The 55,649-nt window shown below is 39.7% G+C and carries 53 protein-coding genes, 3 pseudogenes and 1 riboswitch (1 of these 57 only partly in view); of the genes and pseudogenes, 34 read left to right on the forward strand and 22 right to left on the reverse strand.

Features of this window, described 5'->3' with window-relative positions:
* On the reverse strand, positions 1 to 775 hold the start of the coding sequence (locus ACHFIZ_RS13890) for a DUF3857 domain-containing protein (protein ID WP_410886853.1). It extends 1,130 nt beyond the left edge of the window; the window shows 775 of its 1,905 coding nt (coding positions 1–775); it begins with the start codon at positions 773 to 775; its stop codon lies off the left edge, out of view.
* A gap of 1 nt (position 776) precedes the next feature.
* Positions 777 to 2,753, reverse strand: coding sequence for a DUF3857 domain-containing protein (locus tag ACHFIZ_RS13895; RefSeq protein WP_410886854.1), 1,977 nt, complete (start codon positions 2,751 to 2,753; stop codon positions 777 to 779).
* Positions 2,754 to 2,865: 112 nt separating this feature from the next.
* Here ACHFIZ_RS13895 and ACHFIZ_RS13900 point away from each other — a divergent pair, with 112 nt between their 5' ends.
* Positions 2,866 to 3,882 (forward strand): exonuclease domain-containing protein, encoded by a 1,017-nt coding sequence (locus ACHFIZ_RS13900; protein ID WP_410886856.1) that lies wholly within the window; start codon positions 2,866 to 2,868, stop codon positions 3,880 to 3,882.
* A gap of 10 nt (positions 3,883 to 3,892) precedes the next feature.
* On the opposite strand, the gene queG is transcribed toward ACHFIZ_RS13900, so the two are convergent.
* Complete coding sequence (gene queG / locus ACHFIZ_RS13905; RefSeq protein ID WP_410886858.1) at positions 3,893 to 4,834, reverse strand: tRNA epoxyqueuosine(34) reductase QueG; 942 nt, start codon at positions 4,832 to 4,834, stop codon at positions 3,893 to 3,895.
* An 89-nt stretch (positions 4,835 to 4,923) separates the two neighbouring features.
* Between queG and ACHFIZ_RS13910 the strand changes: the two genes are divergently transcribed.
* The gene (locus tag ACHFIZ_RS13910) at positions 4,924 to 5,151 is read left to right on the forward strand and encodes a hypothetical protein (protein ID WP_410886860.1); all 228 of its coding nucleotides are present in this window, start codon (positions 4,924 to 4,926) and stop codon (positions 5,149 to 5,151) included.
* 68 nt (positions 5,152 to 5,219) lie between these two features.
* Here ACHFIZ_RS13910 and ruvB read toward each other — a convergent pair whose 3' ends face one another.
* The 3 genes from ruvB to pdxH are packed head-to-tail and all read right to left on the reverse strand — an operon-like array spanning position 5,220 to position 7,815.
* Entirely contained in the window at positions 5,220 to 6,242 is a 1,023-nt protein-coding gene (ruvB, locus tag ACHFIZ_RS13915; protein WP_410886862.1) for a Holliday junction branch migration DNA helicase RuvB, read from the reverse strand.
* Positions 6,243 to 6,251: 9 nt separating this feature from the next.
* Positions 6,252 to 7,154 carry a 3-hydroxyacyl-CoA dehydrogenase family protein gene (locus tag ACHFIZ_RS13920; RefSeq protein ID WP_410886864.1) on the reverse strand — a complete coding sequence of 301 codons (903 nt, stop codon included), beginning with the start codon at positions 7,152 to 7,154 and terminating at the stop codon, positions 6,252 to 6,254.
* A 10-nt stretch (positions 7,155 to 7,164) separates the two neighbouring features.
* Positions 7,165 to 7,815 carry a pyridoxamine 5'-phosphate oxidase gene (gene pdxH, locus ACHFIZ_RS13925; RefSeq protein WP_410886866.1) on the reverse strand — a complete coding sequence of 217 codons (651 nt, stop codon included), beginning with the start codon at positions 7,813 to 7,815 and terminating at the stop codon, positions 7,165 to 7,167.
* A gap of 48 nt (positions 7,816 to 7,863) precedes the next feature.
* On the opposite strand from pdxH, the gene ACHFIZ_RS13930 reads away from it, so the two are divergent.
* Complete coding sequence (locus ACHFIZ_RS13930; RefSeq protein ID WP_410886868.1) at positions 7,864 to 8,427, forward strand: YqgE/AlgH family protein; 564 nt, start codon at positions 7,864 to 7,866, stop codon at positions 8,425 to 8,427.
* Here ACHFIZ_RS13930 and purE read toward each other — a convergent pair whose 3' ends face one another.
* Both purE and ACHFIZ_RS13940 read right to left on the reverse strand, forming a co-directional pair.
* Positions 8,428 to 8,910 carry a 5-(carboxyamino)imidazole ribonucleotide mutase gene (gene purE, locus ACHFIZ_RS13935; RefSeq protein WP_410886870.1) on the reverse strand — a complete coding sequence of 161 codons (483 nt, stop codon included), beginning with the start codon at positions 8,908 to 8,910 and terminating at the stop codon, positions 8,428 to 8,430. It abuts the gene before it with no gap.
* The gene (locus tag ACHFIZ_RS13940) at positions 8,910 to 10,049 is read right to left on the reverse strand and encodes a 5-(carboxyamino)imidazole ribonucleotide synthase (protein ID WP_410886872.1); all 1,140 of its coding nucleotides are present in this window, start codon (positions 10,047 to 10,049) and stop codon (positions 8,910 to 8,912) included. Before ACHFIZ_RS13940 ends, purE begins: the two co-directional genes overlap by 1 nt.
* 17 nt (positions 10,050 to 10,066) lie before the next feature.
* On the opposite strand from ACHFIZ_RS13940, the gene ACHFIZ_RS13945 reads away from it, so the two are divergent.
* The 5 genes from ACHFIZ_RS13945 to ACHFIZ_RS13965 all read left to right on the forward strand — a co-directional run bounded on the left by ACHFIZ_RS13945 (position 10,067) and on the right by ACHFIZ_RS13965 (position 15,728).
* A complete protein-coding gene (locus tag ACHFIZ_RS13945; protein WP_410886874.1) occupies positions 10,067 to 11,296 on the forward strand; it encodes an NAD(P)/FAD-dependent oxidoreductase in 1,230 nt (409 codons plus the stop codon).
* 349 nt (positions 11,297 to 11,645) lie between these two features.
* Entirely contained in the window at positions 11,646 to 11,900 is a 255-nt protein-coding gene (locus ACHFIZ_RS13950) for a hypothetical protein (RefSeq protein ID WP_410886875.1), read from the forward strand.
* Between the two features lie 139 nt (positions 11,901 to 12,039).
* On the forward strand, positions 12,040 to 13,650 hold the full coding sequence (locus ACHFIZ_RS13955) for a S8 family peptidase (protein WP_410886877.1): 1,611 nt from the start codon (positions 12,040 to 12,042) through the stop codon (positions 13,648 to 13,650).
* Positions 13,651 to 13,784: 134 nt separating this feature from the next.
* Positions 13,785 to 14,195, forward strand: a complete 411-nt coding sequence (locus tag ACHFIZ_RS13960) for a Crp/Fnr family transcriptional regulator (protein WP_410886879.1) — start codon at positions 13,785 to 13,787, stop codon at positions 14,193 to 14,195.
* Between the two features lie 684 nt (positions 14,196 to 14,879).
* The gene (locus ACHFIZ_RS13965) at positions 14,880 to 15,728 is read left to right on the forward strand and encodes a hypothetical protein (RefSeq protein ID WP_410886881.1); all 849 of its coding nucleotides are present in this window, start codon (positions 14,880 to 14,882) and stop codon (positions 15,726 to 15,728) included.
* Between the two features lie 30 nt (positions 15,729 to 15,758).
* Here the strand turns inward: ACHFIZ_RS13965 and ACHFIZ_RS13970 are convergent, their stop codons facing one another.
* A complete protein-coding gene (locus tag ACHFIZ_RS13970) occupies positions 15,759 to 16,271 on the reverse strand; it encodes a DUF892 family protein (RefSeq protein ID WP_410886883.1) in 513 nt (170 codons plus the stop codon).
* 98 nt (positions 16,272 to 16,369) lie between these two features.
* Between ACHFIZ_RS13970 and ACHFIZ_RS13975 the strand changes: the two genes are divergently transcribed.
* From ACHFIZ_RS13975 to ACHFIZ_RS14005, 7 genes and pseudogenes are all read left to right on the forward strand, one after another.
* On the forward strand, positions 16,370 to 16,606 hold the full coding sequence (locus tag ACHFIZ_RS13975; protein ID WP_410886885.1) for an RNA recognition motif domain-containing protein: 237 nt from the start codon (positions 16,370 to 16,372) through the stop codon (positions 16,604 to 16,606).
* Positions 16,606 to 17,382, forward strand: coding sequence for a DUF4142 domain-containing protein (locus ACHFIZ_RS13980; protein WP_410886886.1), 777 nt, complete (start codon positions 16,606 to 16,608; stop codon positions 17,380 to 17,382). Before ACHFIZ_RS13975 ends, ACHFIZ_RS13980 begins: the two co-directional genes overlap by 1 nt.
* Positions 17,383 to 17,414: 32 nt before the next feature.
* On the forward strand, positions 17,415 to 17,846 hold the full coding sequence (locus ACHFIZ_RS13985) for a DUF6526 family protein (RefSeq protein ID WP_410886888.1): 432 nt from the start codon (positions 17,415 to 17,417) through the stop codon (positions 17,844 to 17,846).
* Between the two features lie 62 nt (positions 17,847 to 17,908).
* Positions 17,909 to 18,477 (forward strand): annotated as a pseudogene (locus tag ACHFIZ_RS13990) (DUF92 domain-containing protein).
* A 104-nt stretch (positions 18,478 to 18,581) separates the two neighbouring features.
* A complete protein-coding gene (locus ACHFIZ_RS13995) occupies positions 18,582 to 18,902 on the forward strand; it encodes a carboxypeptidase-like regulatory domain-containing protein (protein WP_410886890.1) in 321 nt (106 codons plus the stop codon).
* 42 nt (positions 18,903 to 18,944) lie between these two features.
* Positions 18,945 to 19,652, forward strand: coding sequence for a hypothetical protein (locus ACHFIZ_RS14000; protein ID WP_410886892.1), 708 nt, complete (start codon positions 18,945 to 18,947; stop codon positions 19,650 to 19,652).
* Between the two features lie 139 nt (positions 19,653 to 19,791).
* On the forward strand, positions 19,792 to 20,091 hold the full coding sequence (locus tag ACHFIZ_RS14005; protein ID WP_410886894.1) for a hypothetical protein: 300 nt from the start codon (positions 19,792 to 19,794) through the stop codon (positions 20,089 to 20,091).
* A 24-nt stretch (positions 20,092 to 20,115) separates the two neighbouring features.
* Here ACHFIZ_RS14005 and ACHFIZ_RS14010 read toward each other — a convergent pair whose 3' ends face one another.
* Complete coding sequence (locus tag ACHFIZ_RS14010; RefSeq protein ID WP_410886960.1) at positions 20,116 to 20,403, reverse strand: GLPGLI family protein; 288 nt, start codon at positions 20,401 to 20,403, stop codon at positions 20,116 to 20,118.
* A gap of 83 nt (positions 20,404 to 20,486) precedes the next feature.
* Between ACHFIZ_RS14010 and ACHFIZ_RS14015 the strand changes: the two genes are divergently transcribed.
* Both ACHFIZ_RS14015 and ACHFIZ_RS14020 read left to right on the forward strand, forming a co-directional pair.
* Positions 20,487 to 21,659, forward strand: coding sequence for an IS4 family transposase (locus ACHFIZ_RS14015; protein WP_410886896.1), 1,173 nt, complete (start codon positions 20,487 to 20,489; stop codon positions 21,657 to 21,659).
* A gap of 427 nt (positions 21,660 to 22,086) precedes the next feature.
* Positions 22,087 to 22,944 carry an MBL fold metallo-hydrolase gene (locus ACHFIZ_RS14020; protein WP_410886897.1) on the forward strand — a complete coding sequence of 286 codons (858 nt, stop codon included), beginning with the start codon at positions 22,087 to 22,089 and terminating at the stop codon, positions 22,942 to 22,944.
* Here the strand turns inward: ACHFIZ_RS14020 and ACHFIZ_RS14025 are convergent.
* Positions 22,915 to 23,169, reverse strand: a complete 255-nt coding sequence (locus ACHFIZ_RS14025) for a DUF2238 domain-containing protein (protein ID WP_410886899.1) — start codon at positions 23,167 to 23,169, stop codon at positions 22,915 to 22,917. The two genes, ACHFIZ_RS14020 and ACHFIZ_RS14025, sit on opposite strands and share 30 nt — an antisense overlap.
* Before the next feature lie 404 nt (positions 23,170 to 23,573).
* Here ACHFIZ_RS14025 and ACHFIZ_RS14030 point away from each other — a divergent pair, with 404 nt between their 5' ends.
* From ACHFIZ_RS14030 to ACHFIZ_RS14040, 3 genes and pseudogenes are all read left to right on the forward strand, one after another.
* Positions 23,574 to 24,329: a GDSL-type esterase/lipase family protein gene (locus ACHFIZ_RS14030; RefSeq protein WP_410886901.1), complete on the forward strand. Its 756-nt coding sequence runs from the start codon at positions 23,574 to 23,576 to the stop codon at positions 24,327 to 24,329.
* Between the two features lie 56 nt (positions 24,330 to 24,385).
* Positions 24,386 to 24,826, forward strand: a complete 441-nt coding sequence (locus tag ACHFIZ_RS14035; protein WP_410886903.1) for a GNAT family N-acetyltransferase — start codon at positions 24,386 to 24,388, stop codon at positions 24,824 to 24,826.
* A gap of 263 nt (positions 24,827 to 25,089) precedes the next feature.
* Positions 25,090 to 25,308: pseudogene (locus ACHFIZ_RS14040) on the forward strand (thioredoxin family protein); the annotation flags it as partial.
* A 59-nt stretch (positions 25,309 to 25,367) separates the two neighbouring features.
* On the opposite strand, the gene ACHFIZ_RS14045 reads toward ACHFIZ_RS14040, so the two are convergent.
* The 3 genes from ACHFIZ_RS14045 to ACHFIZ_RS14055 all read right to left on the reverse strand — a co-directional run bounded on the left by ACHFIZ_RS14045 (position 25,368) and on the right by ACHFIZ_RS14055 (position 29,866).
* On the reverse strand, positions 25,368 to 26,063 hold the full coding sequence (locus ACHFIZ_RS14045) for a hypothetical protein (RefSeq protein WP_410886904.1): 696 nt from the start codon (positions 26,061 to 26,063) through the stop codon (positions 25,368 to 25,370).
* 44 nt (positions 26,064 to 26,107) lie between these two features.
* The gene (locus tag ACHFIZ_RS14050) at positions 26,108 to 26,293 is read right to left on the reverse strand and encodes a hypothetical protein (protein ID WP_410886906.1); all 186 of its coding nucleotides are present in this window, start codon (positions 26,291 to 26,293) and stop codon (positions 26,108 to 26,110) included.
* A 336-nt stretch (positions 26,294 to 26,629) separates the two neighbouring features.
* Positions 26,630 to 29,866, reverse strand: coding sequence for an amidohydrolase family protein (locus ACHFIZ_RS14055; protein WP_410886908.1), 3,237 nt, complete (start codon positions 29,864 to 29,866; stop codon positions 26,630 to 26,632).
* A gap of 72 nt (positions 29,867 to 29,938) precedes the next feature.
* Here ACHFIZ_RS14055 and ACHFIZ_RS14060 point away from each other — a divergent pair, with 72 nt between their 5' ends.
* The 8 genes from ACHFIZ_RS14060 to rplT all read left to right on the forward strand — a co-directional run bounded on the left by ACHFIZ_RS14060 (position 29,939) and on the right by rplT (position 37,817).
* The gene (locus tag ACHFIZ_RS14060) at positions 29,939 to 31,831 is read left to right on the forward strand and encodes an ATP-dependent DNA helicase RecQ (protein ID WP_410886910.1); all 1,893 of its coding nucleotides are present in this window, start codon (positions 29,939 to 29,941) and stop codon (positions 31,829 to 31,831) included.
* Positions 31,832 to 31,835: 4 nt separating this feature from the next.
* Entirely contained in the window at positions 31,836 to 32,546 is a 711-nt protein-coding gene (locus ACHFIZ_RS14065; protein ID WP_410886912.1) for a head GIN domain-containing protein, read from the forward strand.
* Between the two features lie 3 nt (positions 32,547 to 32,549).
* Entirely contained in the window at positions 32,550 to 33,848 is a 1,299-nt protein-coding gene (locus ACHFIZ_RS14070; RefSeq protein WP_410886914.1) for an MFS transporter, read from the forward strand.
* Positions 33,848 to 34,585, forward strand: coding sequence for a (Fe-S)-binding protein (locus ACHFIZ_RS14075; protein ID WP_410886915.1), 738 nt, complete (start codon positions 33,848 to 33,850; stop codon positions 34,583 to 34,585). Before ACHFIZ_RS14070 ends, ACHFIZ_RS14075 begins: the two co-directional genes overlap by 1 nt.
* Positions 34,586 to 34,661: 76 nt before the next feature.
* Positions 34,662 to 36,587: a threonine--tRNA ligase gene (gene thrS, locus ACHFIZ_RS14080; RefSeq protein ID WP_410886917.1), complete on the forward strand. Its 1,926-nt coding sequence runs from the start codon at positions 34,662 to 34,664 to the stop codon at positions 36,585 to 36,587.
* A gap of 12 nt (positions 36,588 to 36,599) precedes the next feature.
* Positions 36,600 to 37,169 (forward strand): translation initiation factor IF-3, encoded by a 570-nt coding sequence (gene infC, locus ACHFIZ_RS14085; protein WP_410886919.1) that lies wholly within the window; start codon positions 36,600 to 36,602, stop codon positions 37,167 to 37,169.
* Between the two features lie 28 nt (positions 37,170 to 37,197).
* Positions 37,198 to 37,398 (forward strand): 50S ribosomal protein L35, encoded by a 201-nt coding sequence (gene rpmI / locus ACHFIZ_RS14090; RefSeq protein WP_410886921.1) that lies wholly within the window; start codon positions 37,198 to 37,200, stop codon positions 37,396 to 37,398.
* Positions 37,399 to 37,472: 74 nt separating this feature from the next.
* A complete protein-coding gene (gene rplT / locus ACHFIZ_RS14095) occupies positions 37,473 to 37,817 on the forward strand; it encodes a 50S ribosomal protein L20 (protein WP_410886923.1) in 345 nt (114 codons plus the stop codon).
* Between the two features lie 54 nt (positions 37,818 to 37,871).
* Here rplT and bioD read toward each other — a convergent pair whose 3' ends face one another.
* From bioD to ACHFIZ_RS14110, 3 genes are read right to left on the reverse strand one after another with little or no spacing between them, the layout of a single operon-like run.
* Positions 37,872 to 38,483 carry a dethiobiotin synthase gene (bioD, locus tag ACHFIZ_RS14100; protein WP_410886925.1) on the reverse strand — a complete coding sequence of 204 codons (612 nt, stop codon included), beginning with the start codon at positions 38,481 to 38,483 and terminating at the stop codon, positions 37,872 to 37,874.
* Between the two features lie 12 nt (positions 38,484 to 38,495).
* Positions 38,496 to 39,626 (reverse strand): aminotransferase class I/II-fold pyridoxal phosphate-dependent enzyme, encoded by a 1,131-nt coding sequence (locus ACHFIZ_RS14105; protein ID WP_410886927.1) that lies wholly within the window; start codon positions 39,624 to 39,626, stop codon positions 38,496 to 38,498.
* 9 nt (positions 39,627 to 39,635) lie between these two features.
* Positions 39,636 to 40,412, reverse strand: a complete 777-nt coding sequence (locus ACHFIZ_RS14110) for an XRE family transcriptional regulator (RefSeq protein ID WP_410886929.1) — start codon at positions 40,410 to 40,412, stop codon at positions 39,636 to 39,638.
* Positions 40,413 to 40,547: 135 nt separating this feature from the next.
* Here ACHFIZ_RS14110 and ACHFIZ_RS14115 point away from each other — a divergent pair, with 135 nt between their 5' ends.
* The gene (locus tag ACHFIZ_RS14115; protein WP_410886931.1) at positions 40,548 to 40,898 is read left to right on the forward strand and encodes a GIY-YIG nuclease family protein; all 351 of its coding nucleotides are present in this window, start codon (positions 40,548 to 40,550) and stop codon (positions 40,896 to 40,898) included.
* Between the two features lie 51 nt (positions 40,899 to 40,949).
* Here the strand turns inward: ACHFIZ_RS14115 and ACHFIZ_RS14120 are convergent, their stop codons facing one another.
* The 3 genes from ACHFIZ_RS14120 to ACHFIZ_RS14130 form a co-directional block, all read right to left on the reverse strand.
* Positions 40,950 to 44,117 (reverse strand): tolB protein precursor, encoded by a 3,168-nt coding sequence (locus ACHFIZ_RS14120; protein ID WP_410886933.1) that lies wholly within the window; start codon positions 44,115 to 44,117, stop codon positions 40,950 to 40,952.
* A 34-nt stretch (positions 44,118 to 44,151) separates the two neighbouring features.
* Positions 44,152 to 46,608: a penicillin-binding protein 1A gene (locus ACHFIZ_RS14125; RefSeq protein WP_410886935.1), complete on the reverse strand. Its 2,457-nt coding sequence runs from the start codon at positions 46,606 to 46,608 to the stop codon at positions 44,152 to 44,154.
* A 95-nt stretch (positions 46,609 to 46,703) separates the two neighbouring features.
* Complete coding sequence (locus tag ACHFIZ_RS14130; RefSeq protein WP_410886937.1) at positions 46,704 to 47,948, reverse strand: serine hydrolase; 1,245 nt, start codon at positions 47,946 to 47,948, stop codon at positions 46,704 to 46,706.
* A 54-nt stretch (positions 47,949 to 48,002) separates the two neighbouring features.
* A riboswitch (cobalamin riboswitch) is annotated at positions 48,003 to 48,190 on the forward strand.
* A gap of 98 nt (positions 48,191 to 48,288) precedes the next feature.
* Here ACHFIZ_RS14130 and ACHFIZ_RS14135 point away from each other — a divergent pair.
* The 5 genes from ACHFIZ_RS14135 to ACHFIZ_RS14155 are packed head-to-tail and all read left to right on the forward strand — an operon-like array spanning position 48,289 to position 54,362.
* Positions 48,289 to 50,316: a TonB-dependent receptor gene (locus tag ACHFIZ_RS14135; RefSeq protein WP_410886939.1), complete on the forward strand. Its 2,028-nt coding sequence runs from the start codon at positions 48,289 to 48,291 to the stop codon at positions 50,314 to 50,316.
* On the forward strand, positions 50,313 to 51,458 hold the full coding sequence (locus ACHFIZ_RS14140; protein ID WP_410886940.1) for a YncE family protein: 1,146 nt from the start codon (positions 50,313 to 50,315) through the stop codon (positions 51,456 to 51,458). The genes ACHFIZ_RS14135 and ACHFIZ_RS14140 overlap by 4 nt, the downstream gene beginning before the upstream one ends.
* 17 nt (positions 51,459 to 51,475) lie before the next feature.
* A complete protein-coding gene (locus tag ACHFIZ_RS14145; RefSeq protein ID WP_410886942.1) occupies positions 51,476 to 52,600 on the forward strand; it encodes a YncE family protein in 1,125 nt (374 codons plus the stop codon).
* Between the two features lie 9 nt (positions 52,601 to 52,609).
* Positions 52,610 to 53,716, forward strand: a complete 1,107-nt coding sequence (locus ACHFIZ_RS14150; RefSeq protein WP_410886944.1) for a cell surface protein — start codon at positions 52,610 to 52,612, stop codon at positions 53,714 to 53,716.
* A gap of 55 nt (positions 53,717 to 53,771) precedes the next feature.
* The gene (locus ACHFIZ_RS14155; protein WP_410886946.1) at positions 53,772 to 54,362 is read left to right on the forward strand and encodes a DUF6580 family putative transport protein; all 591 of its coding nucleotides are present in this window, start codon (positions 53,772 to 53,774) and stop codon (positions 54,360 to 54,362) included.
* Between the two features lie 3 nt (positions 54,363 to 54,365).
* Here ACHFIZ_RS14155 and ACHFIZ_RS14160 read toward each other — a convergent pair whose 3' ends face one another.
* Both ACHFIZ_RS14160 and ACHFIZ_RS14165 read right to left on the reverse strand, forming a co-directional pair.
* Positions 54,366 to 54,752 carry a hypothetical protein gene (locus tag ACHFIZ_RS14160; protein WP_410886948.1) on the reverse strand — a complete coding sequence of 129 codons (387 nt, stop codon included), beginning with the start codon at positions 54,750 to 54,752 and terminating at the stop codon, positions 54,366 to 54,368.
* 177 nt (positions 54,753 to 54,929) lie between these two features.
* Positions 54,930 to 55,556: pseudogene (locus tag ACHFIZ_RS14165) on the reverse strand (MFS transporter).
* Positions 55,557 to 55,649 lie beyond the last annotated feature (93 nt).

A 55,649-nucleotide genomic window follows, 5' to 3' on the forward strand; every position in this document is an offset into this window, starting at 1 on the left:
CATAAACCCACTTCCCCAAGTCTTTCCAATCTTTATAAGTTCCCTGATGGCCATAGTAGCTGAATTTCTCTGGTGCAACCTTGACGTAGGTGAGGTAACTATCAGGATCAGGTGCATAGGGTTCCGATTTGAATGCGTTTAGCTTACTTACCTTCCAAGTGTAGCTTTCGAACTTATCATTCTTTTGTACATCTGCGGCTCCGTTAAAATTATACGCCTTGATTCGTATCTTGTCGCCAGGCTTACATATGAAGGTATAAGTGCTTTGTTCCACTGCCACATCAGGGTAGGGGTTTGCATACCAGTCAGGTATATTCAGGTTTTGTTTAAACCTCATTTCATACTCGTAAACTACGGTATACGGGTAGGTACTTACTGAAGGACTGTAATATTTTACACGGTCATCCTCAAAAAGAGAGAAGTTACTCACTGCACTTTCATCAGTAAAATTGCTTAAGTTAAATTTTTCTGTCGGAGCCCCAGATTCATTCAAAACTAACCCCTTAACCCTTTTTATACTCGTATTTTTATTGTAATATAACGCCAGCGCCGCCCGTTGACTGGCATTTTTGTTCAAAACCGTTATTATCTTTTTAACCGTAAATATTACGTTTTCAGGTGCACGCATATCTACGGAAGTTTCCATGCTCCTAATCACTGCATTAGCGCGATTTTTAAGAGTCACTGGTATGTTCTCCATCTGGTAATTGCTGTAGTCCTGAGCAAAGCATTTAAGACACAGCAACAGTGCAATTAATAAAAATCTGACCTTCATATTACTTTGCTTTTTTAAGAATAATATCAGTTTTCTGCAATTGAATCATTCTACTGTAGAATTCCTTCAAAGCAAGGTATTCTTCAGGGCTATAGATTGGCTTATTTAGTTGAAATACTTGTGTAAAGGTTAAAGTATTTCCCATTAATGTAGTGTTAGACATGAACTTTCCTCCATTCTCAGGTAGCGCCATTGAAACATTTTTAGGTTGCTCTGCCAGGTACAGGTTTTCCGGAAGCTTAATCATCATGGTCACCCTTTCCTCGCGCGCAGCACCCATATCAACTGGATAAGTCCGTTCATTTAAGTTAAATGGGTTTTTGCTGGTACGGTTGATAAAGAAAGGATTAAAGTACAGTTGTGCGAAGTTCATGTTTTCAAATACCTTCATTTCAATTTCATACTTTTCAACTAGGGCATTTTCAAGCGTATCAAGGTTCTCAATAACATGGTTTAATATTTTGATGTTAGGCATTTGCTCATCCAATTTTTCTACATATTCGTCAACAGAGCCTGCTGCACCAATTTGAGCTCTCTTATTTAAGGCGGCGTAGCCCATTGAATACGTGGTAAGCAATCCTTTCAAGTTTCCACTTAGATCGAGGGCAGCTTCCAGAATATATTTCGTTGTCTCCTTTTGTGGGGCCCTAATCTCATACCAATAAGATGCTTTTTTCTTAAATCCAATAGCCCTTCCATTGCCATTTACGCAGTTCAACGGAATAAGTCCAAAAGGAAGTTGAGGCTCTGAAGCATCAAGAAGATAGGTTTGATCTCCAAGATTTAGCTTCGCGATCACATAATTGAATTCTGAGATCACCGGATATAGACTGTTAACCAAGCCATTTTGACGAGTGGATAGAATTAAGGCTTCTGCATCCATACCTGCAGCGTTTAATGCAGTAACCAGCGCAAGATTGATATCTCCAACATTACCTGACCGGGTTTCGAGCGCTTTTTTTATTCCGTTTTCGGTACGTATTCCAATAAAGTGGTTGCTTTTGATACTCCTCCCTATGTACGTATAAATCGCCTTTGCCTTCGAAAGGTGGTCTGTAGCCTCACGGGTAATGGCTGGCAGTAGCGGAATAAATAAGTCTTTTCTCTTAAGCTGTGCCCCAAAGGATTTATCATCAAGCAACTCGTTGTCCACATCTCTCCAGGTTTTGGTGATGTTGGTCTTGCTTCCAGAGGCAGTGGTATAATCAGACAGTTCATAGTATATGGCTGACTTAAAATTATCGGGTGCCGTCATATAATCTTCCTGAATGAAGGCTGGCACATCAGTCATGATATAGGTCATTTTCGAACAATCGGCCTTCATTCCTGAAATCACCAGGCATTCTTTCTGTAGCTCCGCCTTTGTAGAGGTCAGTTTTTTTGCTCCTCTTAGAGAAACATTGTAGTTGTAAATAGCAGGAATAGTAGAAACAAATTCACTACGCAACTTAGGTATACTGGACTGAAATTCCCAACTCTTAAAGTTAAATATAGTGGGAATGCGCATTAGATAACTATACTCAATAACACTGCCCTCAACTAAATTGGGCATGGTGAACTTTTTTAAACTGACGTATTTATTTCTTTTCTCATTAAAGATCTTTTTTTGATCCAGTTCATATCGTAATAATTTTCCATCAACAAAATTAAAAGTCGTTGCTTTTAATTCGTCGATTGAGTCTTCGTTTTCGGTATACGTCCGTAGTGGAATCACCACATTCCCATTCTCAAAACCGTTCTTATTGAATATTTTAATTCTTACGTGATATACGAAGTTGATATACATATGACCATCGTTATAGTCCAACTGCATCGCTGCTGCCCCATATTCGTTGATCACCATAGCATTGGCGTTACTGTCCAATCTGGTGTTTGTCAGATTTATATCACTACCACTTACGCCTCCGTAAGTGAAATCTTGCGCCATGGTGCCCAATGATAATGTGGAAAGAAAAAAGAATAGATAAATGTGTTTCATAACTAAGAGCAGTCTAATGAGGCAATATAACCTTTGAAACATAAATAAAAAAACATATTATCGATTAAATGAATCATTTTTACGACTTTTGAAGTGCTACAAAACGCTGCACATGAAATTAAATTTAATACGTCCCCTCGCTTTTTTCGATCTTGAAACTACTGGTGTGAATGTTGGAGCAGATCGCATTGTTGAAATCTCCATTCTTAAAGCTATGCCAGACGGTTTGGAGCTTGTAAAAACATTGAGGATCAATCCAGAGATGCCAATTCCTTTGCAGTCGTCAGTAATTCACGGTATCTATGAAGAACATATATTAAGTGAACCTACGTTTAAAACGGTAGCGAAGGAGATCGCAGATTTTATTGGTGATGCAGACCTCGCCGGCTATAATTCCAATAGGTTTGACATACCTGTTCTATTAGAAGAATTTTTAAGGGCAGGGATAGATTTCGATATGAATGACAGGAAGTTTGTCGATGTTCAAAACATATTTCATCAAATGGAACAACGTACGCTACGCGCAGCCTATAAGTTTTACTGTGACAAAGATATTGTCAATGCACACTCTGCTGAAGCTGATATCATTGCTACCTACCATGTTCTGTTAGCACAGATCGAACGCTATAAGGATGCCAATTTTGAGGATAAACAAGGCAATATCTCTAAACCAGTTCAAAATGATGTTGATGCGTTACATGCTTTTAGTAACATGAATAAGCCTGTGGATTTCGCCGGCCGAATGGTCTTTAATGAAGAGGAGCAAGAGATCTTTAACTTCGGAAAACATAAAGGTAAAACTGTAGAGCAGGTATTCGACATAGAACCTAGTTACTACTCTTGGATGAAGCAGGGCGATTTTCCGTTGTACACTAAGAAAAAGTTAACAGAAATATGGGAACGTTGGAACAAAAAAAAGGAAGCCCTTAAACAGGAAAAGAAAGTGCATGAAAAAGGACTAGTAAATCTAGCGGCTAAACCTGTAAACCATCACGCCAGCCAGTCATCCACCTCATCCAAAGTAGCTCAAAATCAATCACGTCCTCAGTTTATCCCTAATAAGGAATCAAAACCAGTGGATGTTACCAACGATATGTTGGAACAACTGAAGATGAAGTTTGGAAAGTAGTACTTGATGTTCAGCGATTAACTTTCCTTAAAAAGTCAATATTTCTTTTAAGACCCTTAAACTTTGCTCGCTTAACAGCAGAATTTTTAAAGATCGTTTTAAAAACGTCTTCTGTAATATCTAGCCAATCCGTTTTCTTCATTTGAAGCAAATTGTCATTAGGCTTGAAAGCAGGCTCTAAATTAGGCACGGAGAATCTGTTCCATGGGCATACGTCCTGACAAATGTCGCAACCAAACATCCAATTGTCCATCTTATCATTAAAGTGATAAGGAATTTCGTCTTTTAACTCAATGGTCAGATAAGAAATGCATTTTTTTGCGTCTATAATGAAAGGAGACAGTATTGCTTCGGTAGGGCAGGCGTCAATACATTTCGTACAGGTGCCGCAATGATCAGTTTCAAACGAATTGTCATATTCCAGATCCAGATCTACAATTAACTCTGCAAGAAAGAAAAAAGAGCCACTTTTTTTGCTGATCAGATTACTGTTTTTACCGATCCAGCCAATCCCTGCTCGCTTTGCCCATGCACGATCTAAGACGGGAGCAGAGTCTACAAAGGCGCGACCGGCTACCTCCCCAATATTATCTGAAATAAAATTTAGTAGTTCACACAGCTTTGCCTTTATGACTTGATGGTAATCAGCGCCAAATGCGTATTTAGATATCTTGGGAGATTCGGGATCAATTTGTTGTGCTTCAGAATAGTAGTTCAAGGTAAGTGATATGACTGATTTAGCATCATCAACCAAGAGCCTGGGATCCAGTCTTTTGTCAAAATGATTTTCCATATAACCCATTTTACCATGATGATTATTATTGAGCCACTTTTCCAGTCTGGGGGCTTCGTCGTTTAGGAATTCAGCCTCCGCGATCCCACATTGCATAAAGCCAAGACGTTGGGCCTCATCCTTAATGAGCTTGCTATATCTCGCACGATTTTCAATCATCAGTCACAAAGATAAACTTTAGGATTAAAACATTTTATTTAAGCTGCTGTTGTAACCTACAATAAGGATAATGAACTAAACCCAAGATCATGGAAACTAAAGATCCCAATTATAGCGAAGAACCCAATCATATTGAAGATCCAAATAGGCCTTCTAAACCCATTGAACATGATTATGCAAAACACGAGCAAGATCCGGGGCCATCGCCACAAGCTGTTGAAGAGTATGACAGCAACGGAGCGGGGAAAGTTCTCAAGTGGATTCTTCCGGTGCTTGTCATTATTCTTTTAGTATACTGGTTTGTCATACGGAAATAAGAAATATCTCGTAATAATAAAAATAAAAGGACAGTCTTAAATGACCGTCGTTTTAACGCGATTACTTTCTAAAATAATTTCCCCACTTGACCGGGATAATTCCTTTTTAAATGCTTGTAAGCGGCTTCAGTAGCTTCCCTTCCTCTTGCAGTTCGCATAAGAAAACCTTCTTGAATTAAAAAAGGCTCATAAACCTCTTCAATTGTTCCTTCATCATCACCCACTGCAGTTGCGATTGTTTTCAAGCCAACAGGGCCACCTTTGAATTTATCAATAATAGTGATCAGAATCTTGTTGTCCATCTCATCAAGACCATGCTCATCCACATTCAAAGCATTTAATGCATAACGTGCAATTTCAGTATCAATCTCACCATTGCCCTTAATTTGCGCGAAATCCCTTGTGCGTCTCAATAACGCGTTTGCTATCCTCGGAGTTCCACGACTTCTCCTCGCAATCTCGTATGCACCCTCGTCTGTAATAGGTGTTTTCAATATTTCGGATGAGCGTAATACGATAGTTGTTAGTAATTTGGCGTCATAATAAGCAAGGCGGGAGTTAATTCCAAACCTGGCCCTAAGTGGAGCTGTTAGCAAACCCGAACGTGTAGTGGCACCGACCAACGTGAACGGATTTAAATTAATTTGTACTGATCTTGCGTTGGGGCCACTTTCAAGCATGATATCAATCTTAAAATCCTCCATTGCAGAGTACAAATATTCCTCTACTAATGGACTTAGCCTGTGAATCTCATCTATGAATAAAATATCTCCGGTATCCAGATTTGTAAGCAAGCCCGCCAGATCGCCAGGTTTATCAAGAACAGGTCCGGAAGTTACCTTAATTCCAACATTCATTTCATTGGCAATGATGTAAGATAAAGTAGTTTTGCCGAGTCCTGGAGGACCGTGCAGTAGCACATGGTCAAGCGGTTCAGATCTGAGCTTCGCAGCCTGTACAAAGATCTTTAGGTTTTCCATCACCTTTTCCTGTCCGGTGAAGTCCTCAAAAGCCTGAGGGCGCAGAACTTTTTCGACATCCCGCTCTATTGGAGATAAACTTTCAGCAGAGGGATCAAGGTTTTCATTCATATTGTAAAGTTAAGATAAAAGGTCTGCTTTGCTAAATTTTTTAGATACTTTGATCTCCTTAGTTCCGTTGGTGTACTGATAAAAACCTTCGCCAGACTTAATGCCTTTCTTTCCTGCAGCAACCATATTTACCAGCAGGGGACAGGGCGCATATTTAGGATTTCCAAAACCATCATACAGTACGCTCAGAATGGATAAGCATACATCTAAACCAATAAAATCCGCCAATTGTAAAGGACCCATTGGATGCGCCATTCCCAGCTTCATCACAGTATCTATTTCTTCAACTCCAGCAACGCCTTCATACAAGGAATAGATTGCTTCATTGATCATCGGCATTAAAATCCTATTGGCGATAAAGCCTGGATAATCATTTACTTCCGTGGGAGTTTTGTTCAATCCCCTTGACAAATTGACGACTACCGAGGAAGTTTCATCGCTTGTTCCATAACCCCTTATTACTTCTACAAGCTTCATTAATGGAACCGGGTTCATAAAATGCATTCCGATGACCTTATCTGGTCTGGAAGTTACAGAGGCTATTTTTGTAATAGATATTGAAGAAGTATTGCTTGCTAAAATAGCCTCAGCCGGCGCGAAAGTATCCAAATCTTTAAAAATTTTTAATTTAAGACCCAGATCTTCCGTAGCAGCTTCTATTACTAAGTCGACGTCAGCCAAACCTGACTTTAAATCTGTAAAGGTTACAATGTTCAGGAGCACCTCCACTTTCTTATCAGCCGTCAACGTTCCTCTCTCAACCTGTCGCTGTAAATTTTTGTCAATAGTCTTCAATGCCCTATCAAGAGCATCCTGATTAATATCGATGAGATTTACCAAGTGGCCAAATTGTGAGAATGTATGGGCAATACCGTTCCCCATTGTCCCAGATCCTACTACAGCGATTTTCATAACATTATTTTTAAGGTGCTAATCGATTAATTTTCCATGCGCTTTCAACAAAATCATAAATAATTCTATCATGCAATCTGCTCGATCTTCCTTGCCAAAACTCGATGTGTTTTGGTTCCACAAGATAGCCTCCCCAGTTGTCAGGTAAAGGTATTTCCTTGCCTTCATACTGCTCCGTAAGCGCAGATACCTTGTTCTCTAAGATGGACCGGTCAGTAATCACAGCGCTTTGGGGCGAAGCTATTGCGCCAATCTGACTTCCAATTGGCCTTGAATGAAAATATGCCTTGGAAACTTCCTTATCAACTTTACTAACTATACCCTCCACTCGTACTTGTCTTTCCAATTCTGCCCAGAAAAAGACCAGTGCAGCCTGTGGGTTTTCAATAAGGTCCTGACTTTTTTTACTTTCATAATTAGTATAAAATACAAATCCATGCTCATCAAATCCTTTCAGTAGTACAATACGTGCAGACGGCTTTCCATCACTATCGGCAGTAGCAAAAGTCATTACATTAGGTTCGTAAAGCTGTGCGCTAACCGCATCGGAAAACCACTTCTTGAATTGTAAAATTGGATCGACCTCTACATCACTTTCAGAAAGTGACGATACGCGATAATCTTGGCGTAAGTTTTGTAAGTTTTCTTTAGTAAGCTTCATAAACAAAAATAGGGTTACTTTATTTAATTTTACTTTAAATATCTCAAAATGTTGAGTCTCATTGAACCTTCTCTAGGGAAACTATTGATATCTGAGCCTTTTCTTATGGACCCTAATTTCAAACGCTCTGTCATTTTGATTAGCGACTATCGGGAAGAAGGCACTGTAGGCTTTGTCTTAAATCATCCTAGTCTACTTTTATTGAAAGATCTTATTCCTGAAATGCCTGAAGCAGAATTTCCAGTTTATATAGGAGGTCCGGTAGCCACTGATACCGTTCATTTTATCCACAGATGTTATGATATAATCAATGATGGCCATGAGATTGCAAAAGGGATTTATTGGGGAGGAAATTTCGAGATTCTAAAGGTTCTTATTGATAATGGAAGTATAATGCCTCATGAAATTAAATTCTTTTTAGGTTATTCAGGTTGGGCTCCAGATCAACTAAAAGGTGAGATATCCAAGAATACCTGGATAGTCTCAGATCAATATCATCCTGATGTTGTATTCTCCGATAATGAAGAGGAGCTGTGGCGTGAAGTGATTATCAATCTGGGACCAAAATATGCCCATGTTAGCAATTTTCCGGAGGATCCAAGGCTAAATTAACTACAAATCTGCGGCGCTTTCTTCCACGTTTCTACGCAAGTCATCTTTGTAATTTTGCATTTTTTTTGCGAGCGATTTATCTGCAGTCGAAAGAATTTGTACTGCCAGCAATCCCGCATTTTTAGCTGCGTTTAGCGCAACCGTCGCCACAGGAATTCCATTTGGCATTTGCAAGATAGATAGTATTGAATCCCATCCATCAATCGAATTCGAGGACTTCACCGGCACGCCGATCACCGGTAAAACGGTAATAGAAGCGACCATCCCTGGTAAATGAGCTGCTCCACCAGCACCGGCAATAATAACTTTTAAACCCCGTCCCGCAGCATTCTTCGCATAGTCAAACATTCGTTCAGGAGTACGGTGAGCAGATACGACTGTCATCTCAAATTCTATCCCAAATTCCTTAAAAATGTCTGCAGCATCCTGCATAATGTGAAGGTCAGACTTGCTGCCCATGATAATTCCGACTTGTACGCTCATTAAGAGATGACCTTTAACGTGTTTTTAATGAAATTTGCCTTTTGTATAGCCTCTTCGCGGTTTTGATCAACCACCGTAATGTGTCCCATTTTTCTGAAAGGTTTAGTATATTTCTTTCCATAAAGATGAACATAAACGCCATCCAATGCCATTACCTTTTCTAATCCCTTATATTTTGCAACACCATCATGACCTTTCTCTCCTAGTAAATTAATCATAACCGCATTGGTTATGGCTCTAGTATCACCTAAGGGCAAGCTGAAAATTGAGCGTAAATGCTGGTCAAATTGAGACACGTAATTACCTTCAATAGTATGATGTCCACTATTATGTGGACGTGGTGCAACTTCATTAACAAGGATTTCACCATTTCTGGTAACAAACATTTCTACTGCTAGCAGACCAGTAATATTTAATGAATTAGCGATCTTTATTGCGATTTCTTCAGCCCTGTTTTGGATGGCTTCAGGGTAGGTTGAAGGAGATATTAGAAATTCAACAAGATTAGCCTCGTCATTGAATTCCATTTCTACCATGGGAAAAGTTTTTACCTCCCCTTTCGGATTGCGACTAACTATAACTGCTATTTCCTTTTCGAAATCAATAAGCTCTTCAATTAGACAAGGTGCATTGAAAGCCTGATCGATTTCTGAGATACTGTTAATTTTCATCACTCCCTTGCCATCGTAGCCATCTTTCCGCAGCTTTAACATGTAAGGAAAACTGAAATCGCTGTTTAAGATATCCTCTCTCGTATTTGCCAATTGAAATTGGGCAGTCGGAATGTCGTTTTCCTTTAAAAATTGCTTCTGAACACCCTTATCCTGTATCAGTCTGATCACTCTCGATGGAGGATAAACTTGTTTTCCATCTTTTTCTAGTTGTTCAAGCGCATCAATATTAACTTTTTCAATCTCTATTGTAATAATGTCAGCTTTTTTACCAAAACTGTAAACAGTGTCAAAATCTGTGATAGAGCCGCATTCAAAATAGTTCGTGATGTGCCTGCAAGGCGCGTCAGGATCGGGGTCTAATACTAAAGTAGTGAGGTTGTAATTAATAGCTTCCTGAATGAGCATCCGGCCTAACTGCCCACCACCCAGAATTCCTAATTTCAAATCACTTATCTGCTTTGCCATATCTATTTGAGAAACTTATGCTTATTTTGCACAAAAATAACAATATTAACGGATTGATGGATGCAGATGCTATAATTATTGGTGCAGGGGCTTGTGGATTGATGTGCGCAGTACAAGCCGGATATTTGGGCAAAAAGGTTATTCTTTTAGAAAAAAACGATAAGCCGGGTGCAAAAATATTAATCTCCGGAGGTGGTAGATGCAACTACACCAACCTCTTTTCAAGCGATGAAAACTTTATCTCCAGCAATAAGGATTTTTTAAAATCAGCGTTCCAGCAATGGTCGGTCGCGAATACCATCGCTTTTTTCGACACCTATGGGATTCAGGGACAAGAGAAAACACTAGGCCAGCTTTTCCCAATAGATAAGTCCGCAAAGGACGTCGTAGAAGTCTTTACCACGCTGTGCACAGACCTCGACCAACAAATCATCACCAATGCAGAAGTTTCTGAGGTGCTTTCTTCAAATGAAGGATTCAATGTTCAGTTTCAAAAGAATGGTAAACAGCGTATATTGAAGTCACCGAAGCTTGTGATTGCGACCGGAGGCTTGCCGATACCTAAAATGGGCGCCACAGATTTCGCTATGCGATTTGCCAGAAAGTACAACTTAAATATCATTGAAACCGCCCCTGGACTGGTTCCATTGACGATTACCGGTAAAGACGAAGAATGGTATGCACAGCTTTCCGGCAACACGGTCTTTTGCGAGGTTAGCAACGAGCGAATTTCCTTCGAAGAAAATATATTGTTCACCCATTGGGGATTAAGCGGCCCGGCAATCTTGCAAATATCTTCCTACTGGCAAAGAGGGGAAGTATTCAACCTGAATTTACTTCCCAGAGAAAATATTTCCGAACTGATAGAGCAGGAGCGATCCTCAAATGGGAAGACCCTTCTTTCCGCATTATTTAATCGGTTTTTCTCTAAGAAATTAACTGATGCGATGTCAAAATATTTACCTATTGAAAAAACGGTAGCTTCAATGACTAAGCTAGAGATTGAACTCGTTTATAAAACGATACATCTGTTTACAGTGAAAGCCGCGGGAGACAAAGGCTATGACAAAGCAGAAGTTATGCGTGGTGGAATAGATACAAAAGAATTATCTTCGAAAACGTTGGAATGTAGAAAAATCCCAGGTCTATTTTTTGGGGGTGAATGTGTAGACGTTACTGGCTGGCTTGGTGGTTACAACTTTCAATGGGCTTGGGCTGCAGGGTACGTGATTGCTCAGAATATCTAGTCTAAATTCCGTTAGGAAGCGTTTACCTCAATATAAGTATAGGCTCTTAGTAAACTCCTATTGCAGTTTGTCTGAACTCATACTGACTTTTATCCGCCGCCGTTTTTTAATCGGCTTTACCACGCCTTTTGTTCGGTTCCTGGTCGCTTCGAAGCGACCAGGAACCGAAGGAATACCGAAGAAAGGGAAAGCTGACTCCGAGTTCATGCATGTTGTAATACGAGCTTACTACGAGCAAGGGCAATGGCGATCACTTCTTAAACCTCCAGCAGGCCGAGATAGAACCTATTGCTGGGCGGAACCGATGCAATAATGGCGAATTTGTTGATGATAATACCTAGCTTTGATTATGGAACCTTTTGAGATTTTAATAACCATCAACGGAAATGATCGCGCTTTACTAGCGGTGCCTTTTCCAGGTGAGATCAAATATAACATATTTAATGGCTTGGATCAACTATGTGCAGTTTGGCCATTTGTCGAAAATGAGCAGGTAACCTGGGTGACTGATAAAGATGTGGAGATTGAACTGCTTGTTATGATTGGGAACGGCATTGAAAAAGCAATCAATGATCAACTCGCCGCTAAGCAGGGAAATTCTTAGTTAAATAAAATTAAATAACATCCTTCTGACCATACCATAGAAACTATTTTAGTTTAGTAAACGTTAGTTGTTTTGTTAATGCAAATTGTTAAATAGGTATTTTCTAAAAATTTATAACACACAAACAACTAACTTAAGTATGATTAATAAGATTAAAATTCTTGCATTAAGCGGGTTATTACTTGCATTCAATTTCAATGTCAACGCTCAGGTTGCTCCCATTGCCCCCACTATTCAAGCGCCAAATGGCTGGCACCTACTAGATAAAGGTAAAGACGGATTTTATGGTATCAGCCTTAATAAAACCTACACGGAATTGCTGAAAGGTAAAAAAAGTACACCAGTAACCGTTGCTGTTATAGATTCAGGCGTTGATACGCTACATCAAGATTTATCTCAAGTGTTATGGAAGAATCCAAAAGAGAAGCCCGGTAATGGTAAAGATGATGATAAGAATGGATATATTGACGACGTTTATGGCTGGAATTTCCTCGGCGGAAAAGACGGCCGTAGTGTTGGAAAGGACACCGAAGAGGCGGAACGCTTATTTAAGAACTTGGGTGCTCAAAAAACTATTTTACCCAGAGATACCGCACTATATTCGAAGTTGAAGACTAAGTACGAAGCACCTTTAATGGCTAACCGCGCTAAATTAAAAGACTTTCAGGAATCTTTTCAAGGGATTAAATGGGCAGATAGCTTGCTTCATATAGGCTTGAAAAAGGATACTATAAAAGGTACTGATTTAGAAAATTTCAGTTCGCAAGATCCCAAGATTGAAAATGCCAGAAAGGGCTTGCTCTCTCTTCTGCAAGGAAACAAGATGATGGATATCTCTATAGATCAGTTCAGGGATGAGTTCGGAGCCTATGTAACTACTTTAGAAGAGAGCGTTGCCAAGTTAGATTTGCCGCTTGTTAATTATAGGGCAGATATCGTAAGAGATAACTATGCTGATTTTTCTGATCGCTATTACGGTAATAACGATGTGATGGCAAAGTTCGCCTTTCATGGTACCCATGTATCTGGAATCATTGCAGCTAAAAGAGACAACGGAATTGGTATCGATGGCGTTGCAGATAACGTAAAAATAATGATGGTACGTGCAGTACCAGATGGTGATGAGCATGATAAGGATATCGCGCTCGCAATTCGCTATGCAGTCGATAATGGCGCTAAAGTAATCTCCATGAGTTTTGGTAAGGGGTATTCCCCAGAGAAACAATGGGTAGATGACGCTATCAGATATGCTGAAAAAAAGAATGTGCTACTCGTTCATGCCGCTGGTAACGATTCCAAGAATATTGATGTGGAGGATAATTTCCCGAACCCATTGTACTTGTCGGACGGTAAAAAGGCAACAAATATGATTACTGTAGGGGCGAGTGGAGATCTTACAAACGGAGGACTGACTGCTGGCTTTTCGAACTACGGCAAGAAAATAGTGGATGTTTTTTCGCCTGGAGTTAAAATATACTCGACCATTCCAGGCGGTAATACCTACGGAAATGCGAATGGAACAAGTATGGCTGCACCTGTCGTATCTGGCATAGCGGCTTTGATTTTGGAGCACTATCCTAAGTTAAAACCTGCACAAGTAATAGATATTCTTGTTAAAAGCTGTTATAAGCCGGAAGGAACTGTTAAGAAGCCTGGAACTGACGAACAAATTACATTTTCCGAGTTGTGTAGAAGTGGCGGTATTGTAAATGCTTACGAGGCACTAAAACTTGCTGCTAACTACAAATAACTGTCAGAAGATTAAAAAATTTCTTTAGAGATAAGTACACCTTACCACACGTTCCTATCATTCTGCAAATTATTCGAGATGGTTTACTGGAATTTTAAGAATTACGGCTAAGTTGCTCTTTAATATTATAGCGCGTGTTTCAAGAGATCAATAGTAATGTTTCCCTGTACGTAACTTTCAGTGCAGAAGAGCTTGATACATTTAATAATTTGCTTAGAACTAAGCAGTCTCCCAAGAAGACTTGTTTGCTAAGAGCGGGTGAGACTTGTAATTTCGAAGGCTTTATTGTGAAAGGATCTTTGAGGAAGTACTATATTGACGACAACGGTAATGAAGTAATCATCCAGTTCGGTATCGAGAATGGATGGATAAGCGATATTGTGAGTTTTTCTGATCAGAAGCCAGGGAATCTTTTTATTGAGACACTGGAGGATACAGAATTGTTGATCCTCGATCCACGTAGTAAAGAATTATTATTAAGTCAGGTTCCTAAATTCAAGCAATTTTATAGAAAATTGGTGGAAAGGAACATCTCAACTATGTAGAATAGGCTTTATTTTAGTATCGCGAAAACGGCAGAACAAAAATACCTGGATTTCCTTGATCATTATCCTACCATTCCACAGCGTGTTCCATAACATTTTATAGCTTCTTATTTGGGAATGACGCCAGAGTTTTTAAGTAAGGTTAGGGCACGAAAGATCATGGAAAATTGAATTTTAGGACTTCATCATATCACTGAAATTGCAGGTGATGCCAAACTGAACTTCGACTTTTATATCAGAATACTTGGACTGCGTTTTGTCAAAAAGCGGTGAATTTTGATGATCCCCATATGTATTATTTTTATTTCGGTGAAGAAAGGGGAAGTGCAGGAACCATTTTAACCTTCTTCCCCTGGGGCATTGAAATTCAGCAGGGAAGAAATGGATCAGGAATGTTATTTTGACCAATGCCACCTTTTAAAACATTACCTTAGTTTTCTTCTAAACCTTATGCACCGTTATTTCTAAGCATCGGTAGTACAGATCCTATAGTTGACCCGAGCAGTGCCAAAGCCATATGGAAACGCTTAACAAGGGAGATTTAATGTAACTTACCTGAGTGTTCCTGCCGCTCACAACTTGACACAACAGGATGTGAATATTGCGCTCGATTGGTTTAAAATCTCCTTTAAATAGGGGGATTTCTGTTTGGTTGTTTTATATTGGGCTATAAAACAAACAAATATGAAATTCTTATTGTCAATATTACTATCGGCTTGTGTAGGATTTACTTACGCCCAAAAGATCAATAAGGAAATGCTTATTGTAGATCTCAACGCCGATAAAGGTGTGGTAACAGATGGTGATCTAGTAGAGCATTGGCAGAATCAGGTTACATCCTTTGTAGTAAAAGACTTTTCCAAACGTGATGAAGGGCGCAGTGTTTTAGGATCTGGGAGACCCAGATTTGTTAAAAAGGTTGAAGCTTTAAAGGGACATGGAACATTGATGTTCAATAAGCAGGAATTAATTAATATGGACGAAGATGCTTTTGATCATCTTGTTATTGGAAGCGGATATACGTGGTTTAGCATTCTTAAAGCAGGAAAGCAATCTGGTGAACTGCCAGATGTGAACTGTTTTTTTGGTAACCTTCGTAATCAGCCCAATAATGAGGGAATTTGGGGCGGCTTTAATGACGACAATAGTTTCTGGATGAGCAGTAGAAATGCAGTAACATTTGGTAGATGGGATAAAAACAATCCTTATGTAACTTCTAAAGAGATCGTAATTAAAGACCGGTATTACCTTATAATGGGCAGGATGGGTAAGGGAACGGATACTGTTATGCTCAATTTGTATCTGAACGATGGATCTAAAGCAATCGCCTCGAGTCCATTTCCTGTAAACGTAAAGGCCAACTCATCGCGCATGGCTATTGGCCAGGAAAGGGATGCTGTGCAACATCCTGGTCGAGAGTCCTTTGTTGGTGAAATGGCCAGATTTCTTCTTTACGATCGGTCTTTGACTGATATAGAGATGGCTAAAACTGCGAAACAACTGGTTAGTTATTACGGCATAGTAATTAAGTAATTCCTGTAGCTATTAATAAATGTCGAACTTTTAAGCACTCCCCGACGCTTTTGCTGCAGGGTAAATTATATTCTGTGATATCTGCTTTAGATAAGCTATTGAATTCTGTAAATCCTTATAGCTCTGCTCTAAAAGCGACGCTGGTTGCCCCAGCTTCAATTCCGTGGCCAAAAGATAGAGAACTTCGTAGCTGCCCGCTTTCATTTCAAGGATTGTTTTGCCGGTATGCAACAATTGTAAATCTTTTAGTATGGACTTTTGCTTAGCAAAGCCCACAACTTCCTTTGTTTTTTTTAACAATTCATCATCCAAAGTTGAAGTAATTCTGAACGTCTTCAATTGTTGAGATTCCAGGATAAGCTGCAGTCTAGAAATATGGCTTTCAGTGTTGTTGGTATCTGGAGATAGAGCGGTTGCTAGTTCGGGGGTAAAAGCGGTTTGGCCCATGGCTTCAAAGGCTTTGATATACTTTTTTTCTGCTGCAAACATTTCAACCAGCGAAAGATTAAATACTTCAGAGAGATTAAGAGGAGGAGTTTTCATTGTTTAAACTATAACAGCCTCGGCAAGGTAAGTGTTTTTAATAATACTTAAGAAAATGAGGTACTATTATTGCTATTCAAGCCTTAGATATTACACATATGATGAAAGTTTTTGTTGGGGGTCTTCCTCCCGATGTCGATGAATTAGATTTGGTAGGTTTTGTTAGTACTTATGCAGAGGTGAGTACAATTAAAGTTGTACGTGATCGAGCAACTAAAAAATGTAAAGGCTACGCGTTTCTCCAAATGAGCAGTGATAAAATGGCAGAAAAAGCAGTTTCTGAATTAGACGGAAAAAGATATAAAGGCAATACCCTCACCGTTAACATCTCTTAATGAATAAGATCCTGCCTGGTGCAAACATAATAATGCCATTTGTAGTTTATTTATTAAGACACCTAATCTTCGAAATCATGAAAATTCCACGTATTTCTTCAGTTCTGATCTTCTGTGTTGGCATCCTTGCTTCTTGTTCTACTCATAAAAGGGTCGCTGAAGATGGATCAGTTACCAGAACAAGAAGTACTATAACAACGCTTAAGCCCAATGCTCCAAATCCAAGCCAAAGTGTCATTAACGCTAGTGGAGATGGTTTGACGATTGGAATTCCAAATGGCAATGACCTCAGAGCAGGGTCCTCAGAAAACGCTATAGTGATCGCTAATAATGCTGTAGCGAAGGTAAATGGTCCAAAGGGGGTAAATCAGCATCGCCTTGATAGCTTGACCTCTGTTGACTTTATGAATAAGATTGCTATACATCAAATGACAATTATTCAAATGAGCACGCTAATACAAGCCAAATCACTAGATAGAAAAGTCGCAGATTTTGCAAAGGTCATGTCAGCCAGTCAGGAGTTAGAACAGAAAGATCTCAAGAGGTTGTTTGGTTATAAAAATGTTGCCCTGCCGGGTACCCTGAACCTAAACCAGCAATCTAACAAATTGACTCAAGATAGTTACTTGCAAATGGTTATTGAGGATCAGCAAAATGCTATTCGGTTCTTTGAAGTTGGTAATAATTCTAAAGATCCTGACATTAAGGCATTCGCCACCAAATATCTTCCTATTTCCAGGAAGCATTTGCAGGAAGCCCAATCGCTCAAAAAATAATTACTAATTTCACGATTCCTTGAATTCAGGTCATGCAAAGTTATAAGAATCACATTCGCTTTTATCCGGTCCACCATTTCATATTTTATCCAATTGTGGGAGTTCTATTTGCTTTCGCTCTTAGGAAAGCTTTTACGGATGAGACGAATGATGCATTATGGTTTTTCGCGGCAGCAATAGTTTTCTTGATAGGTTGGTTGTCGTTCATGGTCAGGCAACACTACGGGATGACTGTTCAAAATAGAATTGTCGTGTTGGAAATGAGACTCAGGTATTACGTGCTGACTAGTCAGCGTCTGGAGCCGTTGGAAGATAATCTTACTTTCGGCCAAATCGCTGCATTACGGTTTGCTTCGGATGAAGAGCTTCCGTTGCTCCTTAATAGGACTCTATCTGAAAATCTGTCAGTTACCGACATTAAGATGGCAATCAAGAACTGGTTACCTGATCACAGAAGAATCTAGTTTAGCAAATGATTGCCTTAGGCACTGAGGAACTATTGTTAGCAGCTTTTTTAGTCACCGTAATGGCCATTTGCTTGAAATTTAAAAAATTAACTTTTTCAGGTGCTTTGGCTGCAGGTATTATTGGCTTATGTGTCTTTCTTGCTGATCAATGGAGGGGGATATTGTTGCTGCTCGTTTTCTTTATTTTAAGCGTTGTTGCCACATCATACAAAAAAGACTTCAAATTCAAGCTTCAATCTCAATCTGTTCAGACCAATGGTAGGACCGCTGGACAGGTTTTTGCCAATGGGGGAGTTGCAGCAATTTGCGCCCTATTCTGTATTATTGATCCAGCACATTTTCAATTTTATCTAATAATGATGTCATCTAGCCTCGCTTCTGCCTTGGCAGACACGCTATCTTCTGAACTCGGATCGTTTATGGTCGTAGATTTTATAATATCCTTACGCTTAAACAAGATACAAATGGACTAGATGGGGTAGTGAGTATTGAAGGTACCGTGCTTGGGGCCATTGGTGCCTTTATTGTAGGCCTTAGTTATGCCACCTGCAGCACTATATCTCTTTTGATTGGAATAGCTGGAATTCTAGGAAATTTGTCAGACTCTGTTATTGGTGCCTCACTGTAAAGAAGAGGGGTTATTGGAAATAACTTCGTAAATTTCTTAAATACATTATTTGCCGCGGTAGTAGGCCTGCTGTTTTATTTGTTAATTTATTAGTGGTTCACCAAATGAAGATCTTTTTATGCGTATTATTTTTCTGCCTTTGCTCTAGTGCCATCAGGGCGCAGACTAGTTTCAACATTGGTGGCCTTATTAAAACCTCTGTAGGAGGTCCTGTAGATGCCGCAACTGTCTTCATAAATGGATCAAAGCAGGTGACGAAAACGGATATCAAAGATGAGTTTGTGTTTAACAATGTTAGCCCTGGAACGTATCAGCTAGTTGTAAATATGATCGGGTATGCTTCAGTGAAGCAGAACGTGGTCATACAATCTCAATCTGCGAAACTTAATATCATACTTACTGAGAAACAGATTGTGTTATCTTAAGTAGTTATTGGCGATGGATCTCAACGCGATAAACAGATCAAAGTGTTCATAAAAAACTTTCTTGGTGAATCTGCAAATGCAAAGGCTTGTAGAATAATAAATACTGATTTATTGGAGTTTAGCATCCGTCAGACTTTTCTAGAAGCTATAACTAGTGACTTTCTAATTATCGAAAACAAAAGCCTCGGTTACAATATCCGCTATCTGTTAAGAAACTTTAGGTTTAACAGTGGTACCGGCATCACAAGTTATGATGGAGAATCTTTGTTTGAAAATATGGATGGTACACCGAAACAGCAGGAGCAATGGAAATTGAACAGGCGGAAAGCTTACGATGGATCATTCATGCATTACCTCAGGTCTTTATATACTAACACAACCAGGCAAGAAGGATTTTTAACTTATAATATCATGAACAGGACTGCACCCTTACAGCTTGACCCGAAACTGGTAGATATGGAACAGTTTTTATTTACAGTTGACAGTAACTTCGTGGAGTTGAAGTTTAAAAGACGATTTTATATCTATCACGACATGAAGAAGGCTTCGGTAGAAGATAAAGTAACTAATGATAACGAGATTACTCAGGCTATGTACAAAGAGGGGTCTATTATGACCCTCTTTCTGGAAAATGCAATTCTCGATAAAAAAGGAAGTTACATTGATTACAAAAGTTTCTATATTCAAGGATACTGGGGCAAAAAACGTTTAGGCGATCAGCTGCCTTTTGAATATCAACCTGGAGATTAGGCAATTATAACGATGCAAAGATTCAAAAAAATAATATAGCCACAGATATTCTTGACAATAAAAAAGAACAGATTAGGGGGCTTCTAACCAAACAATTTTGGTTTTAGAACCTTATATAGATCAAATAAACAAATAGGAAATGGAAAGCAACAACGAAAATGCGCACTTACATATCGAAACTGTGACTCCCGATACGGAGAAGGACGGACAACCTAATGATCAAAAGTATAACCACCGCGTTGATAACGAAGCATCCAAAGAGGCAGACGAAAGGTCTGAAGCTGATAAGCCAGAGGGTGAGGATAACAAAGAACCTTACGCGTTGTATGAGAAGACCGAGGATAACAAGGAAGAAGAACCTGCTGAATCTGAAGATAAAGATTCTGAAGAAGAGAATAAAAACGATTCAGCTTCAGACATTGAAACGGTTGCTCCCTAAGCGTAACCATTTTTTTAAATTAAACTACAATATTAATCCTTTGAGCGCAATCATTGTGCAATCGGCATAGTTGCTGATTGCCTTTAAAATATCATCTATTAGCTGCTTGTTATTCACAGGTTTGCCCTTTGTTGGGGCCCCTGCAACTTTTTTGTTTACAGTGCCTGGGTTGATCTTAGTTGCAAACCACGTCACATTTTCGTGTGGAACGGCAATGCCCAAAATTATCCCTGGCAATACGTTGAAAGATTCTGGTCCGCCAGAAACATGAATATTGTCAATATAGAATGCTACTGCATATATGTAATCAATAGCGTCCTAAACGCAAAAAAGAGAAAGGGAAAGTTTTAACACAAAGTTACCTTTGTGGTGCAAAAAACAAACACCCTTTCTCAATGATAAACATAACATTATTTTCACAAATTATATCAAAATTAGACCGGTCTAAGTTCAATAAACTGACTTTGAGTCAAGGATCAGACAAGCACAATAAGGGTTATAATAGCTGGACTCATTTGGTTTCCATGCTGTTCTGTCAATTTGCAAAAAGCCAGTCGGTTCGTGATATCAGTAACGGTCTTCGATCTGCTACAGGAAATTTAAATCATATGGGGATAACAAAGGTTCCTTCGAAATCCAGTGTGAGTTACCAGAACAAGCACAGGGACCATAACCTGTTTAAAGATTATTATTTCTGCCTTTTGGAAAGTCTGGGACAGCAAGCCGGCTTTAAGCAGGTGAAGTTCAGGATCAAGTCCAAAATTTTCTTGCTGGACTCCACCACCATAAGTTTAGGCCTGTCCTTATTTGACTGGGCAAAGTACAAAACCGCCAAGGGAGCAATTAAAATGTACACCCTATTGGATTACGATGGTAATCTGCCTGCTTACGTGAATATCACAAATGGCAAAACAGCCGATAACAGAGGAGCGTATAAAGTGCCTCTTGTTAAGTGGAGTGTAATTGTAGCAGACCGTTTTTACAACGATTTTTATCTCCTTAATATCTGGGACAGTAAGGGTGTGTTTTTTGTCATCAGGCATAAAGAAAACCTTCAATATATCTCTAAGGGCGAAATTACCCTACCCCAAAACAGGCACCAGAACATCATGATCGATGAACTCATTGAACTCAAAAACCTGGCATCTAAGGAGAAATATGGAAAGAAGCTTAGAAGAGTGGCCGTGTGGGATGAGCAAAACAAACAAACCATAGAGCTCATTACCAATCAAATGTCATGGACAGCCAACACAATTAGCAAGCTTTATAAAACCAGATGGCAAATTGAAATCTTCTTCCGAGAAATTAAGCAGAACCTGCATATTAAATCCTTTGTGGGAACAACTGAAAACGCGGTGATGATCCAAATCTGGACCGCCCTGATTACCATCCTCATTTTAAAAGCACTCAAGGCGATGGCTAAATATAAATGGCACCTCTCAAATTTGGTGGCGTTCATCAGGCTGAATATATTCGTTAAAATAAACCTACAGCAATGGTTAGATAAACCTTTCGATGAACCACCACCAACAATGCCTAATTCTTGCACACAGGGAATTATTTTCTAAAAATCCTCAAATATCCCAGACTTGACCTTAGGTAGGGATTTTATCTAAATAAAAAAACGTTTAGGACACTATTGGTTTAGTCTCATGAGATGCGTCGTTATTGCAAGATAACATTTACTTTTGATTTACCGGAAAGACTACGATAAGGTTTTATTGATGAAACTAAACAGAACATTCAAACGAACTATGATTGTATTATTTTTAATTCTTAGCGTACTGGCACTCGCTGTATTCCTATTTTTACAACAAGCATCTTTCGGAAAAGTGCCATCTGGAGCACGTTTAGAGATAATAAAGAAATCTCCCCAATTCGTGAATGGTATTTTTCGTAATCAAAATGAAACACCCACATTTACAGGAGGGGCACATTTTTTAAAGTTATGTATACTTGCTATTTGTGAAGCATGAACGTAAAGCTCCTGATTTTATGTTGCCCACAGTAAAACGTGATTTCAAAGTGACAGCTTCAGATAAACCTGAACTTACCTGGTTTGGCCACTCGTCTTATCTCTTACAGGTGAATGGCGTAAATATTTTGGTTGATCCTATTTTTTGCGGCAGAACTTCTCCAGTGAGTTGGGCGGGTGCTAAAGCTTTTGATGGAGCAGATATTTATAAAGCAGAGGATATGTCACGTATCGACGTGATGCTGATTAGCCACGATCATTATGATCACCTGGATTACGAAACGATTTTAAAATTGAAAGATAGGGTAGGTGTGTTTGTGACCTCACTAGCGGTAGGTGCTCATCTTGAATATTGGGGCGTTCCTGCGGAGAAAATAAAAGAGTTAGACTGGTGGGAGAGGGTAAAGCTGGGCTCTGATGTTCAGTTTATCGCTGCTCCTGCAAGGCGTTTTTCGGGACGTGGAATCGTACGTAATAAAACACTATGGTCTTCCTTCATATTTAAATCAGGTAATTCTAGTATTTATCTGGGAGGAGATTCTGGTTATGATAAACATTTTGCAAAGATTGGTAATGATTACGGTCCTTTCGACTTGGCGATTTTAGATAATGGACAGTATAATACATCCTGGGCCAATATTCATATGATGCCAGAGGAAACCGCAAAGGTGGCGATCGAGCTGAAAGCCAAGGTATTGTTTCCCGTCCACTGGGGTAAATTTTGTCTTGCAACTCATGCATGGGATGAGCCTATTGATAGGCTGCTGAAAATGGCTGAGATGTTGCATCTGAAAGTTATTACCCCAATGATAGGTGAAAAAGTGATTTTAAACAGTCTGATGCCGGCTTCACACTGGTGGGTTAAGCCGCGAAATTGACTTTTTCTGAATCTTGCTGAACAATAATACCGCAAGTGTTGCGCCAATCTGAGCAGTAAGCATGTCAGTTTGGGCATCCCAAATGTCACCCCGCGTGCCTAAGAAATCATCACCTGATTCTCCTGTATTGAGGGAAACTAACCATTTGATTAATTCGTGAAATGCACTTATGACCAGTGAAATGTTGCTAAACTTAAATTTCTTGTAGGTGAGAAATAGTATCATCACTCCCAGGAATACTGGGATGCATTCCAGGAATTAGGTGAATATCTCTTTGCTACCGATAACGCATGCTACAGAAGCAGTTAAGACCCAGCGAAGGTATCAGCAGCTGCCGGGAGTTTTGGATTGGCAGGTTATGATGCGAAATTTTCGAGAAACTGACCCAAATCGGCATGATGAAATGGCCCAACAACATGGAGTATAAGAACTAGCCGACTACCAAAGAAGGCATTGCAAGCATGACAAAAAATAATTCGTTTAACAGTAAAACAACTGTTACATTAGTGTGTTAGAACTAAGTCAAACTATAGGGGTATATATTGACGAATAGTTGGAGCAGGCTTCGTTAGAGGTCTGCTTTTTTTATTAATTCGTTGCTCAATTAACCGCGATAACCAAATAACAAGATGAATAACAATTCCCGTAGAAACTTCCTAAAAAGCTCCATTCTTTTAACTGCAGCAGCCGGACTCCCAACAATTGAAAGTGCAACCAATCGCTTTAACCCCTCAACCTATATCACAGATTTAAAAATATTATTTCAGGGGGATTCAATTACTGATGGAAATCGTACCAGAAATAACGATTGGAATCATCTCATGGGGCATGGCTATCAATACATCATATCCAGTAAGTTGTGGTTTGAACAGCCGGAACGCAAGTTCCACTTCATAAACCGTGGAGTTAGCGGACACAAAGTTCCTGATCTCGCCGCTAGATGGCAAACAGATACCTTGGATATCGATCCAGATGTATTAAGTATCTTAATAGGGATTAATGACGCCAATGAAGCAGTAAAAGACAATCCCCTTTATACAACGGAAAGTTACAAAGAAGGTTATCGCGACCTATTGATCAGAACCAAAAAAGACAATTCCAATATCAAATTTGTGATCTGCGAGCCGTTTCTTTTACCGGTGGGTACCATAAAGGACAAATGGAATCGCTGGCATGAGGAGGTTAGTGCCCGACAAGTTGTGACAAAGGCTATTGCTCAAGAATTCGATGCGGTATTTGTACCCTTTCAAAGCGCATTCGATGAAGCCCTTAAAAAAGCCCCTGCAGATTACTGGATCTGGGATGGAATTCACCCAATGCCTGCAGGTCATGAATTGATGTCGAGGGAATGGTTAAAAGCTGTTAAGAAAGCTAAGTCGTTCTAGTAGCTTTTGCTAGTTTTCAAAGCTTCCTATTTTCTGATAGCTATCTTTGCAGTACTATGATGATCATACCTGCCTCAGTCCAAGACCACGATGAACTTCTTAACGTTTGGGAGGTCTCTGTAAGAGCTACGCATGACTTTCTTGGCGAAGATGATATCCAAGCTTATAAACAGCTAATAGGAGGGAACTACTTTGAAAATTTGGATTTGTATTTCGTTAAGAAGAAGAACACAATTGCTGGTTTCATCGGGCTGCAAGATAAGTTGATTCAAATGTTATTTGTTCATCCGGCTTTTATGAAGCAAGGCATTGGAAAAACCCTCATCAATTTTGCCATCCTTGAACGTAATGTCACTCAAGTCGACGTGAACGAACAAAATGCCCAGGCGCTGAGGTTTTACAAAAGTTTAGGATTTGAAGCATTTGATCGATTCGAAACCGACCACGCAGGGAAGCCTTTTCCAATTTTAAGCCTGTCTTTAAAATCAAATCAATAATATATTTACTGCCAAATACAATAAACAATTTATTAGAGCGCCTGTATAATTGAGAGCGTTAATTTTAATTAGTGGGAATGTTTAAATTGATCATTCCCGCTTTTTAATTAGATAGCCTATCTGAAACGCTCCGTATTATAGAACAAATCCTATCTTCGATCTGTTCAATCTACAAATTAAAACTGATGGCTAAGTTCCAAGATATTATAAATGCAGAAAAACCTGTTCTAGTAGGTTTCTCTGCAGAATGATGTGGTCCCTGCAAAATGATGGTGCCAATTTTATCGCAGATAAAAACTATGCTAGGAGAGACAGCAACTATTTTGAAAGTGGACGTAGACAAGAATCCGGAAGTATCCAAGCAATTTAACATCCAGGGAGTGCCTACGCTAATCCTATTTCAAAATGGTGCTATTAAGTGGCGAAAAAGCGGAGTAATTCAAGCTAATCAGCTTAAAGGAATTATCGAGAGTTTCACTTAGCTAATTTTAAATGGCGATTATTCTGGTTGATATGGGATTGGTAACCAGCAGGAAACTATTTAATTGAAGGAGGAGTGCCAATGGTCACCACAACCTCTTTTCCCTTTTTTGGGTTTTACATATTCAGAATTATCATCACTTATTTTTCCAAGCATAAACATTGTGGTCACTATAATTTCAGGAGTGTTGTCGTTGATCTTTTTCAATAATTGTAGTAATTGCGTGGCATTAGCTGCCGAGTAAATTTGTCTATCATTTCCAAGCAACACTTTTGGAACAACACAAGAATGACCGTTGACTATGCTTTTTGAGAAGTAACTGCCAAAAACAGGCTTTTCGTGGAAGAGGCTCTCAATCACTTCATAACTTGAATTATCGGAAATAAGTAAGGCTTGCTGACCATCGGTACCAGAATCTTTTACCGTTTCGAACTTATACCTTCCAGACGCAGTTGACCATCCTTCAGGATTCTTTTGCTCAAATGAGCTGTTTAGTAAGAGTACTTTCTGCCAGAATTCATTTTCCTCTATCTCGAGCGTAAAGTTATCCACCCAAACTTTCCCTTCACCAACTAAGAAAGCACCAGATACAAAACCTTTTGCATCGACGTAAATTGTTTCGGCTATTTCATAGGGTTTCCATTCTTTCGATTTTACAGGTCTATCATCCATGTTGTTGAAAAAGCCACGATCATTTATTTCACGATCTACTCTCACCCAAATCTGACCTTGACCATTTATAACCTCAGTTCTCATCCAACCCTTTAACCTGAATTTTTCCCCTCGGTATGCTACTGGATCTAGAGATAGCTTGTTGTTACGCCAAACTTTGCGCTTCTAGGATCTTTAATCTTAATATTGCGATTTGTTCTTGCACTTTTATACAAGCTTCCATCGTTACCTATGCCGTAATGCTGCCATGTGATCTCTTTCAACCCTTCTATATTGGTCGGTGTAATTGATTTTGTGTCGAAAGACTTTGCCATTTTGTTTTGCACGATCAGAACCGACGGCGCAATGGGATTGAATAACCATTAAGTTTTTTGAAGCTCTTTTTGATTGCTCGCATTCTCTACCTCCTTGCTTCCGTAGTAAATAAATTTTTCCCAGTTTAGGTTTGCTGCTTCGTCCGAAGGATGGAAATATCTGACATACCCACAAAGTTTACTGAAAGCTTCAAGATTGGGAACCTTTTGTTTTTGAGAAATTTTCTGGCAGTTTACTGTAAAAAAGGAGAACAAGCATCTCAGGAAGCGGAAAGGTCAGTACTTCTGTTTATTCTTTCATCTACAGATGATTGTAGAATATTTCTATTAGTCGCTCTAATCGCAGTTCGGTACGGTGTAAGTCCAGGTTTCAGAGGTTCTTGTTGGGAAGCTGTACATCATCCCCTTTCCACTTTCAAACCAAAGTTTTCCCCTCAATTTCTCGCGACCGCCGATCTCATTCATTGATAGACTGTCATACAGGCGACCGTTGATCATCACGTACTTTATTTTCTCGGAGTTTCTGATGTCTTCCAGTGGGTTTGCATCCATGATCACTAAATCTGCAAGCTTTCCAGTTTCAAGAGAGCCGATTTCTTTGTCCATACCAAGATAAGAGGCTCCATGTATAGTCGCATTTCTAATTGCTTGCAATGGGCTCATGCCGCCCTGAACAAACATCCATAGCTCCCAGTGTGCACCTAATCCCTGAATCTGACCATGGGCTCCAAGATTTATTTTGGTGCCTCCATCAGCAATCTGCTTAACTGCTTTGGAAACATCGATATGTCCGTAATCTCCATATTCAGAGGTAGTTCTTCTTCTCGCACGCGAATCTATGATTGGACGGGGAGTAAAGGCCATCAATCGCTCATTCTCCCAAACGTTGGTGCGGTCGTACCAGTAGTTTTCTCCCCATTGGGCGCCGTAGCTTACAATAAGGGTAGGGGTGTAACCGACATTTGTCTTGTTCCATAAGGACAACACATCTTTATACACCGGGGCAACAGGTAGGCTGTGCTCAATTCCGGTATGACCGTCAACAATCATATTCATATTGGTGAAAAATGTGGAGCCTCCCTCTGGAACCACTTCCATTTTAAGGAGTCGTGCAGCTTCCAATATCTGCTGGCGCTGGTCTCTGCGTGGCTGGTTGTATGACTTCACGGAAAAGGCACCAACAGCTTTCAGTCTACGGAGGTGAGAAAGAGCATCATCAAGGCTATTAATTACCACCTTGAAATCTCCGTCTGCTCCATATAAGATGGAACCTGTAGAATACAAGCGGGGACCGACTAATCGTCCGGCTTTGATCATTTCAGACTGGCTGAATACCATCTCAGTATTGCTCGAAGGGTCATGAGCTGTAGTTACTCCAAAGGCGAGGTTAGCTAGGTATGACCAGTCTTGCTGCGGTGATATTCCATCCGGACTAGTCCTTAAATGTGCATGGACATCAACAATACCGGGCATTATGGTTTTTCCGGTAACATCAACTACGCGTGCAGTTGCCGGAACTGCGACATCTCCAACTTTTCCGATTGCAATGATCTTGTTATTTTCAATTAGTATTGTACCTTCTTCAATTACGTCGTCACCTTTCATGGTAACAATCCTGGCACCTTTTAGTGCAGTGATACCAGTAGGGGCGTCAGACTTAAGCTGTAACCCCATTGCGATGCCTGTGCTGTCTAGTGCGGGTAGCTTTTGTGGCGCTCCTTCAACGAAGTTAAAAGTGTTCTTGATCTCTCTCGAAAAGTATTGGTCGCCAAGGGTCCAAAATAGTTTGTTACTGTCCCCGCTCCAATGCAGGTACGTTCCGGCATCTTTAGTGACTTTTATCAGGGGAATAGATTTGTTACCAGAAGATAGATCCAGCGCTGTTCCAGTGGTCACCATTGGGGTAATGTACACATTGAAAAGTTCTGTAAAAGCCATCCACTTTCCATCAGGACTAGGGGAGAACTGGGTAGCATATGTTGAGGTGTAATGCGTTCTTTCATTTGAACCTATTACGTCTATACTTTTTAATGCTTTTTTGCCAGCATCATAACCCTGGAAAAAAATACGGCTGTCATCGGCGTTGAACTGTGGCTTTATGCCACTTTCAGATACTAATGTTTTTGCACCGCCGTTAACCGACATCACAAAAATACCGGTCCCCTTACCATAAGCATATCCAAGCACATCATTCCCAACACCTTTTCTGAATACAATTCGGTCTCCTTTAGTGGAGTAGGATGGTGAGTAATAAAAGCCCTTTTCATCAGTAAGGGTAGTTGTTTTTCCTGTTTTAAGATCAGCCCTTTTGATCGCGCCTTTAAACTCATCATTCCATGCGCTATAAATAACAAATTTGCCATCCGGACTGATATCGGGCTCAAATTCAAAATCAAAGCCTGCAGTGATCCGTTCCGGTTTGCCATTAGGAAGTTCCTTTTTGTAAAGTACCCCAACAGCATTAAATACTACGAATTTGCCATCTGCTGAAGTGGTGAGTTGTCTGATCATTTTTGAGGTAAAGTCACCTTCAAAAACCTGATGTGGGAAATGCAGTGACTCCTGAACAATTTGCTTGCTACTTACTTTAAAAGGAATCTCTACAGTTACCAGAGAGGCCAGTTCAATCTTTTTCAACTTCCCTTTGGCATAAAAGATGATATTTCGGTTATCTGGAGTCCAGGCAAAATTTGGATACACGCCAAAGATGGCCCAGGTTTCTTGCTGGTCGTGGCTAAGGTCTTCCGTAAGCGGCCATTCTTCGCCAGTGCTTAAGTTTTGCACATATAAGACAGATTTTAACCTGACTCTTTTTACGTAGGCCATCATCTTACCGTCCGGTGAAACCTGAGGACGTACAGCTCCACCGTCTTGTACGATCAGGTTTGTCAACCTTCCCGTGGTCATGTCAAGCTGTCGAATGGCATAGATCAATCCATTGGGATCTTTGCTGTATTCGAAATTAGGGCCAGGCGAGACATCTTCACTGAAATATAAATAGCGACCGTCTGGAGAAACATTTGGCTCGCCAGCATCTTGCTGGTCATTTTTTCTTTTAGTTAGTTGCACGCCATCGCCACCGTAAATGCTATACATCCACATTTCTCCTGCACCTAAAGAACGGGTTCCTGTGAAATGCTTACGTGCGATCAAATAATCACTTTTTGGTGTCCAGGTAGCATTATTTAATAATCTGAAGTTTTCTTTGGTGATCTGTTTCTTATTTGAACCATCTCGGTTCATGATCCAGATATTGTCTGCCCCATTTTTGTCGCTGGTATAGGAAATATATTTTCCGTTCGGACTGAATCTTGGCTGAACATCCCAGGCAATGCCGCCGCTCAAAATAATGGCGTTGCCACCGGCGATCGGCATGATGTAAATGTCTCCTAGTAGATCAAATACAATTTCCTTTCCATCTGAACTTACGTCTAGGTTCATCCAAGTACCTTCATCGGTATCTATCGTAAAACTTTTGGTCGGTCCTTTGAATTTTTCTATGTCCCAGGTTTTTTCCTGTGCTTGAGAGAGCTGCGATAAGAATAGTGCAGTTATAAGTAAAAGTCTTCTCATAAATCTAGGTAGTAATATGCGGTGCAATTTACAATAATATCAGTTCAATTTTATAGTTTTGGATGGTATTGTATGAACGAAGCGGAGCTATTAAAACGATATTGGGGATTTGACAATTTTAGGCCATTACAGGATGAAATCATTCACTCCGTACTAGATGGTCATGATACGTTGGCCTTAATGCCAACAGGTGGTGGCAAGTCCCTTTGCTTTCAACTTCCTGCTTTGGCTATGGATGGAATTTGCGTCGTTATTTCTCCGCTCATCGCCCTAATGAAGGATCAGGTGGAGCATTTGAAAGCTAAAGGTATTGAGGCTGTTGCAATTTATGCGGGAATGGGTAAAAGGGAGATTGACATCCTGTTAGACAACTGTATCTATGGCAAAATCAAATTTTTATACCTGTCGCCGGAACGGTTACTTTCTGAACTGGTAAAGGTCAGGATTTCTTATATGAATGTTAACCTGATAGCTGTTGATGAGGCTCATTGTATCTCTCAGTGGGGATACGATTTCAGACCATCTTATTTAAAAATCAATGAGCTTAGAGAAATACATCCCCAGGTGCCGGTATTGGCGCTCACGGCAACTGCTACGCAGCGGGTCAGATTGGATATAGCTGAGAAATTAAATCTAAGATCAGCAAACGTTTTTGTGAAAAGTTTTGCGCGGAAGAACCTCAGTTATGTAGTTTTAGGCGATGAAGACAAGTATAAGCGTCTGATCAAGATTATTAAAAATGTTAAAGGAAGTGGGCTTGTTTATGTTCGGAACAGGCGTGAGACTACTGAAGTTGCACTGTTTCTGCAGAGAAATGGGATATCTGCAGATTTCTATCATGCGGGAATAGAAAGAGAAGAACGGTTTACTAAGCAGGCTTCCTGGAAGGAGAATAAGATTCAGGTTATAGTGGCAACCAATGCGTTTGGGATGGGTATTGATAAGCCAGATGTGCGTTTTGTAGTGCATCTTGATCTGCCGGAGAGTTTGGAAGCCTATTACCAGGAAGCTGGTAGAGCTGGTAGGGACGGGAACAAATCTTATGGTGTTTTACTGGCGAATAAGTCAGACCAATTGGCATTGGAGTCTAAATACGCTAATAGTTTTCCATCAGTGGAGGAGATAAAAAAAGTTTACCACGATTTGGGAAGCTATTTTCAGCTTGCTTATGGCGCGGGAGAAGGTATTACTTGTGACTTTGATCTTGCGGATTTTTGTAAGCGCTTTACTATAGGTGTGGTTAAGGCTATGGCGGCATTGAAATTTTTAGAGCATGATGGCTATGTAACTTTGTCGGAAAACATTTTCCTGCAATCCAGGGTTCTATTTCTTGTGGGTCATGAGGATGTTTACCGGTTTCAGATCGAAAACGTGGCATACGACAAAGTAATTAAGGCTATTTTAAGATCTTATGGGGGGGCATTTGATGTGTATGTAAAGATCCAGGAATCTGAAATCGCAAAGAAAACGGGTGGCTCTTTTAGAGATGTTATTCGTCAGCTACAGTTTTTGCAGGAGCAAAGGTTATTGTCATATTTACCACAAACGGATCAGCCCCAACTTCAATTTGTTAGGGCGAGGGTAGATCGCTTGCATTTGGATGTGGATGTAAAATATATTGAGTTGCGTAAAAAGGTACAGGCTGATCAAATCAAGGCTGTAATGGCCTATGCCATTAAATTCGAATGCAGGAGTATTCAATTGCTCAGTTATTTCGATGAGGTAGGTGCAGAAAAATGTGGTGTCTGCGATATTTGCCTTGCAGAAAAAAAGGCTGACGATTACAAGCAACTCGATGACAGAATCGATTACGAGATCGCTACATTATTACAGACCCAATTTTATGGGCTTGCTGATTTGGTCAATGATATTACGTTAGGGACAGAGCAGGAACGACTCGGGAGGATTAGGGAGCTGCTGAATGCAGGTAAAATTAAAACAGACAGTAAAAATTATTATCTTTAAAAATATGAAAAAATTACTCGCCATTGTCTTGTTTATAACTGTTTTTTTGGCAGGATGCTCTTCAGGATGTATTGAAGATTCAGGTATTCGCATCGCCAATGGAAAAGTTGTAAAGCCTTTCGATGAAATTGAGGTCAATGGTGCAATCAGGTTGATTTTGAAACAAGACAGTACCTATTTGATTAAGATAGAAGCAGATTCTGCAATTATGGGGCGCATTGAAGTGGAGTCGAGTAGTTCCAAATTGACTTTAACGATGAAAGAAGGAGCGTATTGTGGTTCTGACTCCATTGTAATCTATGCCGGCATTGGTGAGTTGAAAGAGATTAAAGGCGCCGGTGCGATAAATGTTAGAAGCGAAGGCTTGATTAACGGAAAGGATTTAAAAATAGGTTTTTCTGGTTCATATGACGTTTCCCTCGACCTGAGTGTTGCCAAACTGGAGACCAATTTAGATGGAGGGGGTAAGCTTAATTTATCTGGACAGTCGGGAAGTCACAAGCTCACGACTACGGGGTCATCTGAAACCACCGCTTACAATTTTATTGCAGGTGTTTATGATATACACATTACAGGAAATGGTAAGGCCAGTATAAATGTGTTGAATGAGCTTATTGTCAAAACTGATGGTTCGAGTGAAATTTACTATAAAGGGAATCCAAAAAAGATTGATGAAAAGAAATCAGGATCTGCGAAGTTAGAAAAAGTCAACTAGATAATGAAGAACGATAGGAAAGTTATTAGATCCTGGGCATTCTTCGACTGGGCGAATTCTGCTTACAATTTAGTAATTACTTCGACTATTTTTCCAGCGTACTACACCATAATCACCACGACCAAACAACATGGTGATCAAGTTAGTTTTTTTGGTTTCCAATTCACTAACACCGCACTATCTAATTATGCGCTTTCATTTGCGTATTTATTGATGGTTATCGTATTGCCAATATTTTCTTCGATTGCGGATTACCGGGGCAATAAAAAAACCTTTATGAAGTTTTTTACTTATATGGGCGGATTTGCCTGTATGGGATTGTTCTTTTTTAGATTAGAAACCTTGGAAACAGGGATAATTTGCTTCGTGATTGCGGCCATGGGGTATATCGGTGGCGTGTTAATTAGCAATTCATATTTACCGGAGATTGCCACACCAGATCATCAAGATCAGGTTAGTGCGAAAGGCTTCGCGTTCGGATATATTGGAAGCGTCGTACTGCAATTAATCTGCTTTTTTTTTGTCCTGAAGCCTGAGTTGTTTGGAATTACAGATGCTTCATTCCCCGCAAGACTTTCATTTTTATTGGTAGGGATATGGTGGATTGCTTTCGCGCAAATCCCGTTTAAGAACTTACCTTCGGGAAATATTGGCTCCAAGAAGATCAATAAGAACGTTGTGAAAAATGGATTTCAGGAATTGAAGAAAGTCTGGAGCCAACTTTCGGGAATGCACTTTATGAAGCTTTTTCTTTTAGCTTTCTTTTTTTACTCCATGGGCGTACAAACTATTATGCTTGCTGCCGCTGGGTTTGGAGAGAAGACTTTAAAATTGGGTACGTCCAAACTTATTGCCACCATATTGATCATACAACTTGTTGCGATCTTAGGTGCTATACTAATGTCTTATTTCGCAAAAAAGATTGGAAATGTCAGGGTTTTGATCTATGTTGTTATAATTTGGATTGGCGCTTGTTTTTGTGGTTATTATGTGGCTAACGAATATCAGTTCTATGCTCTGGCTGCACTTGTAGGTTTGATTATGGGAGGTATACAGTCGCTATCCAGATCAACCTATTCTAAATACATTCCAGAAGATAGTCGGGATACCACTTCGTTTTTCAGTTTCTATGATGTTACTGAAAAACTCGCAATAGTTATTGGTTTGTTTAGCTTTGCATTTATTGAGGAGGTCACTGGAAGTATGCGAAATTCTATTATCGCCTTAGCAGGGTTTTTTGTAATAGGATTGGTGTTCTTATTTTTGCTTAAAAATATTGAAAAGAAACTAGCTGTGATTTAATGAGAGTAGAATTATTTGTGCCATGTTTCGTGGATCAGTTATATCCTGAAACAGCATTTAACACCATAAAGTTGTTGGAGAAGTCGGGTTGTGAGGTGTTTTACAATTCATCACAGACCTGTTGTGGTCAGCCAGCTTATAATGCCGGTTACTGGGAGCAGGCTAAAGAAACCGGGAACAAGTTTTTGACTGATTTCTCTGAAACTGATTACATTGTTGCGCCATCAGCATCCTGCGTTGGAATGGTGAAAAGTGGATATAACGATCTGTTTACTAATACTACTCTTCATAACAAATGCAGAAATATACAAGCTAATATTTTTGAGTTATCTGACTTTCTGGTCAATGTGCTTAAAAAGGACTATTTCGGGGCAGAGCTTGAGGGCAAGGCTGTTTATCATGATTCTTGCAGCGGATTAAGGGAGTGTAAGATCAAAGAAGAGCCTAGGCTATTGCTCTCGAAAGTGCATGGATTGGAGATGGTAAAAATGAAAGAGACGGATATGTGTTGCGGTTTTGGCGGTACGTTTTCGGTGAAGTTTGATGCTATTTCTTCTGCTATGGCTGAGCAGAAAGTAAATAATGCCCTCGAACAAGGTGCAGAATATGTGATTTCCACAGATTTATCATGTCTGATGCATCTCCAGGGCTATATTGATAAGAATGAAATTCCTCTAAAGACGATGCATCTAGCCGATGTATTGGCAAACGGCTGGTTAGAAAGTTCAGAATATTAGCTAACTTTGAGTTAATGATCACATTGTAGGTGATTTGATATTTAATTTTTTATAAATTTTTAAATCATAGTTGTAGATGATTAACATTACTTTACCTGACGGCTCTAGTCGTCAGTACGAAAAGGGCATTTCTGCCCAACAAATTGCATTATCCATTTCTGAGGGGCTTGCCCGGAACGTATTAGCTGCTGAAGTTGATGGCGAAATATGGGATTCTTCGAGACCGATTGAGTCGGATTCCTCTGTTAAATTGCTAACCTGGAATGATGCCGCGGGCAAATCTACCTTCTGGCATTCATCAGCCCACATTATGGCTGAAGCTCTGGAAGAACTTTACCCAGGAACTAAATTTGGTATTGGTCCGGCAATCGAAACAGGATTTTATTATGACGTCGACTTCGGCGACAGAGAATTCTCGTCAGATGATTTTAAAGCTATCGAGGCTAAGATCATTGAATTAGCAAAAAGGAAGGAGGTTTTTGAACGTAGAGCTGTTTCTAAAACTGATGCGATAGCATATTTTACTGAGAAGGGTGATGAGTACAAATTAGACCTTTTAGAGGGGCTTGAAGATGGAAAAATAACTTTCTATACACAGGGTGAGTTTACAGATCTTTGTCGCGGACCGCATATTCCAAACACAGGTTTCATTAAAGCTATTAAGCTGATGAACGTTGCCGGGGCCTATTGGAGAGGTGATGAGACTAGGAAACAGCTGACTAGGATTTACGGCGTTACTTTTCCTAAAGCGACTGAGCTTACTGAGTATCTTCACATGATTGAAGAGGCTAAGAAAAGGGATCACAGGAAATTAGGTAAGGAGTTAGAGCTTTTTGCTTTCTCCGAGAAAGTAGGAATGGGCTTGCCGTTGTGGTTGCCGAAAGGTGCTGCTTTGCGTGAACGATTGGTGCAATTCTTAACTAAGGCGCAGGCTAAAGCTGGTTATGAGCAAGTAGTTACACCACATATAGGCCACAAGAATTTGTACATTACCTCTGGGCATTATGAAAAATATGGTAAGGATGCTTTCCAGCCGATAAAGACACCACAGGAAGGCGAAGAATTTTTCCTTAAACCGATGAATTGTCCGCATCACTGCGAGATCTATAAAGTGAAGCCGCGTTCCTATAAAGATCTTCCATTGCGTTTTGCTGAGTTTGGTACTGTTTACCGATATGAACAAAGCGGGGAGCTTCACGGGCTTACGCGCGTTCGTGGGTTTACTCAGGATGATGCACACTTATTTTGCAGACCGGATCAGGTTAAAGAAGAATTTCAAAAGGTTATTGACCTTGTATTGTATGTGTTTAAGTCATTAGGCTTTAACAATTATACCGCTCAGGTATCTTTGAGAGACCCTGAGAACAAGTCTAAATATATCGGTAGTGATGAAAACTGGTACCTGGCAGAATCTGCTATTATTGAAGCGACTGCCGAAAAGGGATTGCCGACCGTAGTTGAATACGGCGAGGCTGCGTTTTACGGTCCAAAGCTGGATTTCATGGTAAAGGACGCTTTAGGTAGGAAATGGCAGCTTGGAACGATCCAGGTTGATTACAATTTGCCCGAGCGCTTTGAATTGGAATACACAGGAAGTGACAATCTGAAACACAGACCAGTGATGATCCACAGGGCGCCGTTCGGATCACTCGAAAGATTCATCGCGGTGCTTATTGAGCATTGTGCCGGTAATTTCCCGTTGTGGCTTTCACCAGAGCAATTTATTATTCTTCCGATCTCTGAAAAGTATGAAGAATATGCGAAAAAAGTTTCAGATGAATTAAATAATTCCGATATTCGCGGGCTGATTGACTTTCGAGATGAAAAGATTGGAAGAAAAATTAGAGACGCAGAGATTAGAAAGACGCCTTACATGTTGATTATTGGAGAGAAAGAGATGGCCGAAGGTCGGCTGTCTGTTAGGAAACATGGTGAGGGAGATTTAGGATCGATGACGTTGCAAGAGTTTAGTGAATTATTAATTAAAGAAATAACAATTTAACAGCATACAAATTTGGCATTAGGCAGACCAGGATTTAATAGGGGACCACGTCCTCCTTTTAAGAAAAAAGAAGCAGAACATAATATTAATCAGTATATCAGAGCTCAAGAGGTGAGGTTAGCTGGAGATAATGTTGAACCGGGGATTTATCCTTTGGCAAAAGCTTTGGCCATTGCCGATGAATTAGAACTTGACCTGGTAGAGATCTCACCAAATGCTGTTCCTCCTGTATGTAGAATAATCGATTACAGTAAGTTCGTTTACGAGCAAAAGAAGAAGCAGAAAGAGATTAAAGCTAATGCGAAACAAACTGTAATTAAGGAGATTAGATTTGGACCTAACACTAATGACCACGATTTTCAGTTTAAGCTAAAACATGCGGTAAGCTTTTTAGAAGCCGGTGAGAAGGTTAGGGCTTACGTTCATTTTAAAGGTAGAGCAATCGTTTACAAAGAACAGGGAGAGATCTTGTTGTTGAAATTTGCTCAGGCTTTGGAAGATGTAGGAAAAGTAGAATTATTACCTAAGTTGGAAGGTAAGCGGATGTTTTTAACGCTGGCTCCAAAAGTTGCTAAGAAATAACAATAAATTAAATAAATAGAAACAGGTTATGCCAAAAATGAAAACCAATTCCAGTGCTAAAAAGCGCTTTTCGCTTACTGGAACAGGTAAAATCGCTAGAAAGAACGCATACAAAAGCCACATCTTAACAAAGATGTCGACTAAACGTAAGCGTAATTTAGGTCACACCTCAATGGTGTCAGCTGCTGACACGGGCAACGTTAAACGTATGCTTGCAATCGGTAAATAATTAAATTTTTAACCAGGTAACAGGTAGTAAGTTTGCTGTGATACGCAACGCCTTTTGTCAAAAACAATTAAAACATGCCACGTTCGGTAAACGCAGTAGCTTCGAGAAGAAGAAGGAAAAAGGTTCTTAATTTAGCTAAAGGCTATTGGGGATCAAGAAGCAAGGTTTTCACCATTGCTAAAAATACGGTAGAAAAAGGTTTGCAATATGCATACCGTGACCGTAAAGTTAAGAAAAGAGAATTTCGTGGATTGTGGATTCAGCGTATTAACGCCGGAGCTCGTCAGCACGGTATATCTTACTCTCAATTGATTGGTAAGTTAGCTGTTAAAAATATTGGATTGAACCGTAAGGTACTTGCTGACTTAGCAATGAATCATCCAGAGGCTTTCAAAGCAGTAATTGATGCAGTAAAATAGACATCATAACTTATGTTAAAGAAGGGAGGCGATTAGCTTCCCTTTTTTTATGAGTTATAATTCCAAATATTCAGAAGCTTGTTTAATAGATTCTTTGCTAATAATTTCAAGTTCAGGGATATAACCTAATATATTAAGGTCACTGTATTGTTTGATGTAACGCTCAGTTTCGATATTTGAAATGCCGTTGAAGATAATGCCTTTAATTGCGATTCCTCTTGCTTTCAGTGCTTCAATACTCAATAATGTGTGATTTATACTTCCCAAGTAGTTTTGGGAAATAAGAATTACTTTTATATTTAAGGATTTGATGTAATCGATTATAAGCTCCTGATTGTTTAACGGAACCATTAAGCCCCCCGCACCTTCGATAATCAAATCATTAGTTGTTGTAGGAGTTTGTAGTTTACGGATGTTGATGTCAACTTGATCTAACTTCGCAGATAAGTGGGGAGAAAGTGGGTGAGTTAATTTAAAGGCTTCTTCGTGAATGACAGTTTTGCTATTGCTTATCAGACTTTTGATTATCAAACTGTCGCTTTGATCCAAATCGCCCGATTGGATTGGCTTCCAATAATCTGCTCGTAGTTTTTCTGTAAGTATGGCGCTGACGATTGTCTTTCCTATGCCGGTTCCGATTCCGGTAACAAAAAAAGTAATGCTCATTTATGTAGTTTTTTAAATATTTAGTTCTTTGAGTTGAAGCACCAACCTGTTGATCTCTTCATCTGTGTTAAATAAATGAAGACAGATTCTAATTCTTTCCTTTCCTTCTAAAACTGTCGGACTCAGGATTGGTCTTACATCCAAACCATTGGCTTGCATTTTGGCTGCTGCATTCTTTGCATTGACATTACCTGGGAATATCATAGTTTGTATGGCACTTGGACTGAATGTGATGTTTGCCAGGTTGAGCTGAATTGATAGCTGAGTAAAGTAGGTAATCTTTTGTCGCAGTTTTGCTGAGTAATCTACTGTTTGTAACAATTGATAAGCATGCTTTATTGCCACTATATTGTGAAGCGGGGCTGCAGTTGTATATATAAATGAACGAGCAAAGTTGACGAGATATTCTCGTAGATTTTGACTTCCTAATACAATTGCACCATGACATCCCAGCGCCTTTCCAAATGTAACCACTTTAGCAAAGACCTCCTGTTCCAAGTTTAACGCTTGAACTAAACCTTTCCCTTTTTCCCCAAATACGCCGGTAGCATGAGCTTCATCGACGATCAGGCTAGCCGCATAGGTTTTACATAGATCGGAAATTTCTCGTAGTGGCGCGATGTTTCCATCCATAGAATAGACACTTTCTACAATTACGTAAGTGACGCCCTTTGCTAACTTAAGCTTTTCTTCAAGCTGATGAAGATCATTGTGCCGGAAAGTGTACCTATTAGCATGGGTAAGTCTTACACCATCTATTAGGCTGGCATGAATGAATTCATCACAAATAAACGTGTCACCTTTTTGACCGAGGCTCGATAATAGCCCTACATTGGCATCATAGCCAGAGTTGAAGATAAGGCCACTTTCTGCGTTGTGAAAGCTTGCGATAAAATTTTCTGTTTCTTCAGTGTAGCTAGTATTTCCACTAAGAAGGCGTGAACCGCCTGATCCATTGGGATTACCAAATAATGCATCATTTTCAGTCTTGATTGCTGTTCTAAGATTAACGGATTTGGCAAAGCCAAGATAGTCATTTGAACAGAAATCTACGGGTAAAGTAGAAGAGGATAGCTTCCTTAAGGAGTCATTCTCTTTTCGTTGCCAGAGTTTGAACTGAATGAATTCTTCTGCGTTGATCATGCAGTTTTTCTAGTTCTTGTTAATCTGAGAAATTGACTTTTGCATTTGTGACATCATTGTAGTAAGCGTCTCGATAGTTGGCTCGGGAGTAGGATTAGGTAAGGTTGAAGAGATATAGGCTTTGGCTTTCCAGATCTCGAGGATATCTTCGGAAGCAATTGTATAGGCGTCATAGACTTTGTTGTCAGAGATCAACTTCAGTTCTTTATTTTCCTTGAAACGATTTCCTGCGCGTTTGTAGACAACTCCTTCATTTTTACTGACGACCACGTAAGTTTCTCCAACTTTGACTTCGTTCCAGTTATCTAGGTACTCTCCAAGGATGATACTACCAGACTGAATTGGGAGCATAGAATCTCCAATGATCTCAAATGCGCGAAATGTTCCATTTTTCAGGAAGGGAAGTGGCAACTGGAATTTCTGAAGTTCTTGTACATACTGCGGATCAGAAAATCCGTTTAGGTAACCCGCACTGGCTTTTACCGGAACCATTTCAATATTTTCATTATCGTCTTTGTCTACCGTAATACTTAGAATGCGCAGGTTCGAGCCTTGACTCTTTGGTTTTGGCTTCCAGTTGTCATTGACTGTTTCGTTAATAAACTCATCGATAGTTAAGTCAAAATACTCTGCTATTCTTTTTAGTAAATCATATTTCGGTTCCGCACGGTCTTCTTCATAGGCACCGATCAATGATCTTTTAATTTCCATTACATCAGCGAATTGTTGCTGTGTATGGCCTTTTTTCTTTCTTAAGTACTTTAGGTTACCGGAAATATTTGACATAAAATAAAAGTTTAAAATAAAATTGTTTTTACTAAAAAAGTTAGTATTATTGTGCCAATAAAGTTAGCAATATTTATTTGTTAATACAACAAGCGACTAATTTAATTAGTTTATGCCAATTAATTGTTAAGAGTTATGAAAAAGTTCGTTTACATTGTTACCGATAGGAACCGCACAAGTTTACACGTGGGAATGAGTTCTGATCTCATTAAGACCCTGGATTTTTACAAGCAAATGCCTTGTTTATTTTTTGACAGTGGCCAGCAATTGACTCGACTAGTTTACTTTGAAGAGTTCAAAACTGAGGAGCAAGCACTTAATCGCTTTAAGTTAATGAGCAGATTTACGAGGACTCAAAAAGAACGCGTGGTAAGGTCATGCAATCCTGACTGGATAGATCTTACGATAGGCTTAGACTTTGAGCACATCATGTCATCCAAAAAGATGGTGAATCAAGTTAATTTACCGTTCAGCATAATGTCCTAAAAAAAGGGATTTGAGGTTCAGATCCCTTTTTTTTTAAAAAACTTTTGCCGACTACCAACCTGGTGCGAAGGTCAAGCCAAATACCCCGGTCTTTACATCTTTTCTTTGGAAGGGAATAGCGTAGTAAGGTTCTAAAATAAAATATCCAAATACGTTAACTCTCAATGAGATACCAACACTTAATGCCGGAACTCGTTCGTTAGTGGTTTGTGTAGTGATAACGTTTCCATTAGTATCAGTCACAGGTTGTCCATTTGCATCTCTAACTTCTTCAGTCACGTAGGTGGGCTGCCCTTTGAACACTACTTTCGACCCGTCACGCCATGCTAAACCTGCATCGAAGAAAAGGTTCAAATCGCTGAACAGAAATTTGGATGGAATTACAGCCAGCTTCTTAGGGCCGGTGAACGGCAATCGCATTTCAAAGTTAAATACCGCCATCTTACTACCTGACAGTTGATTGATATCAAAGCCGCCAGTACCGGAACTGTTGCTGTTGTAAAACGAATTGGCCTCATAACCTCTAATGAAGTATGGATATCCAACGAAAAGGGGATATAGGTTCTCACCATCTTTGCCAATCCTTAAGTAATTGAATGTTCTTGCCGCAAAAGTCACAGGCTTCGCCCTCAGGTACTTTCTTGCGTCAAGCGTTACTGCGGAAAATTTATAATCTCCAAAGTATTGCTCTACACCAATGCGATATCTGAATCCGTCTAAAGGAGAAGTAAGGCCAGTTATTGAATTGTCACCCACAAACGACGCGTTTAGCTGGAAAATCTTGAATGGATCTAGTGGAATGCCAAATTCACTCGTGGCATCATTGGTTTTTACTTTCCTCTTCTCGGAGGTCAGGTAAAAGCCATTGTAATCATAGTAATTACTGATCCGATCCACACGGTAGCTGTAATGGGATACCGCTGCGCCTGTTTCGAACCTATGAACTTTATTGAACGGATAGGATGCAAATAATTGCACCTTATCCTCAAATGTCCTGATTAAATTGGTTCGGTCATTGATAACATCGACTTTTTTTCCATCTGCATATTCAAGTTGATCCTGAACTACCTCTCTAAATCCGGTGACATACGGGATATGGGAGAATGCTACTCCCCAGTTAATTCTTTTCTGTTGATTGATGTAGCCAACTAACCCACCAAAGTCATAAATCTCTCCGTTTACAGACAGGTTAGCAATAATTTGATTTCTGCCAAGAATATCGCTAAACATACCTAATATACCCCCTTGTACGCCCGTTCCAAAACGACTTGTAGACACGCCGACTCCACTATTTGCAAGATAATCAAGTCTAAATTTCGGTTTGTAAGGAACAAGTTTCATTGAATCGGGACTTGTCTTTTCAAAGCGTTCGAAATTACTAAGATTGGAATTTACAATATCAACACCAGTAGTTTCTTTAGGTGGTAGTATTGCGGCATCAAAGTTTACCGCATTGGCGTCGACGGTTTTGGACCTAAAATTGTTTACCGGAGAGTTATAAAGTGTATAGCGCTGCGAGCGATAGTAACTGTAAATGATATCATCATTATTGGACACTGTCAGGGCAGGAGAGAACTCTGTGATACCACTGATACCTGTAAAATAGTCTGTAAGCTGCTTAACTGATTTATCCGCAAGATTATATTGGTATAGATTTCTGAAACCGTCTCTATTAGACAGGAAAAATAATGATTTACTATCTCCCGAGAATTGGGCATTTAAATTATTTGCACCCTGGAAAACAGGGACATCACTTAATTTTTTTGTAGAAATATCGTAGAATGTAAGATTGATAGGATGGACAGCGTTGGTGCCGTTAAGCCTCCTAGATGCCCTATCGGATGAGAAGGCGATAAGTTTCCCGTCTCGAGAATAGTTTGGTGCGTAATCAGAGAATTCGTCATTGGTGATTTGAGTAAGCTGTTCCGTCTTAATATTGTAGGAGAAGATATCACTCTGACCTTCGACCATCCCTGAAAAAGCAATATCTGTACCATTTGGCGACCATGTTAAGTTACCAAATTGTTCAACTTTCTCCATATCCGTGGTTAAAATCTGCTTGCCACTGGCAACATCAATGATCATCAATTCATTTCTTCCTTTACTAAAAATACTAAAGGCGAACTGTTTACTGTCTGGAGACCATGTACCTGCCGATTCGAGGAAGTTAAAATCGTCAATATGGGAATTTGCGACCTGACTGCTTAGCTTTCTAAGAATTTTTCCTGTTTTGGCTTCAGCCAGAAATAAATCAATTCCAAATAAATCCTTTTCGGAAAGGAAAGCAAGGTATTTACCATCAGGGCTGATTGATGGCGCTACGTTCATATTTCCTGCGTTCTTGTTGTCAATGATTTTGGTGCCACTTATTTTAATTTGGGAACTGTCGGCCTTTAGCATAGGACGATAATGCGACTCAATAGCATTTTTCCAAAGGCCCGAAAGTGTATTGTCATCGTAACCGAACGTATACTTTAGTCCATTCTCATAACCGAACCTTGCTGTGGCCTTGAAGAGAGGAACGATTGTCGTATCACCATATACTGAGCCTACAAAGGTCCAAAAGGCTTGTCCGTAGCGATAGGGAAAATATTTGTTTGAATTGGTCAGATCTTTCAATGAGGGGATATCCCTGTTAAGTAATGCATCCCGCATCCACATGGAAGTAAATGCATCGGTCTTGCCTACCGAGAGATATTCTGCCATACCTTCAACCATCCAAAGGGGAATCTGACTGATGCTTTCAATGCCTATGGAATCTTTCTCGAGAAGTATATGGTATTGGAAAGCGTGTACCAACTCGTGTCCAAGTACGTGCCTTGTCTGGTTATTTAATTCCATCACCGGCATAATTACCCTATTTTTCAACGCTTCCGTCACACCACCTGTACCTATACCAATTTCTCCCTGCAAGGCCGTTGTCTGCTGAAAATCAGGATGGTTGCTATACAAGATGACAGGATTCTTTTTAAGGAACGTATCTCTAAATATTTCCTGGTGCATTTTATACCAGGTCTCAGCATCCTCAGCAAACTTTTGTATAAGCTTTTCATTTTTTAAGTAATAATAAATCTCAAAGTGTGGGGTCTGTAAAACCTTAAACTTTTCGTTTTTATACCTAACTTTGTTTTGGCCAAAGTACTGTGCCTTCACAGATACTACAGATAACAAGGTGATGATAAGTATGGGAATAAATCGTCTCATTAAGTTGGCGTTCATTATCATAAGTGGTTAGTTTTAGCTTATTGTATATCTACTGATCATTATTCTTCTTCTCCTTTTCTTCCAGACGCTGCTTCCTTTTTAACTGTCTCTCTTCTTTTTTGGTAAGTGTAGCTTCAGTAGCTGGTTGTTTTACGGGTGTCTTTGCAGATTCAGAAGATTTATTCTCTTCAGTTTTTTGAGGTTGCACCTCTTCACTTGTTCCTTGTGGCTGCCCATCCGTCATCGGGGCATTGAACTCAGTTGAATCAACAGCAAGGCTGTCTGTAGATGTTGTATCTACTTCATACTTTGGAGTTGGGCAATTGATATCTACGGTGATCTTTACTTTTGCTTTCGGAAAGGGCCCCATCGTATAACCAGTGGAAGGATCTTTATAGACCTTCTCCATAAACTTTGCGAAAATTGGCAATGCCGTCCTTGATCCTTCACCTGTTTCACTATTCTTAAAGTGCGCAGTTCTTTCATCGCATCCAACCCATACACCAGTTACCAAATCCTTGGTAATGCCCATATACCAGGCATCTACGTAATCTGACGAGGTTCCGGTTTTGCCACCTATCTGGTTATTCTTTTTCCAGAGATCCCATTCCCAAAGTGCCTGAGAAGTGCCGCCAGGCTCTTCCATACCGCCGCGGAACATGTAAAGCATTAACCAGGAAATTTCTTCAGATAACGCCCGTTTGGTTTTAGCTTGAAATTCTTCTATTATATTGTCATTCAGGTCGGTGATTTTCTCTACAAGAATCGGATCGGTCTTAACGCCATCATTAAGGAAGGTTCCATAGGCCTTGACCATTTCAAAAACTGATACATCGTTTGGTCCCAAACTCACCGAGGGAACTGCAGCAAGGTGGCTATCTATGCCACATTCATGCGCCCATTTAACCACATTTTCCGGACCTACAGCTTCGGTTACCTGCGCGGTTACCGTGTTCACAGATTTTGCCATTGCCCAGCGCAGCGACATTTCTCTATAACTATTGCTCCAATCCGCATTTCTAGGTTCCCAATATTCTGTTTTCCCATTTTTCTGATATGGAATGCGGACGGGTTTATCCGTAAAAGTTGTGCAGGGACTCATACCCTGTTCCAGCGCAGCCAGATAGGCGAAAGGTTTGAAAGTAGAGCCTGCCTGACGCTTGGATTGATTCACATGATCGTATTTAAAGAATTGGTGGTCAATACCACCTACCCAAACTTTTATCTTGCCACTGAAAGGGTCGAGAGTCATCATTCCAGTGTTCAGGATCTTGCCATAATACCTGATAGAATCCATTGTAGAAAATAGCGTGTCACGATTGCCTTTCCAGGTAAAGATCTTCATCTTCTTTTTTCTATTGAAATACGCTTCAACGGAGTCCGGATTATCCTTGAATTTCTTTTCTAACACACTATAAATTGGAAGATTTTTCATTGCCCGATTAGGGTAATCAACTTTCTTCTTATCAGAATCCTCCCATGGATCTTCGTTGCCCCAAACACTATAAAAACGTCTTTGAAGTGTTTTCATTTGGTCAGCAACGGCTTCTTCCGCGTACTTCTGAAGTTTCGAGTCTATCGTAGTATAAATCTTCAAGCCGTCTTCGTAGAGGTCATAATTATTATCGGCACACCACTTTTCCAGATATTTGTCCACCGCTGCGCGCAGGTAGGAGTCATCTCTGCCGTTGTCAACACTTCCTTCTTTGATTTTGATTGGCGTTGTTTTAAAGCTGTCTAACTGCGCTGCACTGATGTAATTGTATTTATTCATCTGCGAAAGTGAAACGTTTCTTCTTTGGAGGGCTTTTTCGGGATTCTTAACCGGATTATATAATGATGTACCTTTGAGCATTCCAACTAGTAATGCTGATTCAGGAATATTCAAGGTATTCGGTTCTTTGTCAAAATAGATTCTTGAAGCAATTTTGATACCATACGCATTGTTTCCGAAAGAAACAGTATTGAGGTACATCGTGATGATCTCATTTTTAGAATAGTTGGACTCTAATTTAACCGCTGTAGACCATTCTTTGAGTTTTGCAATTATCGTACGAACCAAAGGGATTTTACTCAATAAACCCTGCGACTTGTTATATCTGGTGCGGTAAAGATTTTTAGCAAGCTGTTGAGTTATTGTACTTGCGCCGCGTTTATCGCCTATGGCTGTGGAAATTCCGCTCGACAGAAGAGAGCGAAAATCAATTCCCATATGTTTGTAGAAGCGGACGTCTTCGGTGGCAATTAGCGCATTAATTACACTTGGGGATATTTCTTCGAAGCTTACAGGAGTTCGGTTTTCCTTATAATATCGACCGATTAATTTGCCGTCAGAAGTATATAATTCAGAACCCACTCGCTGCGTTGGAATCTTGATGTCTTTAACTGAAGGGGAATAACCAAATAACCATAAGAAGTTGATTTGTAGGGCGCAAAAGAAGATTATAATTGAGTATAGAAGAATAACAGGGTACCGGATATATCTATTGCGAATTTCTTTAAACATGGATATAAAGATCAAAAAAAACGTAAAACTGTGGGTGTTAAATTATGTTAAAACTCAGCTACAAATAAAAGCAATTAATTTACTTAAATTTTAGACTAATATTTAAATCTAAGTTTACTTAAGTTAGGCTTGATAACGAGCTTCCTTTCCTGTTCAAAACTATAGATCGCTTTACCTAGATTTTTAAGAAAAGGAAAGCAAACAGTTTCGTATTCATACTTTCCGTCATTATAGATGCCGTCTTCATTTGATTGGATGACCGCTGTTAGGAAGTACTCAACTTTGTTTTTGAAATTCACAAAGTATGAGTTGTCAATAATAAAGCCGTAAGAGTCGCCATACTTATTAAATATTCTGATTCCAGGGTCTATGACCGCGTCTTTTTCTCGTCCAAAATATAACATTTTAGCGTAGGTGGGCCAGAATTCCACAACATTATATTTTGGGAAATCACTTTCTGTGGGTAGCTTACTCATGTAGGTATAGATGAGCTTATAGTCTTCACTAGTTAAGGGAAATCGTTCTTCTGCGGAAAATGCTTCAGGAAGCATTAATTTCCTGATCAAAGACTGCTGATCAGAAATACTAAAAGCATTTTTATTTTGGAGAGAAAAAGGCTTTTCAACTAGCTGTTCTGCACTATTCAGGTAAGCTTTACCCATCAATGTGTTTGTCAACTTAAGCGGATATTCTTTTGGATCATATTGTTGGGGCTGGGCATATATAAGTGTTTCACCGTCATAGAACTTAATCGGGTTGCTGTGCTTCGAGCATTCCCCAGCGTCACCTATCGCCAAACGGTTGAGAATTCTACTATCTTTAAATCCATATTTCTTAAGTTTCTTGTTAAGTTCTTTCCGACCAATAAATTCAAATAGACGATTGAATGCATCATTGTCGCTGGTAAGCAAAATCTTTGTAATGTAGTGTTCGATTGATGGCAAGCCGTTTTTTGACGAAGTGTCTGTAGCAACTGCGGTTTGTCCATTGTATGAGCTTTCAGTGATCATAGCCGACTGAGCACTTAACTCCTTTATTTTTAGTTCGTTTATTTTCTCTAATGCAAATATTACTGCAGCTAGTTTGACCGTGCTGGCAGGATAAAAATAACGATGATTATCTAAGTTGTAACTATAAGTCTTGAATGAGGGTTTGTTGTTTTTATCCCTGTTTACTTGAGTGTATAAAATTTGTATCTGGTTTTTGTCTGGATGATTCAGCACCGAGCTAAACCGATCTGGATACTTTTTAAGTATGTTTTCAATAAGGTGTCGGTCATTTTCCTGGGCCATAGTATTCAGGGTCATTAAGAAGATGAGAAGAAAAGGGATGTACTTCATCGGTTAGCTAATTAACTAAAGATAATGAAGTTTGTTCAATACTCTATTATTAACTACCTTCGCCTCGCTTTTGGTTCCCTGTCTGCCGACAGGGATTAAAAGGGAATACGGTGTAATTCCGTAACTGTCCCGCAGCTGTAAGCTTCATAACGGTGTCCAAATCATCGCCACTGTCTGCAAAGATGGGAAGGTAGGATCTCCGGAAGTAAGTCAGAAGACCTGCCAAGCGCTTTAATATTTCATAGCTTTCGGGGATTGAAGCTTGGAGTGAATGCTTTATTTATGTATTTCATTTCCTAGATCTAACTGTTTGCTGTGGGTTTAATTACTCGCAACAAAAATGACAAGAAACAAAACCGCCTTTGGGCGATTTCATTCTTTTACCTATTATTCTGCCATATTATTGGTAGTGTTCTGTTATGCACCTTTCAATGTAAATGCGCAGACAGATAACATTGCTTTAGATGAGGTTAAAATTCAATCTATAGGCAGGCGACAAACTTCTTCAACGCCGTTGCAATTGCTGTTGGGAGAAGAATTGAAAAAGCTCAATAGCATAAGCGTGGCAGATGCCATTCGCTTTTTTTCTGGCGTGCAAATTAAAGACTATGGGGGAATAGGAGGTTTGAAGACCATCAATGTCCGTAGTATGGGGAGTAATTACACAGGTGTCTTTTATGATGGTGTCCAGTTGAGTAATGCACAAAACGGGCAAGTTGATCTTGGTAAGTTTTCCTTAGATAATATATCGGAAATTGGGCTTTATAGCGGTCAAAAGAGCCAAATTTTTCAGGCTGCCAAGGGATTCTCAGTCGGCAGTTCCCTTTATTTAAAAACGAAAAACCCACAATTTAAGGACTACGAACGCTACCATGTTAATGCTACAATCAAAACAGGTTCGTTTGGTTTGTTTAATCCTTCGGTATCCCTTCAAAATAAATTGAGCAATGAATTTAGTGGAAGTGCAAATGCAGAGTACACAAAAGCTACTGGTAAATACAAATTCAGATACACCAACGGTGTATTTGATACTATCGCAGTTAGGAACAACAGTGACGTAGAACGGATGCGCTTGGAATATGCGGTGCATGGACTGCTGAAAGACAGCAGTATTTTCAATGCTCGAGTATATCTATACAATGATCAAATGGGACTTCCGGGGGCTATTGTTAGCAATAAATTTGATTACCTACAGCGTACATGGAACAAGAATGCTTTTCTACAAACATCATTTCAGAAAGCCTTCGGAGAAAAATACACGTTGCTTGCTGCAGGTAAGTACGGTTATGATTATAACAGGTATTTAGATCCTGAAATTGTATCACTTAACGGACTGCTAGATAGTAAGTTTAAACAGCAGGAAGTGTATTTGTCTCTGGCGAATCAGTATCGTCTTAACAAAATCTGGGAGCTAGTACTATCAACGGATTATCAATTTAATACACTTGACGCTAACATTTACAGGTTTTCTTATCCAAGCAGAAATACTTTCCTAACTGCGCTAGCAATACATGCTAATTTTAATAAAGTTGATATTCAGGCTAATGTGTTGGGAACTTACCTAAATGATAGGGTAATGGATGGCACCCCTGCCGGAGATAAGCAAAAACTAACGCCGACGCTAATGCTATCATGGCAACCCTTTACAGGTAAGGAATTTCGGTTGAGGTCTTTTTATAAAAGCATATACCGAATGCCAACCTTCAATGACCTTTACTATACCGACTTTGGAAGAACTTACCTAAAACCAGAATACGCTAAACAATACGATCTGGGCCTAACATACGTAAAGCGCTTTAAAAATGTTAAGTTGCAGCAGCTTTCTGTGCAGGCAGATGGCTACTACAATCAAGTAAAAGATAAAATAGTTGCCTTACCGGGTAATAATGCCCAGCGTTGGAGTATCGAAAATATTGGGAACGCATATATCAAAGGTTTTGATTTCAATCTGCAGAGCTTCTTGAGACTAAATGAGCTAGCGCTAAATGCCGGACTAACTTATACTTATCAGGATGCCATAGATGTAACTCCCATTAGTCAGGGACAATTAAGTTATAAAAGACAGCTTCCGTATACCCCAAAGCATAGTGGCTCGTTTCTGGGAGGGGCCGCCTATCGGACGTTATCAATGAACTACAGTTTTATCTATACCGGTGAACGCTACAATCAAAAAGCAAACATTCCCGTGAACTATGTGGAACCATGGTATACGCATGACCTCGCACTGCATTATTTGCTCAAGCTAAGATCAAATGAGCTTAGACTAAGCCTGGAAATCAACAACCTTTTAAACCAGTATTACGATGTGGTCGCTAACTTCCCTATGCCAGGTCGTTCCTATCGCTTCACCTTAAATTATAAGATATGAATACAAAAATAAGTGGCAGGATACTGCTTTTCATTTTCTTGTCTACCGCATCGATCGGCTGTAGAAAAGATACTCAAGTAGCTCCTGAAGAGTTGATAAATACATTATTCCCAGCTGAGCCAAATGCATCAGTAAGGGGGCTTTATCTGGTTAACGAAGGGAATATGAGTATGAATAAAGCCTCGTTGGATTATGTTGACTTTACTACTGGTAGCTATCGAAGAAACATTTACAATCAGGCTAATCCCCAAGTCACTAAAGGCCTAGGTGATGTTGGGAATGATGTTGGAGTTTACGGTTCAAAATTATATGTAGTGGTAAATGGTTCTAATAAAGTCGAAGTATTGAATGTCAAAACAGGTAAACGCATCCAGCAAATTGACATAATCAATTGCAGGTATATTACTTTTAGCAAGGGAAAAGCATATGTGAGTGCTTATCTCGGACAAATCGGAGATCAGAAAGCGCCTAATGGTATTGTTGCAGAAATAGATACCACCTTGCTTAAGGAGACAAAACGAATAGAAGTGGGGCGTCAACCAGAAGAAATGGTGGTGGTAGGCGATAATTTGTACATCGCTAATTCAGGGGGTTATACCCCTGGTAACTACGAAAACACAATCTCTATAATAAATCTCACGACTTTTAAAGAGACCAAACGCATTCCGGTTGCAATCAACTTACATCGACTTAAAGCAGACCGGTACGGCGATCTTTATGTTACTTCAAGAGGAGATTACCTAAACATACCTTCAAAACTGTACGTCATCAGCACACAAACAGATCAAATAAAAAAAGTTTTTGATGTGGCCGCAGGTAATATTGTTATTGACGATGACTTGGCGTATCTATATAGCTCAGCGTTTAACATCGTTACTGGTGAAAGCATTGTTTCATACGACATGATAAACGTTAAAGACGAGATATTGATTAGCAGAAAATTTATCACTGATGGTACCGATAAGTTGATCAAAATTCCATATGGACTTGCCGTACACCCTACAACAAAGGATGTTTTCGTAACTGACGCAACAGATCACATTACTCCTGGAGTGCTGTACTGTTTCGATTCAACAGGAAAGAAAAAATGGTCGGTCGAGACTGGTGACATTCCTGCCCAATTTGCATTTGTATATAAATAGAAAATAAATTAAACACAATGAACAAAACGATTACAAACTTTATTAAGATGGGATTAGTCCTATTAGTTGGAACGACCCTTTTTGGTGCTTGCACAAAAGACAGGGGAATAATGGTGCTGGAGCGACTTCCTAAAGAAACCATTGGTGTTTACACGCTTGGTGAAGGGGCCTTTGGTGCTGCAAACAATAGTACGATCACCTATTATGACGTTACAGCTTCTACAACAACTAAAGACTTTTTTAAAAAGCAAAACGGGATTGATCTTGGTACGAACGCGAATGATTTAAAACAATACGGCAGTAAAATGTATTGCGTAGTTACCGGAACTGCGGTAGCGGCGAAAGATTCTTATGTGGAAGTCATAAATATATCTACTGGAAAGTCGGTTAAGCGGATCCCTTTTTATGATGCTTCCAAAGGCTTTCTTCCAAGGCATGTCGGATTTTATAAAGGAAAAGCATACGTTTCAAGTTACGATGGATTTGTTTCCAGGATTGACACTGCTGTACTGAATATCGAAGCCAGAATTGCAGTTGGAGGAGCTTTAGATGGCTTGGCGGTAGTTAATAACAAGTTGTATGTTGCAAACTCTTTGACTCCTAGTTTTCCAAGTACTAACAATGCTTCAATTTCTGTTGTGGATTTAACCTCTTTCACTAAGCTAAAAGAAATCGCAGTGAATACAAATCCTACAACAATTGCCACAACAGCTTCAGGCGAAATCTATGCGATAACTAATGGTACCTATACACCTCCATTCATAGCGCCCTCGCTAGAGCGTATCAATGCTACTACTGACACCAAAACGCAAACTTACAATTACAGCCTTGGTGGAATCGCTATTGATGGAGCTCAAGGTTTAGTTATTGTTTATGGTGACTATCCTGCACCAAATTCTCTTAAAAGGCTAAATGTTAGCACAGGTGCCACTGGTGCAGATTTTATTACTGATAACACTGCGATTGCATCTTTATATGCGATAACAATCAATCCTTTGAATGGGGATGTATTTGTTGCCGACGCAAACAATTACGGTACTGAAGGAAAGGTTATTGCATTCTCTTCAACAGGTAAAAGGAAGTTCGAGTTCTTTACAGGAGCGATCCCGCAAACAGTGGTGTTCAATTATAGCTATAAATAAAAAGTAGACATGAAGATTAGAAGTAGGTTACTTGTTGCGTTATTAGGTTTAGCTATCTTTTCTGCCTGTAAAAAGGATATTGAAGATACGGTGTTGGCACCATCTATAAAGATGGCGAATGAAACAGCGGCAATCAACGGAAAAGTAAATGAAGCCATCACACTTAAGGCAAATAATACGCTCGGCAATCAGATTAGTCAGGAGTGGCTGGTAAATACGGAACTTAAAAGCAATACAGGTCTTTTAGAATTTACTCCTGCTAAATCTGGGGTTTATACTATCGATTACAGAGCGACAAATAGTGCTGGAAGATATACATTTAAGTATGTGTTGACTGTTGCTGTTCCAGAAGTTACAACTACGATTGCAAGTAATCTTTATGTAACTACGCTCTTCGAATTTGCTCCCTCCGCAGGACAGTTCATGAATGAAGCAGGTTGGGGTAATCAGGAAAGTGGAAAATCAATTGAAGGAAAAAAAACTACACCAGGTATATCTTTAGGAGCTTTTGGAGGTTACGCAGTCTATGGTTTTGACCATACCGTAATTAATCAGCCGGAGAAAGAAGATGTTATTGTTTATGGAAACGCTATTGCAAGTTTGTCAGAGCCGGGTGTAGTGTGGGTAATGCAGGATGAAAATGGAAATCGTAAGCCTGACGATATCTGGTATGAGCTTGCGGGTAGTGAAGTTGGTAAGGCTGGTTACGTAAGGGATTATTCCGTTACTTACACACGTCCGATTCCACCTACATTAAGTGTTTCCTGGAAAGATAGCAAGGGAAATACTGGTATAGTAAGACAAAGTTTTCACAAGTATAACCACTATCCTTTATGGATTACTGCAGATGAATTTACCAGGACGGGTACGCTTTTGCCTTCAGATGGAATTAAAGGAAGTATTTCAGCACCTTTAGCTTTCGGTTACGCTGACAATACTGCAGGCGGAACAGATAAAGTTGATATTGCAAATGCGATTGATAAACATGGTAAAAAAATTGTTTTGAAAGGGATAGACTTTATCAAAGTTCAGACGGGAATTATGGCAGACCTTTCAATTTTGGGTGAGCTGTCGACTGAGGTCACCGGAATTGCCGATATCAGTCTAATTAAGTGAGGTCTGTCTTTTAATAACTGGAAATAACATAACTTTGAGATTTAAACTCTAAACGATGTCTGATTCTACATTTATTCCACGCACCTTAATTTTGCTATTAATAGTCTTATTAGTTACTATTCTCAGGACGGTCGCACCTTTTTCTGATAATTTTGGGGACATAGCTAATTTTTCTGCAGTAGGTGCAATTACGCTATTTAGCGGGACATACTTTAAAAACCCAGTTCAGTCGTTCGCGATACCTCTAGTTACTGTGCTATTGACAGATGTGATTTTAGCGACCACCATATACAAGGAGTATAGTCATGGCTTTTTATACGAAGGTTGGTACTGGACCTATATTGCGTTTGCGCTAATGGTATTAGTTACCAAGGTAGTTGTTAAAAAAGTTAATGTTTTGAATTTCGTAGGCGGAACGCTCGCTGTTGTGTTTATCCATTGGATTGTTACCGACCTAGGCGTATGGTACGGTTCCAAATATCCACAAACACTAGTTGGATTCTGGACCGTGTTAGAAATGGCCATCCCCTTTGAGCTTCGCTTTCTTTATGGAACTTTAGGCTACGGCATATTGATGTTTGGATCTTTTGAGTTGTTAAATGTTAAATATCCTGTGCTTAGTCTTTCGAGAGAAAGGGTCAAGTAGATATTAATATTTTGTGTTGATCCTTCTTCTTCCAATTAGAAGAACAAAGAATGCTGAAATTGAGAAGGCCGTCATGATTGCCAGCATTGGCACCACAGAATGGGTGTTTAAAAGTCCAATACCAACAGACGCAAGCGCTCCTATTCCCGTTTGTATTGCTCCCATCAGCGCTGCTGCTGTACCTGCGTTGTTGGAAAATGGTGCTAGCGTGAGGGCAAAGCCATTTGGACTCACAAACCCTAGGCAGCATAGAAATTTGAATAGTAAAAATACGGTGGTATACAATTCGAACCAGCCATTTAGTCCACCTATAAGGAAGAAAATAATAGTGAGCACTTGAATATGCATTGCAACAAATATGATCTGTTCGCTCTTGAATATTTTTAGCAATAGTGTATTAACATGCAGGAACTAATAAAGTCGATTGAAAGAAGTGCGAAAATCCATCCATAGATTTCTTCCTTCAGTTTAAAAATATCCATAAAAAGAAGTGGTGACCCGGAAATGTAGACGAAAAGTCCTGCAAATACCAAAGCTCCCGTTAAAGCATAAGTATAAAATTGAGGATTAAGCATCACCAGAATGAAGCTTTTTATAATTGGCTTGGGTTTTAAAGTCATTGCTGTATCTGGCTTGTAAGCCTCTGGTAACCATAAGTACGAGGTTATGTGATTGAACATCCCAATGCCCAAAAGAATTATAAAATGGTATCCAGCCGAGATTTGCGGTCACATATCCTCCAAGGCTTGGTGCAATCATGGTGGAGATGCCGAGCACTAACATGAGCATTGCAAATGCTTTCGCACTGTCTTTGACTGGAAATAAATCCCTTACCAATGCCACAGCAGCCACGGTTGCAGCGCAACTTCCTAAAAGCTTGAATAAAGCGAAGCGCGATTAGCGAGTCTGTGATAGTTGCAAATGCGCAACCTGCAGACGCACAATGTAGACTATTAAACCAAAGTAAAGTGGCTTCTTTCTTCCAAATCTATCAAGTAAAGGACTGTATAATAGTTGTCCTGCGGAAATGCCTATAAAAAAGCTAGATAGTGAAAGCGCAACTTTTGAAATCATCGTGTTTAAATCCTTTGCAATAGCCGAAAAGCCCGGGAGGTACATGTCGATGGAGAAAGGGGCTAGGGCGGTCAATGATCCAAGAATCAGAACGCGCAAAAAATATTTCTCGTTAGTCATTAGTTTGCAAGATTAATATTTGCGGCTCGAAACATCTTAGCCTGAGTTCGATTAACACATATTTTGCAGAATAACGATTTTTGTATTTAAAAT

The sequence above is a fragment of the Pedobacter sp. JCM 36344 genome (genome assembly GCF_046546555.1).
GTDB lineage: Bacteria > Bacteroidota > Bacteroidia > Sphingobacteriales > Sphingobacteriaceae > Pedobacter.

Coding starts and splice junctions, on each gene's coding strand:
- ACHFIZ_RS14030 (WP_410886901.1), top strand. CDS start 23,574: ATGAATAACAATTCCCGTAGAAACTTCCTAAAAAGCTCCATTCTTTTA.
- ACHFIZ_RS14060 (WP_410886910.1), top strand. CDS start 29,939: ATGAACGAAGCGGAGCTATTAAAACGATATTGGGGATTTGACAATTTT.
- ACHFIZ_RS14115 (WP_410886931.1), top strand. CDS start 40,548: ATGAAAAAGTTCGTTTACATTGTTACCGATAGGAACCGCACAAGTTTA.
- ACHFIZ_RS14125 (WP_410886935.1), bottom strand. CDS start 46,608: ATGTTTAAAGAAATTCGCAATAGATATATCCGGTACCCTGTTATTCTT.
- ACHFIZ_RS13965 (WP_410886881.1), top strand. CDS start 14,880: ATGAAATTCTTATTGTCAATATTACTATCGGCTTGTGTAGGATTTACT.
- ACHFIZ_RS13895 (WP_410886854.1), bottom strand. CDS start 2,753: ATGAAACACATTTATCTATTCTTTTTTCTTTCCACATTATCATTGGGC.
- ACHFIZ_RS13930 (WP_410886868.1), top strand. CDS start 7,864: ATGTTGAGTCTCATTGAACCTTCTCTAGGGAAACTATTGATATCTGAG.
- rplT (WP_410886923.1), top strand. CDS start 37,473: ATGCCACGTTCGGTAAACGCAGTAGCTTCGAGAAGAAGAAGGAAAAAG.
- thrS (WP_410886917.1), top strand. CDS start 34,662: ATGATTAACATTACTTTACCTGACGGCTCTAGTCGTCAGTACGAAAAG.
- ACHFIZ_RS14020 (WP_410886897.1), top strand. CDS start 22,087: ATGTTGCCCACAGTAAAACGTGATTTCAAAGTGACAGCTTCAGATAAA.
- ACHFIZ_RS14140 (WP_410886940.1), top strand. CDS start 50,313: ATGAATACAAAAATAAGTGGCAGGATACTGCTTTTCATTTTCTTGTCT.
- ACHFIZ_RS14050 (WP_410886906.1), bottom strand. CDS start 26,293: ATGGCAAAGTCTTTCGACACAAAATCAATTACACCGACCAATATAGAA.
- bioD (WP_410886925.1), bottom strand. CDS start 38,483: ATGAGCATTACTTTTTTTGTTACCGGAATCGGAACCGGCATAGGAAAG.
- ACHFIZ_RS14130 (WP_410886937.1), bottom strand. CDS start 47,948: ATGAAGTACATCCCTTTTCTTCTCATCTTCTTAATGACCCTGAATACT.
- ACHFIZ_RS14110 (WP_410886929.1), bottom strand. CDS start 40,412: ATGTCAAATATTTCCGGTAACCTAAAGTACTTAAGAAAGAAAAAAGGC.
- ACHFIZ_RS13910 (WP_410886860.1), top strand. CDS start 4,924: ATGGAAACTAAAGATCCCAATTATAGCGAAGAACCCAATCATATTGAA.
- ACHFIZ_RS13975 (WP_410886885.1), top strand. CDS start 16,370: ATGATGAAAGTTTTTGTTGGGGGTCTTCCTCCCGATGTCGATGAATTA.
- ACHFIZ_RS14150 (WP_410886944.1), top strand. CDS start 52,610: ATGAAGATTAGAAGTAGGTTACTTGTTGCGTTATTAGGTTTAGCTATC.
- rpmI (WP_410886921.1), top strand. CDS start 37,198: ATGCCAAAAATGAAAACCAATTCCAGTGCTAAAAAGCGCTTTTCGCTT.
- ACHFIZ_RS13955 (WP_410886877.1), top strand. CDS start 12,040: ATGATTAATAAGATTAAAATTCTTGCATTAAGCGGGTTATTACTTGCA.
- ACHFIZ_RS13980 (WP_410886886.1), top strand. CDS start 16,606: ATGAATAAGATCCTGCCTGGTGCAAACATAATAATGCCATTTGTAGTT.
- ACHFIZ_RS13950 (WP_410886875.1), top strand. CDS start 11,646: ATGGAACCTTTTGAGATTTTAATAACCATCAACGGAAATGATCGCGCT.
- ACHFIZ_RS14045 (WP_410886904.1), bottom strand. CDS start 26,063: ATGAGAACTGAGGTTATAAATGGTCAAGGTCAGATTTGGGTGAGAGTA.
- ACHFIZ_RS13945 (WP_410886874.1), top strand. CDS start 10,067: ATGCTTATTTTGCACAAAAATAACAATATTAACGGATTGATGGATGCA.
- pdxH (WP_410886866.1), bottom strand. CDS start 7,815: ATGAAGCTTACTAAAGAAAACTTACAAAACTTACGCCAAGATTATCGC.
- purE (WP_410886870.1), bottom strand. CDS start 8,910: ATGAGCGTACAAGTCGGAATTATCATGGGCAGCAAGTCTGACCTTCAC.
- ACHFIZ_RS14055 (WP_410886908.1), bottom strand. CDS start 29,866: ATGAGAAGACTTTTACTTATAACTGCACTATTCTTATCGCAGCTCTCT.
- ACHFIZ_RS14155 (WP_410886946.1), top strand. CDS start 53,772: ATGTCTGATTCTACATTTATTCCACGCACCTTAATTTTGCTATTAATA.
- ruvB (WP_410886862.1), bottom strand. CDS start 6,242: ATGAATGAAAACCTTGATCCCTCTGCTGAAAGTTTATCTCCAATAGAG.
- ACHFIZ_RS14145 (WP_410886942.1), top strand. CDS start 51,476: ATGAACAAAACGATTACAAACTTTATTAAGATGGGATTAGTCCTATTA.
- queG (WP_410886858.1), bottom strand. CDS start 4,834: ATGATTGAAAATCGTGCGAGATATAGCAAGCTCATTAAGGATGAGGCC.
- ACHFIZ_RS14135 (WP_410886939.1), top strand. CDS start 48,289: ATGACAAGAAACAAAACCGCCTTTGGGCGATTTCATTCTTTTACCTAT.
- ACHFIZ_RS14005 (WP_410886894.1), top strand. CDS start 19,792: ATGGAAAGCAACAACGAAAATGCGCACTTACATATCGAAACTGTGACT.
- ACHFIZ_RS14015 (WP_410886896.1), top strand. CDS start 20,487: ATGATAAACATAACATTATTTTCACAAATTATATCAAAATTAGACCGG.
- ACHFIZ_RS13900 (WP_410886856.1), top strand. CDS start 2,866: ATGAAATTAAATTTAATACGTCCCCTCGCTTTTTTCGATCTTGAAACT.
- ACHFIZ_RS14070 (WP_410886914.1), top strand. CDS start 32,550: ATGAAGAACGATAGGAAAGTTATTAGATCCTGGGCATTCTTCGACTGG.
- ACHFIZ_RS13970 (WP_410886883.1), bottom strand. CDS start 16,271: ATGAAAACTCCTCCTCTTAATCTCTCTGAAGTATTTAATCTTTCGCTG.
- ACHFIZ_RS13940 (WP_410886872.1), bottom strand. CDS start 10,049: ATGGCAAAGCAGATAAGTGATTTGAAATTAGGAATTCTGGGTGGTGGG.
- ACHFIZ_RS13995 (WP_410886890.1), top strand. CDS start 18,582: ATGAAGATCTTTTTATGCGTATTATTTTTCTGCCTTTGCTCTAGTGCC.
- ACHFIZ_RS14120 (WP_410886933.1), bottom strand. CDS start 44,117: ATGAACGCCAACTTAATGAGACGATTTATTCCCATACTTATCATCACC.
- ACHFIZ_RS14025 (WP_410886899.1), bottom strand. CDS start 23,169: ATGATACTATTTCTCACCTACAAGAAATTTAAGTTTAGCAACATTTCA.
- ACHFIZ_RS13920 (WP_410886864.1), bottom strand. CDS start 7,154: ATGAAAATCGCTGTAGTAGGATCTGGGACAATGGGGAACGGTATTGCC.
- ACHFIZ_RS14035 (WP_410886903.1), top strand. CDS start 24,386: ATGATGATCATACCTGCCTCAGTCCAAGACCACGATGAACTTCTTAAC.
- ACHFIZ_RS14075 (WP_410886915.1), top strand. CDS start 33,848: ATGAGAGTAGAATTATTTGTGCCATGTTTCGTGGATCAGTTATATCCT.
- ACHFIZ_RS14065 (WP_410886912.1), top strand. CDS start 31,836: ATGAAAAAATTACTCGCCATTGTCTTGTTTATAACTGTTTTTTTGGCA.
- ACHFIZ_RS13985 (WP_410886888.1), top strand. CDS start 17,415: ATGCAAAGTTATAAGAATCACATTCGCTTTTATCCGGTCCACCATTTC.
- ACHFIZ_RS14105 (WP_410886927.1), bottom strand. CDS start 39,626: ATGATCAACGCAGAAGAATTCATTCAGTTCAAACTCTGGCAACGAAAA.